The organism is Pseudomonas sp. PME37.24/006, from assembly GCF_055556635.1.
The window spans coordinates 55,803-113,473 of sequence record NZ_JBVHNL010000001.1; the positions used below are offsets into that span (position 1 = coordinate 55,803).

46 protein-coding genes, 2 tRNA genes and 4 pseudogenes (2 of these 52 cut by a window edge) are annotated in these 57,671 nt (G+C 58.5%); 21 read left to right on the forward strand and 31 right to left on the reverse strand.

The genetic code is table 11. From position 1 onward, the window contains the following. A protein-coding gene (gene ada / locus ACZ3GY_RS00275) for a bifunctional DNA-binding transcriptional regulator/O6-methylguanine-DNA methyltransferase Ada (RefSeq protein ID WP_465909204.1) crosses the window boundary here: on the reverse strand, positions 1 to 75 show its beginning. 990 nt of this gene lie to the left of the window's left edge; 75 of the gene's 1,065 nt are visible here — the first part of the coding sequence; the start codon lies at positions 73 to 75; its stop codon lies beyond the left edge, outside the window. Between the two features lie 170 nt (positions 76 to 245). Between ada and ACZ3GY_RS00280 the strand changes: the two genes are divergently transcribed. From ACZ3GY_RS00280 to ACZ3GY_RS00315, 8 genes are all read left to right on the forward strand, one after another. Next, a complete protein-coding gene (locus ACZ3GY_RS00280) occupies positions 246 to 1,133 on the forward strand; it encodes a PA4780 family RIO1-like protein kinase (protein ID WP_225835773.1) in 888 nt (295 codons plus the stop codon). Between the two features lie 443 nt (positions 1,134 to 1,576). Further along, positions 1,577 to 4,135: a nitrite reductase large subunit NirB gene (gene nirB, locus ACZ3GY_RS00285; protein WP_465908527.1), complete on the forward strand. Its 2,559-nt coding sequence runs from the start codon at positions 1,577 to 1,579 to the stop codon at positions 4,133 to 4,135. Further along, entirely contained in the window at positions 4,135 to 4,515 is a 381-nt protein-coding gene (gene nirD, locus ACZ3GY_RS00290; protein ID WP_465908528.1) for a nitrite reductase small subunit NirD, read from the forward strand. Before nirB ends, nirD begins: the two co-directional genes overlap by 1 nt. Before the next feature lie 103 nt (positions 4,516 to 4,618). Then, positions 4,619 to 5,431: a formate/nitrite transporter family protein gene (locus ACZ3GY_RS00295; protein ID WP_465908530.1), complete on the forward strand. Its 813-nt coding sequence runs from the start codon at positions 4,619 to 4,621 to the stop codon at positions 5,429 to 5,431. Positions 5,432 to 5,440: 9 nt separating this feature from the next. After that, entirely contained in the window at positions 5,441 to 7,198 is a 1,758-nt protein-coding gene (locus ACZ3GY_RS00300) for a bifunctional protein-serine/threonine kinase/phosphatase (protein WP_465908531.1), read from the forward strand. A 235-nt stretch (positions 7,199 to 7,433) separates the two neighbouring features. Beyond that, a complete protein-coding gene (locus tag ACZ3GY_RS00305; protein WP_465908532.1) occupies positions 7,434 to 8,192 on the forward strand; it encodes a TerC family protein in 759 nt (252 codons plus the stop codon). A 418-nt stretch (positions 8,193 to 8,610) separates the two neighbouring features. Further along, positions 8,611 to 11,085 (forward strand): sensor domain-containing protein, encoded by a 2,475-nt coding sequence (locus ACZ3GY_RS00310; protein ID WP_465908533.1) that lies wholly within the window; start codon positions 8,611 to 8,613, stop codon positions 11,083 to 11,085. A gap of 274 nt (positions 11,086 to 11,359) precedes the next feature. Beyond that, positions 11,360 to 12,118 carry a type IV pili methyl-accepting chemotaxis transducer N-terminal domain-containing protein gene (locus ACZ3GY_RS00315; protein ID WP_463563428.1) on the forward strand — a complete coding sequence of 253 codons (759 nt, stop codon included), beginning with the start codon at positions 11,360 to 11,362 and terminating at the stop codon, positions 12,116 to 12,118. Between the two features lie 67 nt (positions 12,119 to 12,185). Here the strand turns inward: ACZ3GY_RS00315 and mapR are convergent, their stop codons facing one another. Further along, complete coding sequence (gene mapR / locus ACZ3GY_RS00320) at positions 12,186 to 13,595, reverse strand: GntR family transcriptional regulator MpaR (RefSeq protein ID WP_463563429.1); 1,410 nt, start codon at positions 13,593 to 13,595, stop codon at positions 12,186 to 12,188. 283 nt (positions 13,596 to 13,878) lie between these two features. Between mapR and nirA the strand changes: the two genes are divergently transcribed. The 4 genes from nirA to ACZ3GY_RS00340 all read left to right on the forward strand — a co-directional run bounded on the left by nirA (position 13,879) and on the right by ACZ3GY_RS00340 (position 19,300). Next, positions 13,879 to 15,549 (forward strand): nitrite reductase NirA, encoded by a 1,671-nt coding sequence (gene nirA / locus ACZ3GY_RS00325; RefSeq protein ID WP_465908535.1) that lies wholly within the window; start codon positions 13,879 to 13,881, stop codon positions 15,547 to 15,549. Beyond that, positions 15,546 to 16,061 (forward strand): DUF934 domain-containing protein, encoded by a 516-nt coding sequence (locus ACZ3GY_RS00330; protein WP_465908536.1) that lies wholly within the window; start codon positions 15,546 to 15,548, stop codon positions 16,059 to 16,061. The genes nirA and ACZ3GY_RS00330 overlap by 4 nt, the downstream gene beginning before the upstream one ends. A 52-nt stretch (positions 16,062 to 16,113) precedes the next feature. Beyond that, positions 16,114 to 18,069, forward strand: a complete 1,956-nt coding sequence (gene cyoB, locus ACZ3GY_RS00335; protein WP_465908537.1) for a cytochrome o ubiquinol oxidase subunit I — start codon at positions 16,114 to 16,116, stop codon at positions 18,067 to 18,069. 472 nt (positions 18,070 to 18,541) lie between these two features. After that, positions 18,542 to 19,300 (forward strand): substrate-binding periplasmic protein, encoded by a 759-nt coding sequence (locus tag ACZ3GY_RS00340; protein WP_463563433.1) that lies wholly within the window; start codon positions 18,542 to 18,544, stop codon positions 19,298 to 19,300. A gap of 28 nt (positions 19,301 to 19,328) precedes the next feature. Here the strand turns inward: ACZ3GY_RS00340 and ACZ3GY_RS00345 are convergent, their stop codons facing one another. The 8 genes from ACZ3GY_RS00345 to ACZ3GY_RS00380 all read right to left on the reverse strand — a co-directional run bounded on the left by ACZ3GY_RS00345 (position 19,329) and on the right by ACZ3GY_RS00380 (position 28,080). Further along, positions 19,329 to 19,814, reverse strand: coding sequence for a hypothetical protein (locus tag ACZ3GY_RS00345; RefSeq protein WP_463563434.1), 486 nt, complete (start codon positions 19,812 to 19,814; stop codon positions 19,329 to 19,331). Between the two features lie 123 nt (positions 19,815 to 19,937). After that, positions 19,938 to 20,363 (reverse strand): GNAT family N-acetyltransferase, encoded by a 426-nt coding sequence (locus tag ACZ3GY_RS00350; RefSeq protein ID WP_463563435.1) that lies wholly within the window; start codon positions 20,361 to 20,363, stop codon positions 19,938 to 19,940. Positions 20,364 to 20,603: 240 nt separating this feature from the next. Then, positions 20,604 to 21,830, reverse strand: coding sequence for a c-type cytochrome (locus tag ACZ3GY_RS00355; RefSeq protein ID WP_465908538.1), 1,227 nt, complete (start codon positions 21,828 to 21,830; stop codon positions 20,604 to 20,606). Next, positions 21,827 to 23,590, reverse strand: coding sequence for a GMC family oxidoreductase (locus tag ACZ3GY_RS00360; RefSeq protein WP_463563437.1), 1,764 nt, complete (start codon positions 23,588 to 23,590; stop codon positions 21,827 to 21,829). The genes ACZ3GY_RS00355 and ACZ3GY_RS00360 overlap by 4 nt, the downstream gene beginning before the upstream one ends. Positions 23,591 to 23,595: 5 nt before the next feature. Beyond that, positions 23,596 to 24,336 carry a gluconate 2-dehydrogenase subunit 3 family protein gene (locus tag ACZ3GY_RS00365; RefSeq protein ID WP_463563438.1) on the reverse strand — a complete coding sequence of 247 codons (741 nt, stop codon included), beginning with the start codon at positions 24,334 to 24,336 and terminating at the stop codon, positions 23,596 to 23,598. 403 nt (positions 24,337 to 24,739) lie between these two features. Further along, entirely contained in the window at positions 24,740 to 25,405 is a 666-nt protein-coding gene (locus ACZ3GY_RS00370; protein WP_465909205.1) for an SDR family oxidoreductase, read from the reverse strand. Positions 25,406 to 25,683: 278 nt separating this feature from the next. Further along, on the reverse strand, positions 25,684 to 26,157 hold the full coding sequence (locus ACZ3GY_RS00375; protein ID WP_465908540.1) for a thiol-disulfide oxidoreductase DCC family protein: 474 nt from the start codon (positions 26,155 to 26,157) through the stop codon (positions 25,684 to 25,686). Between the two features lie 303 nt (positions 26,158 to 26,460). Further along, complete coding sequence (locus tag ACZ3GY_RS00380) at positions 26,461 to 28,080, reverse strand: methyl-accepting chemotaxis protein (protein ID WP_465908541.1); 1,620 nt, start codon at positions 28,078 to 28,080, stop codon at positions 26,461 to 26,463. Between the two features lie 411 nt (positions 28,081 to 28,491). On the opposite strand from ACZ3GY_RS00380, the gene ACZ3GY_RS00385 reads away from it, so the two are divergent. From ACZ3GY_RS00385 to ACZ3GY_RS00400, 4 genes and pseudogenes are all read left to right on the forward strand, one after another. After that, entirely contained in the window at positions 28,492 to 29,322 is an 831-nt protein-coding gene (locus ACZ3GY_RS00385) for a hypothetical protein (RefSeq protein ID WP_465908542.1), read from the forward strand. A gap of 157 nt (positions 29,323 to 29,479) precedes the next feature. Beyond that, on the forward strand, positions 29,480 to 31,090 hold the full coding sequence (locus tag ACZ3GY_RS00390; protein ID WP_465908543.1) for a YdgA family protein: 1,611 nt from the start codon (positions 29,480 to 29,482) through the stop codon (positions 31,088 to 31,090). A 390-nt stretch (positions 31,091 to 31,480) separates the two neighbouring features. Next, positions 31,481 to 32,167: pseudogene (locus tag ACZ3GY_RS00395) on the forward strand (PAS domain-containing protein); the annotation flags it as partial. A gap of 117 nt (positions 32,168 to 32,284) precedes the next feature. Beyond that, a pseudogene (locus ACZ3GY_RS00400) lies at positions 32,285 to 32,707 on the forward strand (methyl-accepting chemotaxis protein); the annotation flags it as partial. Between the two features lie 1,382 nt (positions 32,708 to 34,089). Here ACZ3GY_RS00400 and ACZ3GY_RS00405 read toward each other — a convergent pair. The 16 genes and pseudogenes from ACZ3GY_RS00405 to ACZ3GY_RS00480 all read right to left on the reverse strand — a co-directional run bounded on the left by ACZ3GY_RS00405 (position 34,090) and on the right by ACZ3GY_RS00480 (position 48,679). Then, positions 34,090 to 34,464 (reverse strand): hypothetical protein, encoded by a 375-nt coding sequence (locus tag ACZ3GY_RS00405; RefSeq protein WP_465908545.1) that lies wholly within the window; start codon positions 34,462 to 34,464, stop codon positions 34,090 to 34,092. A gap of 543 nt (positions 34,465 to 35,007) precedes the next feature. Next, positions 35,008 to 36,222 (reverse strand): OmpA family protein, encoded by a 1,215-nt coding sequence (locus tag ACZ3GY_RS00410; protein ID WP_465908546.1) that lies wholly within the window; start codon positions 36,220 to 36,222, stop codon positions 35,008 to 35,010. A 160-nt stretch (positions 36,223 to 36,382) separates the two neighbouring features. Then, complete coding sequence (locus ACZ3GY_RS00415; RefSeq protein WP_465908547.1) at positions 36,383 to 38,674, reverse strand: hypothetical protein; 2,292 nt, start codon at positions 38,672 to 38,674, stop codon at positions 36,383 to 36,385. A 275-nt stretch (positions 38,675 to 38,949) separates the two neighbouring features. Beyond that, complete coding sequence (locus ACZ3GY_RS00420) at positions 38,950 to 39,561, reverse strand: SLATT domain-containing protein (protein ID WP_465908549.1); 612 nt, start codon at positions 39,559 to 39,561, stop codon at positions 38,950 to 38,952. After that, positions 39,558 to 40,865: a nucleotide-binding domain-containing protein gene (locus ACZ3GY_RS00425; RefSeq protein WP_465908550.1), complete on the reverse strand. Its 1,308-nt coding sequence runs from the start codon at positions 40,863 to 40,865 to the stop codon at positions 39,558 to 39,560. Before ACZ3GY_RS00425 ends, ACZ3GY_RS00420 begins: the two co-directional genes overlap by 4 nt. A gap of 159 nt (positions 40,866 to 41,024) precedes the next feature. Further along, positions 41,025 to 41,663 carry a 3'-5' exonuclease gene (locus ACZ3GY_RS00430; RefSeq protein ID WP_465908551.1) on the reverse strand — a complete coding sequence of 213 codons (639 nt, stop codon included), beginning with the start codon at positions 41,661 to 41,663 and terminating at the stop codon, positions 41,025 to 41,027. Between the two features lie 122 nt (positions 41,664 to 41,785). Next, a pseudogene (locus ACZ3GY_RS00435) lies at positions 41,786 to 42,061 on the reverse strand (hypothetical protein). Next, a pseudogene (locus ACZ3GY_RS00440) lies at positions 42,054 to 42,473 on the reverse strand (integrase domain-containing protein); the annotation flags it as partial. The pseudogenes ACZ3GY_RS00435 and ACZ3GY_RS00440, both read right to left, overlap by 8 nt. A 33-nt stretch (positions 42,474 to 42,506) precedes the next feature. Beyond that, the gene (locus tag ACZ3GY_RS00445) at positions 42,507 to 42,947 is read right to left on the reverse strand and encodes a GNAT family N-acetyltransferase (RefSeq protein WP_465908553.1); all 441 of its coding nucleotides are present in this window, start codon (positions 42,945 to 42,947) and stop codon (positions 42,507 to 42,509) included. 464 nt (positions 42,948 to 43,411) lie between these two features. Beyond that, positions 43,412 to 43,487 (reverse strand) — tRNA-Thr (locus ACZ3GY_RS00450). A 290-nt stretch (positions 43,488 to 43,777) separates the two neighbouring features. Beyond that, positions 43,778 to 45,007 (reverse strand): methyltransferase, encoded by a 1,230-nt coding sequence (locus ACZ3GY_RS00455; RefSeq protein ID WP_465908554.1) that lies wholly within the window; start codon positions 45,005 to 45,007, stop codon positions 43,778 to 43,780. Between the two features lie 33 nt (positions 45,008 to 45,040). Beyond that, positions 45,041 to 45,730 carry an ABC transporter permease gene (locus tag ACZ3GY_RS00460; RefSeq protein WP_463563448.1) on the reverse strand — a complete coding sequence of 230 codons (690 nt, stop codon included), beginning with the start codon at positions 45,728 to 45,730 and terminating at the stop codon, positions 45,041 to 45,043. Then, positions 45,727 to 46,422 (reverse strand): ABC transporter permease, encoded by a 696-nt coding sequence (locus ACZ3GY_RS00465; RefSeq protein WP_465908556.1) that lies wholly within the window; start codon positions 46,420 to 46,422, stop codon positions 45,727 to 45,729. Before ACZ3GY_RS00465 ends, ACZ3GY_RS00460 begins: the two co-directional genes overlap by 4 nt. Positions 46,423 to 46,468: 46 nt before the next feature. Beyond that, positions 46,469 to 47,221: an ABC transporter substrate-binding protein gene (locus ACZ3GY_RS00470; protein WP_463563450.1), complete on the reverse strand. Its 753-nt coding sequence runs from the start codon at positions 47,219 to 47,221 to the stop codon at positions 46,469 to 46,471. Positions 47,222 to 47,239: 18 nt separating this feature from the next. After that, the gene (locus ACZ3GY_RS00475; protein WP_463563451.1) at positions 47,240 to 48,013 is read right to left on the reverse strand and encodes an ABC transporter ATP-binding protein; all 774 of its coding nucleotides are present in this window, start codon (positions 48,011 to 48,013) and stop codon (positions 47,240 to 47,242) included. 270 nt (positions 48,014 to 48,283) lie between these two features. Further along, the gene (locus ACZ3GY_RS00480; RefSeq protein ID WP_465908557.1) at positions 48,284 to 48,679 is read right to left on the reverse strand and encodes a response regulator; all 396 of its coding nucleotides are present in this window, start codon (positions 48,677 to 48,679) and stop codon (positions 48,284 to 48,286) included. Positions 48,680 to 49,054: 375 nt separating this feature from the next. On the opposite strand from ACZ3GY_RS00480, the gene ACZ3GY_RS00485 reads away from it, so the two are divergent. From ACZ3GY_RS00485 to ACZ3GY_RS00505, 5 genes are read left to right on the forward strand one after another with little or no spacing between them, the layout of a single operon-like run. After that, complete coding sequence (locus tag ACZ3GY_RS00485) at positions 49,055 to 52,528, forward strand: response regulator (RefSeq protein ID WP_465908558.1); 3,474 nt, start codon at positions 49,055 to 49,057, stop codon at positions 52,526 to 52,528. A 1-nt stretch (position 52,529) separates the two neighbouring features. Continuing rightward, complete coding sequence (locus ACZ3GY_RS00490) at positions 52,530 to 53,348, forward strand: CheR family methyltransferase (protein ID WP_463563454.1); 819 nt, start codon at positions 52,530 to 52,532, stop codon at positions 53,346 to 53,348. Then, complete coding sequence (locus ACZ3GY_RS00495) at positions 53,345 to 53,932, forward strand: chemotaxis protein CheB (protein WP_465908560.1); 588 nt, start codon at positions 53,345 to 53,347, stop codon at positions 53,930 to 53,932. Before ACZ3GY_RS00490 ends, ACZ3GY_RS00495 begins: the two co-directional genes overlap by 4 nt. Continuing rightward, a complete protein-coding gene (locus tag ACZ3GY_RS00500) occupies positions 53,926 to 55,128 on the forward strand; it encodes a hybrid sensor histidine kinase/response regulator (RefSeq protein ID WP_465908561.1) in 1,203 nt (400 codons plus the stop codon). Before ACZ3GY_RS00495 ends, ACZ3GY_RS00500 begins: the two co-directional genes overlap by 7 nt. 56 nt (positions 55,129 to 55,184) lie before the next feature. Beyond that, positions 55,185 to 55,559: a response regulator gene (locus ACZ3GY_RS00505; RefSeq protein ID WP_463563457.1), complete on the forward strand. Its 375-nt coding sequence runs from the start codon at positions 55,185 to 55,187 to the stop codon at positions 55,557 to 55,559. A gap of 212 nt (positions 55,560 to 55,771) precedes the next feature. Here ACZ3GY_RS00505 and ACZ3GY_RS00510 read toward each other — a convergent pair whose 3' ends face one another. From ACZ3GY_RS00510 to mutY, 5 genes are all read right to left on the reverse strand, one after another. Continuing rightward, entirely contained in the window at positions 55,772 to 55,957 is a 186-nt protein-coding gene (locus ACZ3GY_RS00510) for a hypothetical protein (protein WP_463563458.1), read from the reverse strand. Between the two features lie 271 nt (positions 55,958 to 56,228). After that, positions 56,229 to 56,468 (reverse strand): hypothetical protein, encoded by a 240-nt coding sequence (locus ACZ3GY_RS00515; protein WP_463563459.1) that lies wholly within the window; start codon positions 56,466 to 56,468, stop codon positions 56,229 to 56,231. A 246-nt stretch (positions 56,469 to 56,714) separates the two neighbouring features. Then, positions 56,715 to 56,790 (reverse strand) — tRNA-Phe (locus tag ACZ3GY_RS00520). A gap of 89 nt (positions 56,791 to 56,879) precedes the next feature. Then, the gene (locus ACZ3GY_RS00525; RefSeq protein ID WP_463563460.1) at positions 56,880 to 57,152 is read right to left on the reverse strand and encodes an oxidative damage protection protein; all 273 of its coding nucleotides are present in this window, start codon (positions 57,150 to 57,152) and stop codon (positions 56,880 to 56,882) included. After that, positions 57,149 to 57,671, reverse strand: partial view of an A/G-specific adenine glycosylase gene (gene mutY, locus ACZ3GY_RS00530; RefSeq protein WP_465908562.1) — the 3' portion only. Its footprint extends 545 nt past the window's final position; only the last 523 of its 1,068 coding nucleotides appear in the window; its start codon lies beyond the right edge, outside the window — the gene reads right to left on this strand; its stop codon occupies positions 57,149 to 57,151. Before mutY ends, ACZ3GY_RS00525 begins: the two co-directional genes overlap by 4 nt.

The following is a 57,671-nucleotide window of genomic DNA, read 5'->3' on the forward strand; positions in this document are numbered from 1 at the left end:
GGCGAAGACGAATTGACCGTCCTGCGTCGAGTCGCGCTCGCACACAGCCCGCCAGTGGCGTTCTTGCGGCATGATCACCTCCTGTAACAGTGTCGTGATTGTCCGCAGTCGCCGTGTTCCACGCCAGTGCCAATCACGCTTTCAAACTGTGCGGCGCCGGCGCATTTTCTGCAGAGGCTGGGCGCTGCCTCAGGATTGCCGTATAAAAGGGCCGCATAGACCACTGAGGACCCTGATAAAAGCTGATGAAGACGCCAAAACGCATTGAGCCCCTGGTCGAAGACGGCCTGGTGGACGAGGTGATACGCCCTTTGATGAGCGGTAAGGAAGCAGCGGTCTATGTGGTGCGTTGCGGTACCGAACTGCGCTGCGCCAAGGTCTACAAAGAGGCCAACAAGCGTGGTTTCCGCCAGGCCGCCGAGTATCAGGAAGGGCGCAAGGTACGCAACAGCCGTGATGCACGGGCTATGGCCAAAGGCTCCAAGTATGGTCGCAAGGGACAGGAAGACGCCTGGCAGAACGCCGAGGTGGCGGCCCTGTTTCGCCTGGCCAGCGCCGGCGTCCGGGTGCCCAAGCCCTATGACTTTCTCGAAGGTGTGCTGCTCATGGAGCTGGTCGGTGACGGCGAGGGTGGCGTAGCGCCGCGCCTCAACGACGTCGACCTGCACCCCGAAGACGCCCGCGAATTCCACGCGTTCATGATCGACGAAATCGTCAAGATGCTCTGCGCCGGCCTGGTGCATGGTGACTTGTCCGAGTTCAACGTGCTGCTCGGCCCTGAAGGCCCGGTGATCATCGATCTGCCTCAGGCGGTGGATGCGGCGGGTAACAACCACGCCTTCAAGATGCTCGAACGTGACGTCGGCAACATGGCCGCCTATTTCGGCCAGTTCGCACCGGAGCTCAAGTTCACCAAGTACGCCAAGGAAATGTGGGCGCTCTACGAAGACGGCAAGCTGACGCCCGATAGCGTGTTGACCGGTGAATTCGATGACCCCGAGGACGACGCCGACGTCGATGCCGTGCTGCGCGAGATCAAGGCCGCTCTGGCCGATGAAGCGCGTCGCCAGGCCGTGCTCAACGCCGAGGACGAGCCCAAGGACAGCGAGCCGCCTCCGCCCTGGGAGCGCTGAATGTGGCCGGAGTTTAGTGGAGGTGGGCTAAAGCCCACCCTACCGCTGAAGCGGATCGCCGTACGGCCCGTCCTGCTACGTGATCGTGCCCTGAAACGGTGAGTTAAAGGGTGTGATGCTCTATTTTGGTTCGCTGTGCCCGTGTCTGTTTTAACTGTCTGCTGTCTTCATCCCTGTCTGAATTCCCCGCCATTGCTGAGCTGCAGCGTTTCTCGAAACGTTGGCATGCAACCTGCTATTCACTCCCTGTGACCTGCCTGACCGTGCAGGCACCCTGGCCGCTTCGGCTGCCAGCGGTGATGAGCCTGGGCAATGTGGCCCGCCATCCCCCAAAACTACATAACTGAATCCAAGGCAAAGACGCCTGAAGCTGACAACAGCTCCAGGCGTCTTTTTTTTGCGTTGCAGAAAACCGTGATACCGCAGCAGACAGAGGGCAGGCTATGAATTCCATCGTCACATCGATCAAGCGCGAGAACCTGATCGTCATCGGCAACGGTATGGTCGGCCACCACTGTGTGGAGCAGTTGATCGCCAGCGGTGCCCTGCATCGCTATCAGGTGCACGTGTATGGTGAAGAGAGCCAGCGCGCTTACGACCGTGTGCACCTGTCCGAGTACTTTTCCGGCAAGGATGCCGAAGCCCTGGCCCTGGGCGAGCCTGATCTGTACGCCCGCAATGGCGTACACCTGCACCTCGGCGAGCAGGTGCTGGAGATCGACCGCGAGAACCGCGAAGTCGTCACCATCAAGGGCCGTCGCGGCTACGACCGTCTGGTGCTGGCCACCGGTTCCTACCCGTTCGTGCCGCCGATTCCGGGCGCCGAGGGCAATTCGCGCCTGGTCTACCGCACTCTGGACGACCTTGACGGCATCCGCGCTGCCGCGACCAACGCCCGCCGTGGTGTGGTGGTCGGCGGTGGCCTGCTCGGCTTAGAGGCGGCCAACGCGCTGAAGTCACTTGGTCTGGAAGCCCACGTGGTGGAGTTCGCACCGCGCCTGATGCCGGTACAGCTGGATAACGACGGTGGCGACGCACTGCGGGCGCGCATCGAAGCCCTTGGCGTTGGCGTACACCTGTCGCGTGCTACCCAGGAGATCGTCATCGGTGAGGAATACGCCTACCGGATGAAATTTAATGACGGCGAATTCTTGGAAACCGACCTGATCGTGTTTTCCGCCGGTATTCGTCCGCAGGATGCCCTTGGCCGTGCCGCCGGCCTCGACATCGCGACCCGCGGTGGCGTGGTGGTCGACAACGACTGCCGTACCAGCGACCCGGCAATTTTCGCCATCGGCGAATGCGCGTCCTGGAATGGCATGGTCTTCGGTCTGGTCGCGCCGGGCTATTCGATGGCCCGCAACGTCGCCGCGCAATTGGCCGGCGAGCAGCACGAACTGTTCACTGGCGCCGATATGTCGACCAAGCTCAAGCTGCTTGGCGTCGACGTCGGTTCCATCGGCGATGCCCACGCCGCTACGCCGGGCGCCAAGAGCTATCGCTACATCGACGAAGCCAATGCCAGCTACCGCCGCCTGGTGGTCTCGCCGGATGGTCAGCACGTCATCGGCGCCGTGCTGGTCGGCGACAACAGCTATTACGACACCCTGCTGCAGTACGCCCAGAACGGCATCAAGCTGCCGGCCGATCCGTCCAGCCTGATCCTGCCGCTGTCCGACGGCGCGCCGACCCTGGGCGCCGATGCGTTGCCAGATAGCGCGACCATCTGCTCCTGCCACAACGTCAGCAAGGGCGCGGTGTGCTGCCAGGTAGACGCCGGCATCACCGATCTCGGCGAGCTGAAGGCCATCACCAAGGCCGGTAGCGGTTGCGGTGGTTGCAGCGCCTTGCTCAAACAAGTCTTCGAGCATGAGCTGAGCGCCCGCGGCGTGGCGGTCGACAAGAGCCTCTGCGAACACTTCGCCCATACCCGTCAGGAGCTGTACGCCATCGTCCGGGTGGAAGGCGTGCTCAGTTTCGAGGAGCTGCTGGCCAAGCACGGCCGCGGCCACACCGGCTGCGATATCTGCAAGCCGGCAGTCGGTTCGATCCTGGCGTCGTGTTGGAACCAGCCGATCACCGACCCGTCGCTGATCCCGCTGCAGGACACCAACGACACCTTCATGGCCAACATGCAGAAGAACGGTACCTACTCGGTGGTGCCGCGTATTCCTGGCGGCGAGATCACCCCGGACGGGCTGATCGCCATCGGCGCCGTGGCGAAGAAATATGACCTCTACACCAAGATCACCGGCGGTCAGCGTATCGACCTGTTCGGCGCGCAGTTGCACGAACTGCCGGAAATCTGGAGCGAGCTGATCGCCGCCGGCTTCGAGACCGGGCATGCCTACGGCAAGTCGCTGCGTACCGTGAAGTCCTGCGTGGGCAGCACCTGGTGCCGTTACGGCGTGCAGGACAGCGTCGGCATGGCGCTGCGCCTGGAGGATCGCTACAAGGGCCTGCGCTCGCCGCACAAGATCAAGTTCGCGGTCAGCGGCTGTACCCGTGAGTGTGCCGAAGCGCAGAGCAAGGACATCGGCGTGATCGCCACCGACAAGGGCTGGAACCTCTATGTGTGCGGCAACGGCGGCATGCGCCCGCGGCACGCCGAGCTGTTCGCCACAGACCTTGATGACGAAGCGCTGATCCGCACCATCGACCGCGTGCTGATGTTCTACGTGCGCACCGCCGACAAGCTGCAGCGCACCTCGGTATGGCGCGAGTCGCTGGAAGGCGGTCTGGATTACCTCAAGGCGGTGATCCTCGACGACAGCCTGGGCCTGGGCAATGAGCTGGAAGCGCAGATGCAACTGGTGGTCGACCGCTACGAGTGCGAATGGGCCGGTGCCCTCAAGGACCCGGAGAAGCTCAAGCGCTTCCGCACCTTCGTCAACGACAAGCGCGCCGACCCGGACATCCACTTCGTCAAGGAACGCGGCCAGCGCCGCCCCATGACCGCCAGTGAACTCCACCTGATTCCCGTTACCGAGGAGGTGCTTTGATGAGCCAGTCCAACGCCGTGCGTGCCCAATCGCTTCCCGCCACCGAGTGGCAACCGCTGTGCAGCAGCCAGGATCTGGTCGCCAATTCGGGCGTGGTGGCCTGGCTCGAGGGCGCGCAGATCGCCCTGTTCCATCTACCTCACAGCGAAGCCGGTGAGCAGCTGTTCGCGGTGGAAAACCGCGATCCGAAATCCGGCGCCAACGTCATCGGCCGCGGCCTGATCGGCCAGATCAAGGGTGATCTGGTGATCGCCTCGCCACTCTACAAACAGCATTTCCGCCTGGCTGACGGTACTTGCCTCGAGTACCCGGAGCAGCGCCTGCGCGTGTGGCCGGTGCGGCTCAATGGCGACACCGTGGAAATCGGCCTGGCGGGCTGATCGCGCGACGACTTACTGCGGAGGCCGAGAAGAGCGCCAGTCAGGCGTCCCGGCCCACCCGACACCTCATTCCTGTTTGCATACCTGAAAAGAGAGCATCTCCATGTCCTACCTGGTTCCCGCCGAATTCGTCACAAAGATGGTGGATGCCGGCGAGTCGAAGATCTTCATGTCGACCCGCGATACCCTGATCCGCGCCTTTATGGCCGGTGCGATTCTGGCCCTGGCGGCGGTGTTCGCCATCACCATCACCGTCCAGACTGGTTCGCCGCTGCTTGGCGCAGCGTTCTTCCCGGTCGGTTTCATCATGCTGTACCTGATGGGCTTCGACCTGCTCACCGGGGTATTCGTCCTCGCTCCGCTGGCACTGCTCGACAAGCGTCCGGGGGTCACCGTCGGTGGCGTGCTGCGCAACTGGGGGCTGGTGTTCACTGGCAACTTCGCCGGGGCACTGACAGTCGCCGTGATGATGGCTTTCGTCTTCACCTATGGCTTCTCGACCAGCGCGGGTGAGATCGGCGAGAAGATTTCGCACATCGGCGAGTCGCGCACTCTGGGCTACGCCGAGTTCGGCACGGCCGGCTGGCTGACCATTTTCCTGCGCGGCATGCTGTGCAACTGGATGGTGTCCATGGGCGTGGTCGGCGCGATGATCTCCACCACCGTCAGCGGCAAGACCATCGCCATGTGGATGCCGGTCATGCTGTTCTTCTACATGGGCTTCGAACACTCGGTGGTGAACATGTTTCTGTTCCCCTTCGGGATGATCATGGGCGGCGATTTCTCGGTGATGGACTACATGATCTGGAACGAAATTCCCACCGCGCTGGGCAACCTGGTTGGCGGCTTGGCCTTCACCGGCCTGACCCTCTACACCACGCACATCAAGACCGCACCCAAACGCACTTACAACTGAGTACCGTCAATGGCCGCTGCTGCTGAAAACCTCTGGACGGGCAGGAAGAGCCAACTGCAGGTCAGCATCGGCCAGTGCTCGGACAAGGGCCGCAAGGTACGCAATCAGGACTTTCATGGCCTCTGCGTGCCCCATGAGCCGCAACTGAGCAGCAAGGGCATCGCCATCGCCCTGGCTGACGGCATCAGCAGCAGTGACGTCAGCCACATCGCCAGTGAAACGGCGGTGGCGGCGTTCCTCTCCGACTATTTCAGTACCAGCGAAGCCTGGTCCGTGAAGACCTCGGTCACCCGTGTACTCAGCGCCACCAATGCCTGGCTGCACGCCCAGACGCGGCGCGGCCAGCATCGCTACGACATGGATCGCGGCTACGTATGCACCTTCAGCGCCTTGGTGCTGAAGTCGACCACCGCGCACCTGTTCCATGTGGGCGACACACGCATTTACCGCCTGCGCGACGGCTCTCTGGAGCCGCTGACCCGGGATCACCGCGTCTGGGTCGGCCAGGAAAAGAGCTACCTGAGCCGTGCTCTGGGCATCCAGCCGCAGTTGGAGATCGACTACCAAGCGCTGGCGATCGAGAGCGGCGACCTGTTCCTGTTGGCCACAGACGGCGTCTACGAATTCGTCGATTCGCGGTTCATGACCGATTGCATCGCCGAGCACGCCGACGACCTGCAACTGGCTGCCCAGCGTATCGTCGATCAGGCGCTGGCCAATGGCAGCGACGACAACCTGACCCTGCAACTGGTACGCGTCGACAGCCTGCCGCGCGCCGAGGCCGACGAGTTGCAGCACAAGCTCGGCGAGCTGCCGTGCCCGCCGATTCTGGAAGCGCGCATGCAGTTCGACGGTTACCGCATCGTCCGTCCGCTGCACGCTAGCGCCCGCAGCCACGTGTACCTGGCCACCGATGAAGACAGCGGCGCTACCGTGGTGATCAAGACGCCTTCGCTGGATCTGCAGCACGATGCCGGCTACCTAGAGCGCTTTCTCATGGAGGAGTGGATCGCCCGGCGCGTCGACAGCCCCCACGTACTCAAAGCCTGTGCGCCGACCCGCAAGCGCAACTTCCTGTACGGCGTCAGCGAATTCATCGAAGGCCAGACCCTGGCCCAGTGGATGATCGATCACCCGCGCCCGGATCTGGAGACCGTACGCAGCATCGTCGAGCAGGTCGCCCGTGGCCTGCGTGCCTTCCACCGCCTGGAAATGCTGCATCAGGATCTGCGCCCCGCCAACCTGATGATCGATGCCACCGGTACGGTGAAGATCATCGACTTCGGCGCCACCCGCGTGGCGGGCCTGCAGGAGATCGACAGCCGCCAGACGGACGACCCGATACTCGGCACCGCGCAATACAGTGCCCCGGAATACTGGCTCGGCGAGCCGGGTACGGTGCGCTCGGACGTGTTCTCTCTGGCGGTGATTGCCTACCAGATGCTCACTGGCCGGCTGCCTTACGGAGCGGGCATGGCACGGGCACGAACCCGCACGGCCCAGGCGCGGCTGCGCTACACCCTGCTCGGCCAGCCAGAGCGCGAGCTGCCGCTGTGGCTCGATGATGTGCTGCGCAAGGCCTGTCACCCGGATCCGCTGAAGCGCTATGACGACCCTGACGAATTTGCCCATGCCTTGCGCCACCCCGGCCAGGCCCTGCTGCGCCGTGGCCGGGTGCCGCTGCTGGAGCGCAACCCGCTGTTGTTCTGGCAGGTCAGTTGCCTGCTGCTGGCGCTGACGGTGGTGGCATTGCTGGCGCGCCAGTAGTTGAAAAGGTAGCGCTACTAGGCGGTATTTCCGATGGCCGTCACTACCGCTCATGGTCTTGCCTGGCCGCTTCGTATCCACCACCCTGTGAAAGCCGTGGAGGCCCCGCCAGTGCACGCTTTCGGGGCGCTGGTGGCGAGGTAATCTAATGAAATGATTTGTCGCAAATTGTCATATTTGTTCTTCCGGCAACAGGACAGAATGCGCGCTCTGTTCAGCCATAAAGTGCGTGATCGTGGACTATCTCCTGCAACTAGCTAGCGACCCAACTGCCTGGGTCGCCCTTGCCACTCTGGTGGTAATGGAAGTGGTACTCGGCATCGACAACCTGATCTTCATTTCCATCCTCACCAACAAACTGCCCGAGCATCAGCGTGACAAAGCGCGGCGCCTGGGTATTGGTGCGGCGCTGGTACTGCGTCTGGGCCTGCTCGGCACCGTGGCGTGGATCGTCCAGTTGGTCGAGCCGGTGATCGAGCTGTTCGGCCAGGCGTTCTCCTGGAAGGACATCATCCTCATCGCCGGTGGTCTGTTCCTGCTCTGGAAGGCGACCAAGGAAATTCATCACTCCATGGATCCGGAGCCGGAAGGCGACATGTTCGTCGGCCGGGCCGCCAGCCTGGGTTTTGGCGCCGCCATCGTGCAGATCCTGCTGCTCGACCTGGTGTTCTCGGTCGATAGCATCATCACCGCCGTGGGCATGACCCCGCACGTGCCGATCATGGTCATCGCTGTGGTGGCAGCCGTTACCGTGATGCTGGTCGCGGCCAACCCGTTGGCGCGCTTCATCGCCGCCAACCCAACCGTGGTGATGCTGGCCCTAGGCTTCCTCATCATGATCGGCATGACGCTGATCGCCGAAGGTTTCGGTGCCCACGTGCCGAAGGGCTACATCTACGCGGCTATGGCGTTCTCCGCCATCATCGAAGGCCTCAACATGTTCTCCCGCCGGGCCAAGCGTAAAGCGGCTGCCGAGGCCAACAAGGCGCCTTGAACCGGTACGCCTCCCCCTGCCGCAGCAGGGGGAGGTGGCTGCATGCTGCACCTCCCTGCTACTTCATTCTCGGCAAAGACTGACCGTTCAGTCATATTTTGCTGGCAGAGTGCCATCTTGCACGGCAAAATCTCCCCACGCCCAGTGAGTGGACGAGCTTGCGTGCCCTTTCGAGCCAGGTAAACAGTCGGCTCATACCCCATCCGCTCCTGCCGATACACTCATTGTCATTCCCTGAACCGGGAAATGCCGAGGCAAATTTGCCTGTGAGCGAATCATCCATCGGTACCGTGTGGCGGCTTTCGAACGAGCTGGAGTGATGGTTCCTTCGTTGCTCGAACGACTTTTCGCGCACGCTCCATCTGGCTGAGAGAACGCCGTGGGTTGCGCTTTTCAAGGATTTCCCAGGACTGCTGCCATGCTCCTCACAAACCCCAATGCCGACGTGATGTATCGCCTGCTGGTGCAGAGCGTGGTGGATTACGCCATCTACATGCTCAGCCCCGAGGGTGTGGTGACCAACTGGAACGCTGGCGCCCAGCGCGCCAAGGGTTACCTGGCAGCGGAGATCGTCGGTCAGCATTTCTCGGTGTTCTACAGCGAGCAGGAACGTGCCGCCGGCGTACCTGATCGCGGCCTGCAGGAGGCCCGTGATACGGGGCGCTTCGAGGCTCAGGGCTGGCGCCTGCGCAAGGACGGTAGCGAATTCTGGGCTCACGTGGTGATCGATGCTGTTCGCGATGACGATGGCCAACTGATCGGCTTCGCCAAGATCACTCGCGATTGCACCGAGCAGCGTCAGTTGCAGATCGAGCAGCGCGAACAGGAGCGGCGCTTCCGCCTGCTGGTGCAGGGGGTGACCGATTATGCGATCTACATGCTCGACCCCCAGGGGCACGTGGAAAACTGGAATGCCGGCGCCGAGCGGGCCAAGGGCTACAAGGCCGAGGAAATCGTCGGCCAGCACTTCTCGGTGTTCTACACCCCGGAAGATCGCGACGCCGGTTTGCCCGCCAGAGGCCTGGAAACTGCCCGTAGCGAAGGTCGTTTCGAGGCTGAAGGTGTGCGCCTGCGCAAAGACGGTTCGCCATTCTGGACTCATGTGGTGATCGATGCGATCCACGATGAAGACGGCCAACTGATCGGCTTCGCCAAGATTACCCGCGACATCACCGAGCGCCGGCAGAATGAGCTGGAGCTGCTCAAGGCCAAGGAACTGGCGGAAAACTACAGCGAGGAAATGGCCTCGCTGTCGCGCTTCCTCGACTCGGTAATTTCCAATATCCCGGCCAGCGTCATCGTCCAGGACACCACTAGCCGGCAGATCCTGCTGGCCAACCCACAGGCAGAGAAGCTGTTTGGCTGCAGCACCAAGGACATGCTCGGTCGCCGTGCTGACCAGTGCCTGGCGCCCGCCATCGTCGACTACATCGGGCAGCAGACGGAGCACTGCATTCGTACCGATGCCCTTCATCTATCCGAAGATTGCCTGGATACGCAGATGGGCCAGCGCATGTTGCGCACCCGCGTGCTACTGAGCAGCAGCATCGAGTACCAGACCAGCTACGTGCTGCTGATCGCCGAGGATGTCACCGACGAACTCGCCGCCCACGCACAGATCCACCACATGGCCCATCACGATGCCCTGACCGGGCTGCCCAACCGTACGCTGTTCGGTGAACGGCTCCATGAAGCGCTGCGTGAGGGGGAGGAGAAGGGGCAACTGACCGCCGTTCTCTGCCTGGATCTGGACAACTTCAAGAACATCAACGACGCCCTTGGTCACGCCTTTGGTGACCGCCTGTTGCGTTCTCTGGGCCAGCGCCTCAAAAGCGTGTTGCGCGACCGCGACACCCTGGCGCGGCTAGGCGGTGACGAGTTCGCGGTGGTGCTCAACGGCTTGGAAAGCGCCGAGGATGCGCAGCGTACCGCCAACCGGCTGATCGCCGCCGTGGCGCCGGTATTCCTGATCGACGGCCACAGCTTCTCGGTCGGCGTGAGCATCGGCATTGCCATCTCCCCGGATGATCACCAGCAGGCCGATCAACTGATGCGCTACGCCGACATGGCGTTGTACGAAGCCAAGCGCAATGGTCGCAACCGCTACGAGTACTTCCACCTGGAGCTGGACGCTGCGGCGCGTCGGCGCCGAACCATGGAAATGGATCTGCGCACGGCGCTGCACCTTGGGCAACTGCAGTTGTATTACCAGCCGATCATCGACAAGGGCAGCAATCAGATTTCCGGTTACGAAGCGCTGATGCGTTGGCATCACCCGAGCAGTGGTCTGGTCATGCCGCTGGACTTCATTCCCATCGCCGAGGAAACCGGGCTGATCCACGACGTGGGCGCCCGTGCGCTCAACCTCGCCTGTCAGGAAGCAGCAAGCTGGCCGGGCAAGCAGACGGTGGCGGTCAACCTGTCGCCGGTGCAGTTCAAGAACAGCGACCTGGTGAAAATAGTTGGCCTGGCCCTGGCCGACTCGGGTCTGGAGCCCGAGCGCCTGGAGCTGGAAATCACCGAATCGGTGTTGCTGGAAAACAGCGAGAGCAACATCGATACCCTTAAAGCGCTCAAGGCCCTTGGCGTGAGCATCGCCCTGGACGACTTCGGTACCGGTTATTCTTCTCTGGGCTACCTGCGCTCCTTCTCGTTTGATCGGATCAAGATCGACAAATCCTTCGTTCAGGATATGGGTGAAAGCCGTGAGGCACTGTCGATCGTGCGGGCCATCACCGGGATGAGTAGTAGCCTGCTGATCAAAACCACTGCCGAAGGTGTGGAAACTGACGCACAGTTCGAACAGCTAAAGGCTGAAGGTTGCTCGCACTTTCAAGGTTATCTGTTCGGCCGCCCCCAACCGGCTAGTGAGCGTATCGAGGTACTGGAGTAGGCTGGTGGGAGCCGACCAGTGTGACGGGCGTCACCAATCTCCATGTTCGCCCGCCGGATGGTGATGTATCGCGTACCAGCGACACGTCAACGACGGGCGTATGGATTAGAATTTAACAATCGCTGGCGTCGGAATACTGGCAACCTTGGTTGTCTCCGCGCTCCAGTATTCACTCAGGTCGACTATCGCCGCTTGCCCCGCTCTCCAGTGGGGTGTTTGCATCGCTGGATCGTCCCTTAGCGCGCATGAGGATACCGAGTTGATTAAACGTTGCATGGGAACGCTCCTGCTGAGCCTTAGCCTGATCAGCTTCGCCAGCTGGGCTGAAATGAAGCCTCTGGAGGCAATGAACATGGCTGGCCTGCAGCGCAGCCTGGGCCAGATCATGGCCAAGGATTACCTGATGATCGGCTCCGACGTTAAGGTCGATGACGCCACCAAACAACTCAACACCAGCATCGCGCGGTTCGAGGATCATCACGCCAAGCTCAAGGCCCACCCCACTAACGACGAAATCCGCGCTGCACTGGGCCAGGTCGAGGTCATCTGGGGTACTTATCGAGCGATGGTCAGCGCGACGCCAGACAAGGCACAAGCGCCTGCGATACTGGCCAAAGCCGAGGAACTGGTGAAGCAGACTCAGCACGTCACGGATCTGTTCGAGAAGCACAACGGCGACGCCGCTTCGCACTCGATCAACCGCAGTGGCTGGAACCGCGTGCTCACCCAGCGCACCGCGATGTTCTACATGGCCCGTGCCTGGGGCGTGCAGGCGCCCAACCTGGATGCCAACTTCGACGCCTCGGTGAAGGAGTTCGACAGCATCATGAAGGAGCTGCAGGCCGCTGGTGCGCCGAACGAAGAGATCGCGGTAGCGCTGCGCAAGACCGACGCGCGCTGGCAGTTCGCGACCAAGGCTTTCGCCTCCAAGGATTTCGTGCCGACCATCGTCGCCGTGAACGCCGAGTCGATGTTCCGCCAATTGAACGAAATGACCCGCCTCTACGCCGGCCTGCAGGGCGACCAGCTCTGATGCTGTGGTGCTCATCCCGCCCGGGATGAGCACCGTTGCGCCTCACCCCGCCGCGCTCGCCACACCCTCAGAACGAATCGATGATTCGCCCCAGCGTCGCCATGGCCTGCTCACTCTGCGTGCTCCAGGGGTGGCCGTGGTTGAGCCTTGCGCAATGGCCGAAGCCGCGGGTTGCCGAGAAGATCGGCCCCGGTGCCAGGCTGATGCCCTGGGCCAGCGCCAGGCGGAACAGCTGCAACGCATCCACCCGTTTGGCGAATTCGAACCAGAGAAAATAGCCACCGCTCGGGCGGGTGACTCGCGTGTCCGCTGGAAAGTGCCGCGCTGCCGAGGCCAGCATCGATGCCTGCTGGGTTTCCAGTTGATGGCGCAGCTTGCGCAGGTGGCGGTCGTAGCCGCCGTGCTGCAGGTAGTCGGCGAGGGCCGCCTGGGCAGGTACCGATGGTGAGATGGTGGTCATCAGCTTGAGCCGGGCGATGCGCTGGGCGTAGCGGCCACCGGCGACCCAGCCGACCCGATAACCCGGCGCCAGACACTTGGAAAACGAGCCGCAGTGCATCACCAGGCCTTCGCGGTCAAAGCTCTTTACCGGCTTGGGCGGTTGGGTGCCGTAGTACAGCTCGGCGTATACATCGTCTTCGATCAGCGGCACCTGATGGCGTTGCAGCAGGTGGTAGAGGCCGCGTTTCTTGTCGTCGCTCATGCTCGCGCCGAGGGGGTTCTGCAGGCTGCTCATGAACCAGCAGGCTTTGATCGGCAATTGCTCCAGGCTGCTCGTCAGGCTGTCCAGATCGATGCCTTCACGCGGGTGCACGGGGATTTCCACCGCCTTGAGCTTGAGTCGCTCCAGCACCTGCAGGGTGGCATAGAACGCCGGGCTCTCGATGGCCACCAGGTCGCCCGGCTCGGTCACCGATTGCAGGCACAGGTTGAGCGCCTCCATGGCGCCGGTGGTGATCACCAGCTCCTCCAGCGGCAGGCGCACGCCGCTGACCATGTAGCGCAGGGCGATCTGTCGGCGCAGGTCCGGGTTACCTTCGGTCATGTCGGCGATCACCGCGTGGCTGGGCATGTCGCGCACGCTCTGCGCCATGGAGCGGGCCAGGCGCGGCAGCGGGAACAGATCCGGGCTGGGGAAGGCCGAGCCGAAGGGCACGGTATGGGGGTCTTTCAGTGAGCCGAGCACCGAGAACACCAGTTCGCTGACATCAACATCGGTGGTCTGCGCCGTGCCCGCGCGTACTTCCGGCTCGTGCAGCGGGCGCTGGGCGTGTTCGCGGACGAAGTAACCGGAGCGCGCGCGGGCGTAGATCAGCCCGCGGTCTTCGAGCAGGTAATAGGCCTGGAACACGGTCGAGGGGCTTACCCCGTAGGTACGGCTGGCGTGGCGCACCGAGGGCACCTTTTCGCCAGGCGCGAGCACGCCGGTGCGGATCAGCCCGGCTATTTCATCGGCGAATTTTTCGTAGCGTTTCATGCTGTCCTGACTTGGCGGTTGGGAGGAGGGCAGAGCGCCGCTGCTCGCTAAGGTGTGGTCGCGATAATGGCCTGTGGACTAATTTGGTAACAGATTCAGGAATATAGATAAAATACGGATCAGAGCTAGAGGGCCTCTGCCATATGGGATTTTCAAGCAGGAAAAGGTAGCAGGTTCTGCTTCTGATATGGTTTTTTCAGTTTTATCTGCGTCTGTTTCGAAATTTCCCTCTTGTCCATAGTGCTGGCCTGTATGCCGTGTGTGGCGGCAATGAGGGCCTTGCATGTATCACTACGACGAGTACGACCGCGCGCTGGTGCGCGAGCGCGTTGCGCAGTTCCGCGATCAGGTGCAGCGGCGCATCAGCGGCGAGCTCAGCGAAGAGGAGTTCCTGCCGCTGCGCCTGCAGAACGGTCTGTACATGCAGAAGCACGCTTACATGCTGCGCGTGGCAATTCCTTACGGCACCCTGTCGGCGCGGCAACTGCGCACCCTGGCGACCATCGCGCGGGATTACGACCGCGACTATGGGCACTTCACCACGCGGCAGAACATTCAGTTCAATTGGATCGAGCTGGAGCAGGTGCCGGACATTCTCGAGCGCCTCGCCGAGGTCGAGATGCACGCCATCCAGACTTCGGGCAACTGCGTGCGCAACATCACCACCGAAGCCTTCGCCGGGGTGGCGGCCGACGAGTTGCTCGACCCGCGCCCGCTGGCCGAGATCCTCCGTCAGTGGTCGACGGTCAACCCGGAATTTCTGTTCCTGCCGCGCAAGTTCAAGATCGCCCTGTGTGCGGCCGAACAGGATCGCGCCGCAGTACCCATGCACGACGTCGGCCTGTACCTGTATCGCGATGCCGCTGGTGAGCTGCTGGCGCGGGTGATGGTCGGCGGCGGCCTGGGGCGCACGCCGATCCTCAGCCAGGTGATTCGCGACGGCCTGCCGTGGCGGCATCTCTTGTCCTACGTCGAGGCGATCCTGCGCGTGTACAACCGCCATGGTCGGCGCGACAACAAGTACAAGGCGCGCATCAAGATTCTGGTCAAGGCGCTGGGCATCGAAGCCTTCGCCAGGGAAGTCGAAGCCGAATGGCAGTGCATCAAGGACGGCCCTGCCGAGCTGACGGACGACGAGTACCAGCGCGTCGCCGCGGCCTTCGCGCCGCCGGCCTATGCCGTGCTGCCCCATGCCGACCTGGACTTCGGCACCGCCCTGGCCGCTGATGCCGCCTTCGCCCGCTGGGTGTCGCGTAACGTGCAGCCCCACAAGGTGCCTGGCTATGCGAGTGTGGTGCTGTCCACCAAGCCGGGTGCCAGCCTGCCGCCAGGCGACGTGACCTCCGGGCAGATGGACGCCGTTGCCGAGCTGGCCGAGCGCTACGGCTTCGGTGAAATCCGCGTGGCCCACGAACAGAACCTGGTGCTGCCCGACGTGCGCAAGGCCGACCTGCACGCGCTCTGGCAGCGTGCCGTGAGCATTGGCCTGGGCAGCGCCAATATCGGCTTGCTCACCGATGTGATCGCGTGCCCCGGTGGTGACTACTGCGCCCTGGCCAACGCCAAGTCGATTCCCATCGCCCAGGCCATCCAGCAGCGTTTCGAGGATGCAGAAGCACTGCACGCCCTTGGCGACATCAGCCTGAACATCTCCGGTTGCATGAATGCCTGCGGCCATCACCACATTGGCAATATCGGCATCCTCGGCGTCGATAAGAACGGCAGCGAGTGGTACCAGGTGACCATCGGCGGCGCCCAGGGCAAGGCCAGTGCGCTGGGCAAGGTGATCGGCCCGTCGTTCAGCGCCGCTGAAGTGCCGGATGTGATCGAGCGCCTGGTCGAGACCTTCGATGAGCAGCGCGAAGGCGACGAGCGCTTCATCGATACCGTGCAGCGTGTCGGCATCGAGCCCTTCAAGGCACGGGTCTACCGCAAGGCGGGGGAGCCGGCATGAACAACCTGATCACCCTGCGCGATGGTGCGGCACAGGTCGTCACCGACGATCCCTGGATGCTTCTGCGCGAAGACGATGGGCCCGCAGAAAACCCGCTGATCCTGCCCCTTGCGCGCTGGCGCGAACGGCAGAGCGAGGCCGTGCTGCAGGGAGTCGAGGCCAGCCGCGATGGCCTGTGCCTGAGCCCCGATGACGACCCCGTTGAGCTGCAGCCCTGGCTCGCCGTGCTGCCGCTGATCGCCATCGACTTCCCCAGTTTCCGCGACGGCCGTGGCTACAGCCAGGCCTACCTGCTGCGAACCCGCCTGGGCTGGTGCGGCGAGTTGCGTGCGGTCGGTGACGTACTGCGTGACCAGCTCAGCCATATGCGCCAGTGCGGCTTCGACAGCTTCGCCGTGCGTGAAGACAAATCCGTGCACGACGCCCTAAAGGGCCTAGCCGGCATGAGCGTGCAGTACGGCCGCTCGGCCATCGAGCCAAGGCCGCTGTTTCGTCGTCGTTCATCCACCTGATTCCCACTGACCCAAGGAGCCCGTGCGCCGCTAGCCGGCGCCGATTCGACACATGCTCGGAAAACTGACTCTCGACGCGATACCCCTGCACGAGCCCATCCTCGTCGTCACCATGATCGCCGTGGCGCTCGGCGGCCTGGGCCTGTTCGCTGCGCTGACCTACTTCAGGAAGTGGGGCTGGCTGTGGCGTGAATGGCTGACCTCGGTCGACCACAAGAAGATCGGCGTGATGTACATCCTCGTCGCCCTGATCATGCTGCTACGCGGCTTCGCCGACGCTATCATGATGCGCACCCAGCTGGCCGTGGCCACCGGTGGTGACGGCGGCTACCTGCCGCCCCATCACTACGATCAGATCTTCACCGCCCATGGCGTGATCATGATCTTCTTCGTCGCGACACCGCTGGTGGTCGGCCTGATGAACATCGTCACGCCGCTGCAGATCGGCGCCCGTGACGTCGCCTATCCGTTGCTCAACTCCCTGAGTTTCTGGCTGTTCGTCGGCGGCGTGCTGCTGACCAACATCTCGTTGTTCGTCGGTGAATTCGCCATGACCGGCTGGGTGGCCTATCCGCCACTCTCGGGCATCGAGTACAGCCCTGGCGTCGGGGTCGATTACTACATCTGGAGCCTGCAGCTCTCCGGCCTGGGCACGCTGCTCACCGGGGTCAACTTCCTGGTCACCATCCTCAAGATGCGTGCGCCGGGCATGACCCTGTTCAAGATGCCGATCTTCACCTGGACGATCTTCTGCACCAGCGTGATCATCGTCGCCGCCTTCCCGATCCTCACCGCCGCCCTGGCGATGCTGACCCTGGACCGCTATCTGGACTTCCACCTGTTCACCAGCACCGGCGGCGGCAGCCCGATGATGTACGTGAACCTGGTCTGGGCCTGGGGCCACCCGGAGGTGTACATCCTCATCCTGCCGGCCTTCGGGGTGTTTTCCGAAGTGACCGCGGTGTTCGCCCGCAAGCGCCTGTTCGGGTATGCCTCGATGGTCTGGGCGACCATCGCCATCACCTTCCTGTCGTTCGTGGTCTGGCTGCACCACTTCTTCACCATGGGCTCGGGGGCCAGCGTCAACGCCTTCTTCGGCATCGCCACGATGATCATCGCGATCCCGACCGGGGTGAAGATCTTCACCTGGCTGTTCACCATGTACCGGGGCCGCCTGGAATTCACCACGCCGATTTTGTGGACGCTGGGCTTCATCGTTACCTTCTCCATCGGCGGTATGACCGGCGTGCTGCTGGCGGTGCCGGGCGCCGACTTCCTGCTGCACAACAGCCTGTTCCTGGTTGCCCACTTCCATAACGTGATCATCGGCGGTGCGGTGTTCGGCTACATGGCCGGCATCACCTTCTGGTTCCCGAAAGTGTTCGGCTTCAGGCTCCATGAGGGCTGGGGCAAGGCATCCTTCTGGTTCTGGCTAACCGGCTTCTACCTGGCCTTCATGCCGCTCTACATCCTGGGCTTCATGGGCATGACCCGGCGCCTCAACAGCACCACCAACCCGGAGTGGGAGCCCTACCTGAACGTGGCCGTGATTGGTGCTGTGCTGATCGGCCTGGGCATCGTTTGCACGCTGATCCAGTTCGCTGTGTCGATCATCAAGCGCAAGGAACTGGCCGACCACACCGGCGACCCCTGGAATGCCCGTACCCTGGAGTGGTCGACCGCGTCGCCACCGCCGTTCTACAACTTCGCGGTCACCCCGCGTGGCGACCGCATCGACGAGTTCCACGAGATGAAACGCGAGGGCCTCAAGCCCGCGCCGACCATCTTCCGGCCCATCCACATGCCGCGCAACACCGGCATCGGCCTGGTCGCCGCTGCGTTCATGACCCTGATGTGCTTCGCCCTGATCTGGCATATCTGGTGGCTGGTGGGCGTGACCTTCGTCGCCAGCATCGCCTGCTTCATCGTGCGCAGCTACGACGAAGACACCGACTACTACGTGCAACCCGATGAGATCGCGCGGATCGAGGCGGCCGGGCGGGGCTGACGCTCCATTAGCATGGAGAACTGACAAGCAATGCAAAAAGGGGACAGATGCTGAATCTGTCCCCTTTTCAATTATTGGCGCCACCCTACGTTGTTGGTGATAGACGCGTGGTGCTTGCGCTCGAAGGGTTGCTGGCAATGAGCTGGGGATCCAGCTTCTGCTTACCGGGTCGACGGCGATCAGGTCGACGGTGGCGTAGGCGCCTTGTGCGAGGCGGTAGTCGTTGCCAACGTGTCATTCAGTATCGTTGTACCGACGACCCTGGCGGTAAGCGTTGCCGCGGCGCACAATTTTCCAGCAAGTATTGGAAGTGGTCGGTAATGGGTAGTTTGAAGATATGGCTATGCTAAAACGGTAATAGCCTTGAAAGCCGTTTCTCAACAGACGCTGAATCACACTGCAGGCATAAAATGCGTTTTAACGGCTAGGCTTGCATTGCCCTGGGTCGGTATCCATTGAGCAGACGTGAAACGTGAAGCCTCTGACATTTTCTGCCGCGCTACTCTGTCTGCTGTTTGGCTCTTTTGCCAAGGCCGAGCCCTATCAGGTCGTTACTGAGGAGTGGGCGCCCTATAACTATCAGGAAGACAATCAGCTCGCCGGCATGGCCACGGATATCGTTCGGGCCATCATGGCGCTGACCGGGGATGAGTTCGAGGTAGTCGTGCTGCCCAGTATGCGAGCCAGCCACGTATTAAAGAACCAGCCCAAAACCATCATGTACTCCATGTTCCGCACACCAGAGCGAGAGCCACTGTACAAATGGGTTGGGCCGATAGCAGAAGAGTCCATCCACCCTTACCAATTGACGCATACAGCACAGCCAGTCAGCTCCCTGGAGCAGTTGTTGCGCGCACCGCAGATTACTACGCGGCATGCCGGCCTGGTTCCTGACACCCTGCAGTCGCTAGGTTTTCGCAACCTCGAAAGAAGCGCAACCGGCAGCCTGCAGCTCTACCGCATGCTGCTCGCCGGGCGCACGAATATCATTATCGGTGACACCGATGCGGGAGTGGCTTACTACAGTCGCCAATTGGGTATCGCGCCAGGCACGCTTCGGCAGATACCGCTCGAGATCTATCGCGCCTCGCTCTACATCGCCTTTAGCCGCGACAGCGACGATGAGCTGGTCTCTGCCTGGGCCAATGCCTTGGAGCAACTGCGTGATTCCGGCGAGCTCAAGCGCATTCAGCAGCGATACGAGCAAAATGACCGGGCAGGTAGTGATTGATCACCCGAGCGTCGCGCTGATTTCTCGCTCACTTGTGCGTCAACACCAGCGTCGTACCCGGACCAGGCACATGGATTTCGCTTGAGCTGATCACCTTGATCGGTTCACCTGGCTCTGCAAACAGCACGGCGTCGCCCTTGACGTTGCGAAAGGTCATCACCGAACCCGAGAAGTCATAGCTGGCGGAGCCTGTGAACGTATAGTTCTTGATGTGGGCCTGCTTGGTGATGACCTGGTTGTCGGCGAAATCGAAGCTAACCGTCATCGGGTAGCCGTCTTGCTCCGTTGTGCCTGTGTATAGCCCGCGAGGCAATTGCACGGGGGTTGGCTTCGCCTTATAGGCGTCGACAATTTCAATCTTCGCCTGGCTCACCGCAGGTGGCTTGCCACGAAATTCGTCCATCGATTTCTGGTGTTCGTATGGCACGTAGAAGGTGACGTAACTGCCCCACGCAATGAGCGCGAGAACAATCAGGCTGAACACATGGCCAGATCCGCGCTGTGATTTGTTCATCGTGGTTTCCTGAGTGGCGAGAGCTGAGGCGAAGCGCTGGCGTCGTATCGCTCGCTTGCGGGGGAGTCGAGAAAACATGTTCTTTATTCTTTCCGGCAGTCCAGGCGGATGCATGAGTCAGTGTCAGAGTAAGCGTTTCTGATAAAAGAAGCGCTGATGCTCTGGGGGGAAATCATCAAGCTGGCCGAACTGGGTGAAGCCATGTTTTTCGTAGAAGGCCGGTGCTTGGAAATCAAACGTGTCGAGCCAGATTCCTACGCAGCCTCTTTCGTGCGCAAGGTCTTCGGCCATATTCATCAGGCGTGAGCCGATGCCTTGTCCCTTGGTTTGCTCGGGTATTGCCAGTAGCTCGATGAACAACCAACGATAAAATATATCCCCATATAGCCCGCCAATTATCTCATTGCTGTGCTCGTCTCGAACCAGCAAGGCGATTGTCTCTGGTTTTGGATCGCCCGCTCGAGAAAGGTTATGAGCCCGCAAGGGGCTGAGGATAGCCGAGCGCTCATCTTCTCCCGGGTTAACCTTTATTTCGATATGCGCGCGCATTCGTTATTCCTTTGCACATTCAGGTGGATGGGCACCATAAAGTATCAATTCATACCTGCGCCAGCATCAGCCACGACAGCATGCTCAAGGAGATCGAGTACCTCGAATGTGCACTCAATGAAGGATTGCGCCTCTCGTGTTCCACCCAGCCGGCGGCTGGATGCAGACCAGGGGCGGAGGCCGATCCCTCTGAGCGAGGGCGGCCCCCTGATTACCGCGATGCTGTGAGCACGACGATAATCATTGCGCCTGCAATTGCTCGCGTTGCTTACGCACCTCACTGGCGCTGACCGCTTCGGCGGCGTTGCCCCAGCTGTTGCGCACGTAGGTGAGCACGTCGGCGATGTTCTCGTCCGTCAGGTTCCAGGCGAAGGCGGGCATGGCCGGCCCGGTGGGTGCGGCGTCGGTCGTGCCGGCGCGGTTGCCGGCGAGCACCACGCGAATCATCGACACGGCGTCGTGGCTGTTGACCAGCGGTGCGTTGGCCAATTTCGGGAACAGCTTGGGAATGCCTTCGCCGTTTGGCGTATGGCAGCCCGAGCAGCGGTCTGCATAGATGTTGCGCCCGGCTTTCATGACGGGATCGGTGGCTGCCAGCGGTTCAGGCTTGTCATGCTTGTGGTCGAGATCCTTGAGGTAAACGGCCACGGCCATCAGGTCTTCATCACGCCAGTGCTGGGTGGATTTCTCCACCGCTTCGGCCATGGGGCCGGAGGCGATGTCGTAGCGGTTGGCGCCGGTTTTGAGGTACTGCACGATGTCGTCCTCGCTCCAGTCACCCAGGCCGACATGGGCAACGCCGGTGATGTTCGGCGCCATCCAGCCCTGCAACTCGCCACCCTTGAGGGCTTCGGCGTTCTTGTCGCCACCGATGAGGTTCTTGGGTGTGTGGCAACTGCCGCAGTGTCCCAGCCCTTGTACCAGGTAGGCACCCCGGTTCCACTCTGCGCTTTTTTCCGCGTCGGCCTGGAATTCGCCTTCGGTGAAGTTGAGCCAGTTCCAGACCTTCATGCTCATGCGGACGTTGAAGGGAAACGGCAGCTGGTTGGTTTCCACCTCGTTTTGTACCGGCTCGATGGTGCGCAGGTAGGCCCAGAGCGCCATGTTGTCTTCACGCGTGACCTTGGTGTAGGCGGCGTAGGGCATGGCTGGGTAGAGCTGCTTGCCATCGCGCCCGTGCCCGCGGGCCATGGTGTTCTGGAAATCTTCGAAGCTCCAGCGGCCAATACCGGTCGCGGGGTCGGGGGTGATGTTGGCGCCAAGCAGTTTGCCGAATGGCGTGTCGATGGCTACACCGCCAGAAAACAACGGCTTACCGGGCAGTGTATGGCAGGCGGTGCAATCGCCGAGGGTGGCGATGTACTTACCCTTCTGCACCGTTTCGTAGGAGTCCGAGCCGGTGGCTGCATAGGCACTGATGCTCGTCGCGGCCAGTAGCCCGACAACGAGGTTGAGGAGATTTTTCATACGCTGATCATCTCCCCTGGGCGCTTGAGGTAGTGGGTGCGAATCGCATGCGCCGCCTTGAACGCCAGCGCGCCGACCGTGCCGGTGGGGTTGTAGCCGGGGTTCTGTGGGAAGGCCGAGGCGCCGACCACGAACAGGTTGGGCACGTCCCAGACTTGCAGGTGCTTGTTCACCGAGCTGGTAGACGGATCCGCGCCCATGACAAAGCCGCCGACCACGTGGCTGGACTGGTATGAAGTGTTCGACCATGGCCCCTTGCGCGGGTTGGCGAACATCATCTTCGGGTTCATGGCGCGGGCGATCTCGGCGGTCTTGTCGGTCACGTACTGCGCCATGCGCAGGTCGTTAGCGGTGAAGTCGAAGGTGATGCGCAGCAGCGGTCGGCCATGCGGGTCGGTGTAGGTCGGATCTAACGAGAGATAATTGCTGCGCGTGCTGTAATTGCTCGCCTCGCAGCCGATGGACATGCTCGCTGCATAGTACTGTGCGGTGGCCTTCTTCCACTCCGCGCCCCATTTTGGCGTGCCCGGTGGTACCGGCCGCGAGCCGATGGGCGCTGCACCAATCGGGGTTACTCGCGTACTGCCGCCGCCGACGAAGCCCAGGCCGGAGTGGTCGAAGTTGTCATTGTTGAACTCGTCGATACCCATGCCGATGGCGCCGCCACCGATGAAGGGATTGAAGTTCTTGTCATCGAAAAACAGCTGCACGCCGTTGGCCGTCTGGTAGGCGTAGTTGCGCCCAGTGGTGCCGGTGTTGCTCAGCGGATCGTAAGGTTGGCCGATGCCCGAGAGCAGCATCAGGCGCACGTTCTCGAAGGTAAAGGCAGCCACCACGACAATGTCTGCCGGCTGCTCCCACTTCTCGCCGTTGGCGTCGACATAGATGATCCCGGTGGCGCGCTTGCCGGTGCTGTCCTTGGTCACTTCCAGCACTTCGCAGTTGGTCTGGGCGGTGAAGTTGGGCATGCGAATCAGCGCGGGGAGCACGTTGACGATGGCGCTGGCCTTGGAATAATTGGCGCAGCCGTAGTTGGTGCAGAAGCCGCAGAAGGTGCACGGCCCCATCGTCACGCCGTACTGGTTGGTGTACGCCTGGGAGGCCAGAGCAGAAGGCACCGGGAAGGGCTTGTAGCCCATGTTGCGCGCCGCTTCGGCGAACAGCGTCGGCGCGTAGGTCTGCTTGGTCGGTGGGTTGGGATACTCGTTCGAGCGTGCACCCTCGAACGGGTTGCCGCCTTCGATGATCGTGCCGCCGATATTGCCGGCCTTGCCGGAGATGCCCGCTACGCGATCGAAGGCGTCGTAATGCGGCTCCATTTCTTCCCAGGTGGTGCCCCAGTCTTGCAGGGTCAGGCCTTCGATGGCTTGCTTGCCGTAACGCTCGGTCAGGTGGCTCTTGAGGTGAAACTCTTCGGGCTGGAAGCGGAAGGTGATGCCTGCCCAGTGGTTGCCCGCGCCGCCCGTACCGTTGCCCGGGTGAAAGGAGCCCCAGGTGCGCATGGGCAGTGCGGTTTCACTGGGCTTGTTGCGCATCGTGCAGGTGTTCTGCCGGGTGCGCAGCATCAGCTCCTGGCGTGACAGGTAGCGCAGCTCATCGGCTGCCGAGGCGATGTTGAAATCGGTGGCGGTATCACGCCACGCGCCACGCTCGAAGCCGACCACTTGCAGGCCCTCATCGGCGAGTTCCTTGGCGATGATCGAGCCGGCCCAGCCGAGCCCAACCACCACGACGTCGGTTGTGGGGAGTTTCTTGACCATGCCGCTCATCCTTTGCGATTCCACGAGGAGCTGCCGATGATCGACAGCGGTACCAGATCCAGCTTCTCGTTATGCCGGTCGATGTAGGGGCGGTAGTCGTAGCGCGCACCGGGGAAGCCGAGCATCTTCCAACTGACCATGTCGCGGTTGCCACCGTAGATCGGGTCGGCGAAGAACCCCTCCATGGTGTTTTGCAGAATTTGCGCGAAGAACGCCTTGGACTCGATTCCGGAAAACTCGATGTCACCGCTTTCCAGGCCCTTGAGCACCTCGTCACGCTGGGCTTCATCCAGTTCGCTGAAACGTTTGCCGAACGCCGTCTGGCAGTGTTTGCCCAGTTGCTCCAGGCCAATCCGGTAACGTTCGCGTGGAACCAGTGGTGATTCTGGCTCGACCCCAGGGGCAAACGGGCCTTGCTGGTAGAGGCGCTCGTAAGTGCCGTAGTGGCTGACCAGTTGGCGGTCGATGAACACGGCGCAGCCGGCATCTTTGCCACTCACCGAGAGATCGTCTGCGGGGATCAGCCGCTCGACGATCGCCTCGACCTCGCGGGCCTGCTCGGCGGTGAAGAACTGCCAACCTTTGGCGTCGTAGTGCAGCGGGCCATTGTGGTCGAAGGGTAACCACTGCGGCACGCCATTAACGGTAGCGGCCCGCGCACTGACGGCGACGCCAGCGGCGAGCGTAGCTGCCGATGCCGCCAGCAACTTACGCCGGCTCAATCCTTGAGGGGGTTCTTTGGACATGTCGACTCCTCGAGAACCCGCGCAATCGGGTGCACGGGATCAGGCTTTTAGAACGGATCCACCCGAAGGCGGAATGCGGATGCACGGACATCCAGGATGGGCGTCGATATGTATGGCCGATGGAATAGGTTTAATTAATTCGGCACATCGACGGCCCCATCAGGGGCACCACGCATTTGGTGCGGCGCCCTGCAGCAATATCTTGTAATAGGCTAGTTGCTTTTTGACGGAACTCCTTTCAAAAACTCTGACAATCAGGCTTCTAAAGGCGTTCAAGAGATTTTCGACGGCGTTTTCTCAAGGAGGGCAGGGGAAATGAACGGATGCGCAGCCACTCTTTTGTATCTCTGTTATGCAGGGAGGTGATCAGCTCAAGGCCAGAGTCGAGATCGCACGGGAGCACTTACCAAGGGAGGCGCTCTGCGTTGTAGGCAAAGAAATTGCCGCTGTCAGCAGGCGTCAGGCGGTCAATCAATGAAAGCAGCTCATGCGCCGCCACGCTTGCCGGCCTTGCCTTGGAGGCGCCCCGGAAAGGTTGTGACAAACCGGAAATAACGGTGCCTGGATGCAGGCTGAGCAAACGAGTCTGAGGACGGGTTCTGGCCAGTTCGAGCGCCGCCGTTTTGATCAGCATATTCAGCGCTGCCTTGGAGGCGCGATAGGCATACCAGCCACCCAGGCGGTTGTCGCCAATACTGCCCACCTTGGCCGATAGCATCGCCATCGCTCCGTTGGGGGTAAGCAATGGTAGAAAGTGGCGCAATACAACAGCCGGCCCCAGCGTATTGACTTGAAATACAGCCTGGAGGGCATCCTCTTCAATCGCCGCGTAACTTTTTTCAGGCTTGATCTTGTCTCGATGGAGCAGGCCAGCAGCATGCAGGATCAACCCATAAGGTGCCTCGGCGGCTAATTCGCTTGCAGCCTGGGCGATGGTTGCTGGCTTTTCCAGATCCAGTTGCGGATCACTTTGGCGGCCCAGCTCACGAACACCCGAACAGCGCGGATCCTCCCTGAGCAACTCGCAAAAGGCCGAGCCCAGTGAGCCGCTGGCACCTATCACTAGCAGGCTGTTGAAAAACTACCTGCGTGGCCATCGCGGCGTTAAAAACAGGCTCGTGTGCGAGTCCAATCAAAATGCTCATTTACAACACGTAAACTCCGCTTTTTCGCCTGTTTTTGCCTTGCGCTGGCTGCCTCGCCAACGTTTTTCAACGGCCTGCTAGGGCACGGTAGCCATCATCAAGCGAGCTCATCTTGAAGGGATTGCTCATATCGCCTCTCCTGCAGACGGCCCAGGTAAATGCAGTGGCACTTGGTTGATCAGACAGATCCAGTGGTCAGGGCTCACTTTTTACCCGGTCTGCCTTGTCTCAACGCGGGCGGCTCGGCTGGTGCGGTTTCAGGCGTCGGCATTGTGCAGTGATTGTCGTGACAGCGACGGCTGCCATCAGGGTGAGGCAGCCATGCCAAATGGGGGCGCAAGCGGCAGAACAGGCGATAGCCCATCGTGAAGATCGGCCGCAGTGGGCGCCATGTCAGAGGCGTTGCCCAAATGCCCAAACCGGCGGCTCGCCAGCTCCACAAGGTAGCATCCAGCCCGGTGACCCAACGGCCATCGGCGAAGCGGGCATGCAGTAAGTTCTGCATAGCCTCTAACGAGAAGCCCAGTGTTTCGGCCGTCACCCCCTCCCTGCGGATGTCGACAAACAACAGTCGATCTTCTACGGCGTGCCGACGCAGCAGGTTGATCTCCCGAGCGCAGAGCGGACATTCACCGTCAAAGTACAGCGTCAGTGGCCACGGCTCTTTCTTGTGCATGACGCCCTGCCTTGTATGAATGTTGGTAAGGCTGCAGGGAACACACCTTGCGCAGGTCAGTAAGCCATATAGTGATGCAGCCCTAACCCTCGTCCTCATCGGACCTATGGGGAAGCGCTGCATCAGCACATCCACCAGAAAGGCATGCGTACATCAGCATGCGTTTGCTCAAGTCATCTATCGAGGCGTGGTATGCCTCAGGCATAAATTGCGCTCGGGGCCATTACATTTTTCTGGATACCCTCGTGATGCGACAGCTAGAGCATTTTTGAGTACCCAGATTTTCAGTAGTCGGCCCCTTTTTCACACCACGAAACGGTTAACCAACTGGTTCAGGTTAACCGCCAGTTTTGACATTTCGCCACACGCACTGGCCGTTTGGCTGGCGCCCGCAGCACTCTGTGTTGCCAGCTCGCGAATGCTGACCAGGTTGCGGTCAACCTCACGTGCTACATGCGACTGCTCTTCAGAGGCCGTGGCGATCAGGAGGTTACGTTCATTGATCTGAATAATAGCCGTTGATATTTGATCCAGCGAGGTACTGGCCTCCTGGGCGACGCCAAGCGATTCGGTCGCCAGGTCTCTGCTCGTGTTCATCGCCTTCACGGCCAGGTCAGAGTCGTTCTGAATGGCCGCGATCATCTGCTCGATTTCCTGGGTCGACACCTGAGTGCGATGCGCCAAAGCCCTTACTTCGTCAGCAACCACCGCAAACCCGCGACCTTGCTCGCCAGCTCGTGCGGCTTCGATAGCGGCGTTCAGTGCCAACAGATTGGTCTGTTCTGCAATCGCCCGAATCACCTCGACAACTTTGGTGATGCTCTGGGCACGATCTGACAACCCTTGAATCTGTTCGCTCGTGTTTTCAACGTTACCGTTCAGCTTTTGAATGGACTTCAATGTCTGAGCCACTCGCGCCAAACCTACTTCGGTATAGCCCTGGGTACGTTTTGACTCTTCGGAAGCAGATTCCGCGTTACGAGCGACTTCATCAACGGCCGCGCTCATTTCTGTGACCGCTGTGGCCGCTTGATTGACCTCGTCATTCTGGGCGACAAGACCCCGACTCGACTCCTCAGTGACCGCTGTCATCTCTTCTGACGCAGAGGCCAGTTGGGTGGACGAATCGGAGATCTGCATAATCGTGGTGCGCAGATTTTTCTGCATCTGCGCGAGCGCTTTCAACAGTCGCCCGGCTTCATCGGTGCCGCTGACCAAGACCTCCTTGGAGAGGTCGCTGGCCGCGATACGCTCCGCGACGGACAACGCATCGTTAATCGGAGAGGTAATACTTTTCGTCAGCAATAATGCCAACCCAGACGTCAAGATGACCACGCCCGTTATAAGGCCGACAACAAGCCAAAGGCCATTGCTATAGAGATCGGTCGCGGTTTGCCCAGCCTGCGCTGCACCTTCATCGTTGAAACGGGTCAAGTCCTTGACCTGCTGCTCCATATTATTGGTCAGGGGGCGGATGCTGGTACTCACCAGATTGACCGCTGCCGCTATGTCACCCTGCCTCATCAACGGTTCGAGAAGATCCAGTTGTTTGGAATAGGCATCGGCACTGTTTTTCACCGGCGTATAAAACGAGCGTTCTTTGTCGCTTGCGATGAGGGGCTCATAATTCGTCACCGCATCGGTGAACGCCTTGCGGTAGCCGGCGAAGCTTTCAATATTCTTTTGAATGGACTGGGGGTCTGCAAGGCCCCGCTGTGTTTCGAGCCTCAGGCGAAGGGCCGCATTGTTCATCAACGCCGTTTGTCGGATGCTAGCCATCCAGTTGAGCTCGACGTCTTTTTCGGCGTCCCTCAGCTTGCCCATTTGCACGATTGCAAATATGCCGAGCACAAAAACCAACGCGATTATTAAAGCGAAAAACAGGGATGCTCGTGGAGCTACATTGAGGTTTCTAAGGCGCATACGAGATTCCTGTTTTCCAGCGATGGTTGATATGTTCAACAGGCTATCGACCCAAAGGTGGAAACTTTAAGCATGTCGTCGAAAGGCTGTGCGTTTAGGTGTGTGCCGCGACACGGTCAGGGCTGGCGCGGATTGCAACGCCTCACGCTCAGCGTCGATGGCCGCGATTAGTTGGCCGCTACATGTGCCGCTTGACCCCGGTGCCGGAAGCCGAGCACAACAGCGATCCTCGTTCCGTTAAAGAATTGGCTAGCGACGCCGTTAAACGGGGATCGGAAACCTCAAAAGCGCCTTTGCATTCAAAAAATCATGTCGGCGGTAACGCTTACGCTGTGAAGCCCTTGCCTGCGCTAACAGCGGCTACTGTGCCGCTTGAGTGGCAGGGGTGGGTATGAATAGGAGACACATGATATGAGCGCCATACCTGTGGTCGGCTCGTACACCGTAACGGATCTACACGCAAACCACGCTGGGCGGGTCGCTACGAGCCAACCTGCGAATATCAACGAAGGGGTTGATAACGCTTCGCTCAGAGGCTCGCTGGTAACAAACAATACGGTCCAGATCAGCACAGAGGCTTTGGACAAGTATCAGGCGTATGCCGAGTCGGTAAGAACTGGCAGCACTCGCCCCAATGATCCAGTCATCGCTGCAAGGGCGGCTATTCACGATCCAAATGCGCTGAGTGAAGAAGAGCACAACGCGTTGATGGCAGGCCTGACCGGCGACACCATGGCTTCACGCTGGAGTGCCTTTGAAAGGCATGCGAAAGCCTTGGAAGCGGCGAACCTGAACCTGCGCTCTGCGTCTGAGCAGATTGAACAGACCTATACGAGCGTCCTGGAGAATATCGCCCAAGACCACCCGGATTTAAAGGCTGCGTCTTTTGGTTTCACTGTTAATGCCGGTGGAAAAATCGTTCTGACGACAGCCGAGGGGCTTAGCAGTGAGCAAGCGGATCGCCTGGTGCAGGCCCTGAATGAATCAGATGAATTGGTAAAGCAGGCCAATAACCTCGCGGATGCTCAGATCGCTGTCTTTGAGACCGAGCGGTTTAGCCTGGGCATTAACTTCAATCGTGACAACTACGCCCAGAGCATCGATATCGGCGCGCAGCTTCTGGCAAAAATTACTGCCCGAAACGCTCCCCGTGATGGATCAGCGAACGCCGTACTTCAGAAAAACTTCGACAGCAATTGGCGCCAGCAATTGTGGACCAACGGGGAGAGGAGCACCGTTTAAACGCCCGGCCATTCGCGCCGAACAAGAGCGCTCGCACAGTATGGCGAGCCCCATGGTGCTACCATCGTCGCCGCCTTTCGCAGTGCCGCGCTCGTCAAAAAGGGGTTGTTGCCAGGAAGGCTGAACATTCAAATCATGGACATGCATTGAGCAGACGATGAAAAAAATTGCAGGAATAGCGGTAGGCGTAGTGGTAGCAGTTGGTGTGCTCAGCACAGCCGGTGCCTGGTACACCGGTACTCAATTGCCGGGTGTTTTGCAGAACGCCATTGCAGAAGCCAACCAGCAGAGCCAGGACGCGCTGCTCGGTTCGGGCGCCACGGCCAAGCTGGAGCTGCTGTCGCTGGAAACCCGCCTGTTCACCAGTACCGCCCGCTACCGCCTCACCTTCGATGCGCCGGACAAGGAAAACCTCCCCAAGCACATGGAGATTTTGCTGGTCGACAACATCGAGCACGGCCCGCTGCCTGCGTCGCGCCTCAAGCGCCTTAATCTGTGGCCGGTCATGGCCGCCAGCAACTATGCGCTGGAGGCCAACGAATACACCCAGAAGTGGTTCGATGCCGCCAAGGGCGCTGCGCCGCTTACCGGCCAGGGCAGCCTGGGCTATGACGGATCTACCAGCGGCACTCTGGTACTGACGCCTCTGGACTTCGCGCCGACGCCGACCTCCACGGTCAAGTTCTCCGGCCTGACCCTGGATGGGGAAGCCAGCAAGCATGCGGTCGCATTCAAGGCAGTCGGCGCCATGGACAGCCTGCTCGTCACTGCGACCGACAGTGAGGGCGCTCCTATTCAGGTCGAGCTGCGGGGCCTGACCCTTAACAGCGACCAGAAGCGCGGCAGCGGCGATTTCTACCTCGGTGACAGCGCCCTCAAACTGGCCACCGCGCAGATCAAGGTCGGCGACAAACCCCCGGTGCTGGTCAAGGACATCGCCCAGTTCGGCAGCCTGCAGGAAACCGGCAATGTGCTGGGCGGGCGCATGGGCTATGACATCGGCATGGTCAGCTACGACGGCAAAGACCTCGCCGGCATGCACATGCTCTGGTCGCTGAAGAACTTCGATGCTGCTGCCGTGCAATCCTTGCTCGAGCTGTATCGCGACAAACTCAAGCCCATCCAGGAAACTCAGGCTCTTGGTGAGGATGCGCCGGATCTGGCGTTGTCGCCCGAGGACGAAACGCGCCTCAAGGCCGATATCGAAAAACTGCTGGCCGCCAAGCCACAAGTTGCCCTGGAAAAATTCAGCCTCAAAACCACCAACGGCGAAGCATCGCTGAGCATGGCACTGGATCTGAACAAGCCCGAATCGTTCGAGCTGGCGCCAGACGAGATCGCCAAGCAGATGATCGCCAAGCTGGATGCCAAGCTGTCCATCGCCAAGGCCATCATCGGTGATGGCGTTCGTGCTCAGGCCATGATCGAAGGTCAAACCGACGCCAAGGCCATCGAAGACCAAGCTGCCATGTTCACCGAAATGGGCAGCGGCATGGCCCTCGGTACCGGCCTGCTGACCCTGGAAGGCGACACCCTGCAAGCGTCGTTGCACTACGCCAACGACAAGGTGACCTTCAACGGCCAAGACATGACCGTCGAGGAGTTCGCCATGTTCGTCATGTCCAAAGCCAATGGCCTGGGCGGTGGTGCTCTGGGTGGTGACGATCAGTCGCAATACGACGAATCGGATGAAGCCTATCCAGAAGGCGGCTTCGGCGAAGAAGACTACGACGAGAGCGAGCCGCAAGAGCAACCGTCGGCGCAGTAAGACGCGGGAGCAACACGCAAAAGGCCAGTCATGCGACTGGCCTTTTTTATTGCTGCGCCAGGCATCGCTCGTTGCGTACGGAATCAATAGGTTTGCAGCCATTGGCCTGGCCGCTGCATTCCAGGCGCTTCACGGGCTCTCGGTGCCCACACCACAGATTGGATGCAGCGAACGCGATTAACACGTAGATCGTGGCTTCTCTGACGATTAACTCCTCCCGGAAACCGTGGTCTGTCCCGTCTCATTTCAAGATTCTCATCCTCGGGCCGATGCAGTCATACCTACTCTGGAGTCCTTGTCGTGTTCAACTCTCGCCTCAAACAAATCAACAGTGAGCTGGAAGCTCGCTTAGCGATGCAGGAGGAGGTAAGGGAGAACCTCGAAAAGGAAATGATCATCATCCAGCTCAGCGCGGATGGCCGCATCGAGCGTGTCAACGAGCTGTTCCAGAACGAACTCGGCTATCGTGCCGGGGAAGTCGAGGGGCAGTACCTGACCCAGCTGTCGCCGTCGGAACTGGCCCGTGACCCGCACCAGTTGCGCGCGCTCTCCGCGATCAAGGAGCGCCGCCATTTCAACGGCGCCTTGCGCTTGCTGGGCAAGGATGGCCAGCACGTGTGGCTGCGTTCTGTGGTCATCCCCATGAGCGATCACTTGAGTGGCACAAAGCAGGTGGTCATCCACTCCAGCAACCTGACGCGCACCATCGAGGCGTCGCTGGAGAACGAGAGCCTGGTCAAGGCACTGCTGCGCTCGACGGCGGTGATCGAATTCAGCCTGGACGGTACGGTCATCACCGCCAACGATTCCTTCCTGCGCGGCATGGGCTACAACCTGGCGCAGGTTGTCGGCAAGCACCACCGCATGTTCTGCACCGCCGAGGAGAGTGCCTCGGAGGGCTATCGTCAGTTCTGGGAGCGCTTGCGCCGCGGTGAATTCGTCGTCGCCCGTTTCCGCCGTATCGACAGCAGCGGTCGAGACGTCTGGCTGGAGGCCTCCTACAACCCCATCACCGATATTCACGGCAAGCTCTACAAGGTGGTGAAGTTCGCCACCGTGATCACCGAGCAGGTGAACCTGGAAAAAGCCGTTGCCGAGGCCGCCAACCTGGCCTACAGCACATCGCTGCAGACGGACACCAGCGCCAGCAAGGGCCGTGAAGTGATCCGTAACACGGTGGAAGTACTGCACCGCTTGGCCAGCTCGATGGAGAACGCCACCCAGGGTATTCAGGCGCTGGATCAGCAGGGGCAGATGATTGAAGCCATCGTCAAAGCCATCAGCGGCATCGCCGACCAGACCAACCTGCTGGCGCTCAACGCCGCGATCGAAGCTGCGCGTGCAGGCGAGCAGGGCCGTGGTTTCGCCGTGGTGGCAGATGAAGTCCGCCAGCTCGCATCACGCACCTCGAAAGCCACCCAGGAAATCGTCGGCGTGGTGCAACAGAACCAGGAGCTCGCGTCCAATGCTGTCGACGTGATCAACCGCAGCCGCGAGCTGGCCGATGAAGCACTGACCCTGGCCAACGACTCCGACACCGTGATCCAGGATATCCAGAAGGACGCAGAGTGCGTCGTCGCTGCCGTAAGCCAGTTCTCCAGCCAGGTCTCGAACTGACGCAAAAGCGCTCGGTGAGAGCCTGTGGGGTCTCATCGAGCGCTTCTGATCGAACCCGCAAAGCTTGGCAATATCCGAACCCAACCTTGAGTCACTCGCTCTCGATGACATCTCGTGGGCGCTGCATAAGCAACCGCCAGAAACGATAAGGTCCCGCATTTCTGCGAGGCCTTGTGTTGTATGGTGCGGCACCAAGAGTCGAACTATTTTATATGTGTTTGATTAATAAAATTTTTATTGATTTATTTGAAACGGTTTATCCCTTCGTATATCCCTTGTCACGGTGCTGATCGAATGCAATTGTCGCACCTATTCAGCTATGCCTAAGCATATTTGGATTGCTCTCAATAAATGTAACTTTATTTGTATTTGAACGGACGAGCAACAGCGTTCGGTGGTAGCTCTTCGGCGAGCCTATATTCGATTGTATAGCTCCGGGCTACCTCGCTTGGGCAGTGATGGCTGCATCAATAGAAAATGCTGCCAAAAGCAGACGGTGAGCCAGGAAAAATCTGTCACCCTTTCATGGTTCTGTTACAGCCTGAGTTTTCTTCCAGTAACTCGGGAAAAATACCTGGATGAGCAAGCCGGCACTCAGAGATCCATAGATTATCAGGTTGATAAAGTGTAGATGCATCATCACGGCTTGATGTCCTGTGATCGGCTCATGGTCAGACCAGTAAATGACGATCACTACAAGCGACATTATTGTTATCAAGAAAATAATGAGGCTGGCCAATATCCGGCCTAAGGATCCCAGGAGTAGTCGTCTGTGCCGTTTTAGCTTACGCCGCGTGCCTGAAGACATACTCAAGTGGGCGATGTAGACACCATACATGGTGGCTATAGCAGCAATACAACCAGCAACGGCAAGAAACGTTTCCATTGATTCCCTTCAAGGTTATTTGCTGATTCACTGTCGAGCTGCGGAAAGAAGGCTGCGACGTCACGAATTATAAATACGGGGTTTCGTGGCCCGAAGGCAACCACCACCTTAATCGTCTGCAAGGTCGGATTGGATCCTGCGGATAGGGAGCCGCTGGGGTCATCGTGGATACATTATGCTCGAGCGCCTCGCCGCTTCCTTTCCAGAAATTTTGATGGGAACAGCTGTCGGTTCACCGTGGAACGTAACGTCGACAACTGCCCCACTGCGTGCCGCCTCAATCCCGCTTGCTAAGTGAGGTACATATCCGCTTCTCTGGAGCACATCGCTCGCGCTGGTAAGGCCCTTTCGAGCGAATTCAATTACTGACACCGGTACCTCGCTTCGCTGAGTGAGTACCATGAAAGCTGCCACGTACGATAGCGCAGCATGCTCCAAAGCCTCTCTGGGTATCGAATCCATTTATCTTCTCTCACGTTGGCTTGATAAGCGCTTACTAAGTTTTCTCTTTTAGGTACTCGCTCAAGTTGTTCATGACGTAGGAAAGTTCAAACTCAACCTCATGCAGGCCGGCAGTCCATGCAGAACCCTTCGGGTTTGCATTAGTTTTCAGATGAAAGTTCGATGAGGTGCTTCGCATTGCAGGCTCGTAAAAGTATTGCTCGAGATCTGTTTTCTCACCCTCGTTTCCTGGGAGTTTTCCGCGTTTTGCTCCTTCTTTGATAGTCGCCTTGAGCTTCACTAGGCGCTCTTTCAAGGCCTCGGCGTAATGACGTCCCGATGCTGCATCTTCGATAAGTGAGTTCGCTTCATCGTAAAGTCTTTGGAGTTCGGCGGCAATGGCAAGTGCTTCATCTTTGTTAACGCTCATAAGGTAACTCTCACAATTGGTCGAACGAACAATCGGGGCGATCTTTACCATTTTCAAGTCTTTTCCGAGCCGGTGACTAGCAGATTATTTTGAATGCTGTCTTCCAGCCTGAGGGCCCGAAAGGGTAGGAGATTTTAGCCGACCTCTCTTGCCACCTGCCTCTCTGAGAGCGACGCCTGTCGTAGCTCTCGCAGTCCCGAGGCTTTTTACTGTCTAAGTGCGAAATCGTTCTGTGAGCGAGTGATGAGTATGCGGACTTAAACCTCGCTTTATTGGCTGGCGTCAACTCGTAGGTTGTCCGGGGCGATTCAAATCTTTGTATTTCTTGTATTCCAACGGGCCATCGGAAATACCGAGATTGAGTAATTTTTGAGTTGCTGATGGGCTACTTTCTCAGCAACCGAATCTGTCAACAGAGCCGGCTAGATGCGGACACTCATGGGGCGCCCCACTACGTTGGTGCTTGGTAATCTCTCCCGGCTGCGACATTCTATCGTGCGGCTGTGGCTTGCTTACGCAAACCGGTGGAGAGGTAATCTGTTTCTACTTGGCCTTAGTATGAACAATGATTTCCACACGGCGATCCATTGCCAGGCATTCGTTCAGTTCTGTTCTCGAAAGATTTCTTGCGCAACTCGAAACGGGAGTTTTCGATCCTGCTGCCCTAACATTTAAATGCAATTCCGGGGTCAATGTCTTCAACTTTTCGGCAACACTTTCGGCGCGGCGGCGTGACAGCTTCTGGTTGCTGTCGTTAGTAGAGGTCACCGGAATCCGGTCGCTGTGGCCTGTAATACTGATTGCAGTGATAAGACGCTTGGAGTCCTCCTCGTATGCTTTTATCTTTTTTACAAAGGCAGTAAGCGCCGCAATACCTTCTGCGGTCAGAGTAGAAGCATAGGTGTCGAACAGCACATCGTTACCGAGCGAAAAGCACAACGGAATGCTGTCTTGGCTGCCAGGGCGCCGGACGAGATATACTCCTGACCTGTTCAATTCAACCTGATAGGGAGAACCACTGATATCGGTGAGAAACGGCATTTCAATCAATGTCCGTTCGCCTAGGCCATGCCAGAGCACATTGACGTGATGCACCATTTTTTCAGGGGAGGTGCTATTGCCGCAACTGTGAAGTTCTAGATCAAACTCGTCGGCCATATCCTTGATAATTTTCTGGTTGGCAAGATCCAAACTGATTGATACATCCATCTGTCTGAACCCGAGGCGCTGCATAGAGCCAGAAATTAGTTTCGAGGTGATCTCCGGCACAAAAATCATCGGCAAGATGATTGCGGTTAGAGTGATTAAAGCCTTGTCGCGGTTTCTTCTATGTGCTTTAGCCACGGAGGCATCCCACCGCAGTGGCTTCCAGTACCAAGGTATCATTAGCAGAATTAATGCACCCAATATTGGTGCCACCAGCACCATAATATTCTGAGACTCCCACGCGGCAGCGCACAACATGCCAGTTGTGACTATACCTATGAGGAACAAGCCACTCTCGAACTTGATCTGGGGTGAGCGCCAATGGAACAATCCATGCAGAGCAGCCACTGCCAGTAAAAACCATAGGCTGTAGAAGAGTCCAAACATCAATGCGGCAAAAATGAACAGCAAGCTTTCGCTCAGAGTTATACCAGCTGGGAAAAAATTGATGATAAAGGCCCAGTAGGCAAATACTACGATGACGCCAACGGTAATGGTGATTTTCAGTACTGTCGCTGCGTAGTTCTTAAACAGATCAAGCAGGTAGTTCAACGCAATTTCCTTGCTAGACGAAAGTGGATCTGTGTAATTGTATCAGTATTTAGATTTGACGTAGAAGTAAGGCTCGATCATGCTAACTAGTTAGTAATAGAGGCAGGCTAAATGTTAACTCTGTAGATCGTGGTCTGTCCCCTGTATTTTGTTTTAATGGTCAGTAGAATATCGTATGGTTTGTATCTTTCTCTGTAAACATTCCTACGCTCAAGTAGCTTAGGTTTGTGTCAGCAGCATCTATCACCAGGACAAAGCACCGTTTGACGTGCTCAGACTCAAACGCCTGATTTGCAATGTTTTGAGAGTGAGAGCTGTAGGGCAGTGGGACATCTCTATGTCTGACTTGAACCGCGAGGGCTTGGTTGATCCATCTTGGAGGTATGAGTAATATCGAGTCTTTATTCCCTTTTAGTGATTTACTTGCTTTTACTCTTGCAGCGACATTTTTTACGTGACGTTCAAGTTGGAACTGATCTTTTGGTGCTACTGATAATAGTGCGCAAGAAATTTCAGACCACCCTGGGCGAGCTCTTTTTGCAAGCTGTTCACATAAGCGTTTGAACCAGTCAGATATATTGGGCTTCGGCTTCTCGCTTAGAATCGACTCGTCTTTAAGAGAGTAGTAGCGATCTATTTTCGCAGAATAGCCAGATGTAATTAATGTGTTTTTCTCCGTCTGGAGCGTACCGAGGTTCAATGCTGTGTCAAGATATATTCCGAGCATGTCCATCTCGTCTCCAATGGTATGTAGAGACATCAATAGCTCAGCTCTTCTACGCAAGTAATGGAGACGAAGTTGCGGGGTTTCCAAAAGGTCTAGCATAACCTCTAGATCTGCAAGAGACATGCATGGTGCGAGTGGGTATTTATTTCGTAATAACCCTGCGTTCTCTAGCATCGAAGGCACGCTTTGTATCGTGGCAAAGTCGTGCAGCATCACTGATAAACGTACGACACAAGTTACTCCATCGAGCGGCAAAGGAAAGTCGAAGGAAGGTTTTCCTCCATTTTTTATATTGCTAATCTCTGTCTCTATACGTTGAGCAAGGCGACCTGACTGATCAGATGGCTCCACAATCAATTTCTTTATGTGCTCAACTAGACGATTTGGGGCTCCGCGGAGAGCTGGCCATGAAATTCGGCCTGATTTAGCCTCGATGAGAATAATAGTGGTGTCGAATCTGACAATGAGGTCGCTTTCGAATCGCTGCGTACCTTCAGTCCATTTGAAGCCTTGGTGTTTTAAACTACGAGGGAAGGCAGAGTCAAATAAATGTGCTACTTCCTCTTCGAGGAAATTCGCTCGGGAATTATTGAATTTATTCTGAAGTCCGTTGTATGGAGTCAGAAGCTCGTCGGCGATAGGCAAAATAAAGCTAAATAGAGTTTGTGGTAATGAGCAAAAGTAATGATCTTTTCCTAGATAAATTAGTGGTCTAAGCCAAGTAGGGTTTTCCAAAAAAAAGCTTTCTGGAGTTTCATCTTGTAGGTCGGTGAATGCTATGCTGATCCTATTAGTAATAATGCTGACTGTATCTGGGGTTAGGCCATACTCGTCGGCGATTTCTTGGTTTGTGATAATAAATTCACGACCTATAAAACGATCTGCCCATGGCAGGAGGGCAGCTTTTATATTTTCTCGGCTTATTCTTGGATCTAGAAGCTGCGTGCGAATACCCTCAGTGGCGCCTTTTATAGGGAACACAGCAAAGAATTTATCAAGCATCTCGGCTTTTGTTTTGAGCGAGAAAATTCTGTGCACTTTCTCTAGGTGTTCGTTAACTTTTCTTTCGTGCCGCCTTAGCAGTCCCTCGAAAATATCTACTATCTTTGATAACTTCATACCTGCTTGGTGTTCATAGTCATTATCAATTGTTGAGAGTAGTTTTCTAGTTATTCGGGTAACATTTCCGTAGTATCCCCAGTTTCGAATGACTGAGGTGTGGCCGCGCATAAATTCTTGGACCTGAACTACAGCAGGGTCTGTTTTCGAGGCGGATTCTGACTCGTAGACGGCATTCATGCCTATCCGCATTTCGTTGTGTGCCCTGAATAACTCTGGAAGCAAATCAAAGATAGCTTGAATTGATTCGGGGGCAGGGAACTCTGCGCCTCGTTCTAGCGGGCTCATTAGGAAAATAGCTTGCAGGAACTCTATATGCCCTTGTTGGATTTTTAATGGTGAGCTTGAGTTTTTATGGTTCCCCTGCTGGTCGGGGGTTACCATAAGTCCATACATGGACATGAGTGCTAACGTGTGAAGAGGATCTATGTGAGAAATTAACTCAATTAGCTTTGGAAGAGTTGCTTTGAACTTCTCGCGTGCTTGATCCCCGTGGGCAGCCGCGATCTGCTTTCGTTGATCGAAGGGAATGCCGTTAAGGGGATGGCCGGCAAAGAATGGGCCTCGCTCCGGAGATGACTTTCGTTTATTTAATTTCTTCTTCATATTTCTTCCCTGGAAATATTATGAGATGACAGCGGTTTGCATTTGGCCCAGAGAATATAGAGGCAGACCACAATTAGTCTTTGTAATTTATGGTCTGTGCCTATTTACCACTAACCAGAACAGATTTCTGGCTCTGGTGGTGGCCAAGTAATCGATTCGGCCCACCTCAGATAATTAGAACTGTAGTAGCCGGCAGCCGTACGTCTTAACAGTACTTTAGCTTGCCCCGCTACGTCACCGAGCCACCTAAGAGGCTCAGACCAGCAGCGAAGAGCTCAGGCGGCACCGAAGCAGCTCTTCACAGCGTCAAACTTCAAAGCGATGCATATGATCACCGAAATACCCATGGCGGCTAGGGCCAACCAAGCCGTAAGTGGTACTTTATCTCGCCAGAGAACAAAATTCTTTTGGCTTGCTACCCAGTCGATTTGATACTGCCAAAAGAATTTGTAGTGCGCGTACCAATCGCTAAAAAGGATCTGCTTACTGATAGAGACACCGTAGTATTGAGTCTCAAACTCCGCCAAACGCGCCCAATGAGGAGAGAAATCCGTATTCGGCGCAAGTGCTTCAACTTCTCTATAAAGGTCGCGCAACCCATTGAAGATTCTTGTTATTTCAATTGCTGATCTTTCATAATCCGACTTTTTCGAATCGTAAACCGAAATGTAGATGCCAATAACTCCGAGAACGGCAAGTGCGGCGGATACATCTTTGGCCGAAAGAGAGTCGTAAACTAAAGAAAATATGCCTATTGCAGTGCCAATGAATCCAATCAACCCGGGTATCTTATCTACGATGTCGTAAGTGGCCCAGTGCTTGCGTCCACCGAAACCGACGTTGTAACCAGTTTCGGCGATGCTCTTGAGTAATGGCAACTGGCTCATATATTCTCACTAATAGGTACAGTGATTTCCGCGCGGGCCACGACTACATCATCTTTCAAAACGTAGCACTCAACTAGGTGATCGCCTTTAAAGCTCGTGGACTCCTGAATCGATTCATGTCCACGATCGAAAGATATCTGCCCCCGGATGCAATCGCGTTTCTCAGCTTCTTGCCCAATGTTGAGCACCTTCCATTTTACCGTGTACGGCTTTGGAACATCGTTTCGCGTAATCTTGAATTTGAGTGTTTTACGCGCTTGAAGCGGCATTCCTAACGAAATAAGCTCACTCAGCAACGTTTCCCGAAAGCCTTTTTGCTGGACTTCACAATCAATCGCCAAGGGGTAGCGAACGTCTATAGGAGCAGAATCCTCGATGAACTCCTCGGTGTTCCTGAAGGCATAGCTGGAGTTGGCCAATGACTCCAAAGCAGAGCGTTGAGCTTCGCGTGTCGTTGGGAAATCCCGCCCAAATATTTTCCGCCAACGCTCTCCCTCATATTCCTTGCCCGAGGCTGCAATCGCCTTTTCGCAAAGCTCAAAGGCTTGCTTGGCAGGCTTTTGGAATTTTTGTTTGACCTTGACATGCTGACGACTGCCCAGAGCCGCGTAGCGGTCCTGCTGTGGAAGATTTGACGCGTAACTGAAAAAATCCCTGACCATTAGGTCGTAGGAGCTGAAACTTTTGTTGCTATAATCGTCTGTCTGCTGGAGGAAATTATGCGCTAATGTATCAATCAGCAGGCCTCCAATCCCAATGCCACGCTTATTCTTCCACGCACGAAGCATTTTGCAGAGACGACGTAGGTTTCCATTCTGGGCGTCATCTACCTCGGACGTAGCTTTGATTTCATCCTTGGGCTTAGTGACCTTCCACGATCCACCGTTGTACGTGTCTGGGTATTTGAAACTGCCATCATCTTGTTTGAATACGGGCTGAACCTCAACGTTGAAGTTCAAGAATTTGACGCAAACCACGAGTCGATCAACAGTGATCGCGGTAGTTGAATATTTTTCTTGGATAGCAGCTTTTGTATCCGAAAGCAGTTTCGACTGCCCGCCTTCCTTATTGTAGGTATCCCACTCGGTGTTGGGCATGATGTAGAGCATATCAAGGTCGGACACACCTTTGATGGCTGTCCATCGACCGTAAGAGCCTACTTGAAGGTTGTTGGCATTGGAGTCCAGTTCACGAAAATACCGATTGAGGGAGCGCGTGATCCCCGAATACCGATCTTCAATCGTTATGTGGTTAGTGATGCGTAAATTAGAGACAAAATCCCTGAAGATAGTAGCAGTTGACATCGGCATCCATACTCGGCAGTTATCCAATCGAAGCACTGCATAGTAGCCGACGGCCATCATCGAGGTCTACGAGTTAGCCTGCAGGCGTCGCTAAAGCAACAATGGGCAGACCGAGCACCTTTGAACAGAAGCTACTTAAGCACAAAGACTGGGTGAGCGTCAGATGCGGGCCTTATCAGGTATCGCGAGCAACAACAAAGCCATTTCGGCCAAGTTTTTGGCGTCATCGACGGCTCGGTGGTACTGGCCGACCCAACGTAGTCCAAGCCTTTCGACTGCTTCCTTTAGCCCCATCGACGGACATGCAAATATCTCACGATAATGCCGTTCCAGATTCAAGTGCTTCACGCTTTTAAGCATCGGCACGCACCTAGTTCTTGATGCGTCAGTTGCGAGCTGATTGGCGTCGTAATCTCCCCAGGATCCCCATAGAGCATTGGGGTACTTCTGTAGGAATGAGTTGAATTCTGTTGCTACCATCGGGAATGGCTGGGCGGCATCCACATCGGTTTGCTTGATTGAGGTGAGATTTATGCAGAACTCAGTCAGAGTTGGGTGGAGGACTGGTCGAACATAGCGCCGGAATATATCTGCGGTCTCCATTTTGCGTAAATCGATCACGACAACACCTATCTCGATGGTTTCCATCTCCTCAGTGCTGACAATCAGTGCTCTTGGATGTTCCGACTCCATCAGCTCGTCGCATGTAGCCTCAAGGTCAATGCACAACAAAAAATCGTAGGCGTTTATCGAGGCTTTGAACGCTTGAAGATTTTGGGAGTTTGGAGGAATTTTCATGTGGCCGTCCTAGAGAGATCAGTCCTCCTGCGGCAGCGAGCCGGGAAAAGGGGACAGATTTATTTGCCGCGCTGACCGTTCGCTCTGAGTTGCTATGGATTTCGGTCATGATCAGATTCCCTTCAGAGATTGAAAACCCATGACCTCTGTAGACGCTTAGCGAGCAATCGGACCGTCAGCAGGTAGTAATACCGCATCGCTTCACTCCGTTGGTTCAGGCGGTGTTCCAGAAACCAAGCCAGATGCTTTCTTTGCCAGGCCCAAGGTGTCTCTCGCTGCCAGCGTGCTACGATTTCAGCCTGAATGATTTTCGCCTGGCGCAAGTGGCGTTTCCGGGTTGGGTGTTAACCGGTCAGCACGCCAGTCAGGTACAGTTCCATATCGAAGGGCTTACTCATGCCGGCCGCCGATATAGGCCGCGACCACATCAATCCGACCGTGCCCCAGCTCATAGCTGATTTGCGTTCGGACATCACGATCAACGGGCCTATCTATATCGTAGCAGCGACCGCCATTGATAGGTGCTCGGTGCTGGGTGATCTGTTCGTAGCGATCACATGCGTAAGCCGCTCGCAGTTCATGAAAGCCTTTGAGGTCATGTGTGTGCAGGACATCCCGCGCTGGGCGTACTACGTGTTGCAGCACACTCATGTAGCTTTCGCCGGGGATAAGGTTTCGGCTGTCCGATAGCGAAAGCTGCACCGCAAATCCAAGCTAATCGCGAACGTGCTGATCCACTGCAATCCAGCGTGGCGCTGAGGCACCGGCACTGCCGCCTTTTGTGCCGTCCTGAATGTTGATCTTGCCGAGACCGGGTTTTTTGTGGGTGATGATCGTGTGGATCTATTGGCTGAGGTGCTTTTCGAAACGAATGTCACCCTCCGGCAACACTTCCACTGGCTGCCAGCCAAGGTTGCGATAGAACCCGCTTGCGCGGCTTTTCTCGGCGGTTTCGAGCCATATCGTTTGGTGAGTCTGGAAGAGGAAGGACTCTGCTTTTTCCATCAGTGCACGCCCCAGACCGAGCCCTTCGAAGGCAGGCAGTACGAGGGCGGCAAATACGCAGCCGTCGTCAGCATCGGCCATTGAGAAACCCACTGGGGCACCATCGACCTCCGCAATCCAGGCGCACGGCGATTCTGATATCGCCTGCCCAATTGATTCAGGGGTAATGCCTATTTCCGTTAATTGGGCGTGGGACAGGTGGTTTTCCTGGACGCTAGTTCGAATCTTAAAGATCGCGCCGATATCGGACAGCTCAACGGCCCTGATTGTTTTTTTCATGCTGCATCCTCGGTTCCATCCGTTCGGGTACGGGATTCTCACATGCCAGCACGATGCGTGCTCGCTTAGTCGTCCCTGGTTCGGCGTTGCGATCAGCGGTGTGGATCGACGTGTGCCCTGGTGGGGTGATAGGAGTCAGGCCCATGGCGGCAGCAATAGGGGATGTCCCCCCGCCCATTTCAGCCTGGGACATCTGGCTGAGGTGGTGCACCTCAACCCGCTGGCTTGAATCCGGTACATATCGTTGCCGTCACCGCTCGGAGCGGGAAGAGCCACGACTGCGACACAGGGGCTTGGATTTATCTGATCAAGGATCAAGAGGCAACGGACGAGGCGATTGTGCTCAATGGCTGCGCGAACGGCTCTGGCTGGAGGATTTGTGAAAACTGCAGCGCTGCGCAATGCAGCGTGGGCAGTGCCCACAAACGACAAGGCCCCGCATTTCTGCGAGGCCTTGTTTTGTATGGTGCCGGCACCAGGAGTCGAACCCGGGACCTACTGATTACAAGTCAGTTGCTCTACCAGCTGAGCTATACCGGCATTTGAGGGTCGCCATTATATCCATTCGTTTGCACGAGTAAAGACGCTTGCGGCAGGTTTTTGCTGCTCTTTTTTTGGCGCCCTGGCGCGGCTTATGCACAAATGCAGGGCGGGTAGATCGTTTTGGCTATCTCCCACGCAGCGTTAAACCTATTTTACAAGAGATTGTTTTATATAGATTTTTCTTCTGGTCAAAAAATGATCAGCTTTGATTAAGGCTTGTAGAAGGTGGCTTGGCGGCTGTTGCTCAGAATTTGTGAACAGAGTTATCCACAGATTGTGTGCGCAACTCAGGCGCGTTCGGCGAGCAGCAGGAGGTTGCGGGGTGTGAGGTGAGCGGGGCAAAACTGGCCGAGGCGTACGGCATAGCCCTGTTCCTGCAGATACAGCGCACGGTCGAGTACTAGCCAGAGTTCCAGTGGGCGGCGGAACAGGCCGCGCAGCAATTCCAGATTGCGCACTTCGGCCAGGCGCTGCCAGCCGGCTGCTTCGAGAGCCTGCCAATCGCGCTCTTCAGGCGGCGGCAGCCCCTTCAGTTCGGCCAGGTCGCGGCAGTAAGCGGCGAAGCTTTTCTTCAGCCAGGCGGGCGGCAGTGATGGGGTGGGTAGATAGTCGTCCACGCCGCGCAATTCGCGTTGCAGCAGGTCGAAGGCCAGACGCCAGGCCATGGACTGATCGCGTTGTTGGCGCACACGGTTGCCGGCAGTGACCGTTTCGCTCATGGGCAGGGCCAGGTCGTCCAGCGACAGGTCGAGAGTCGAATTCTGGGCCGCTGTGGATAACGCCTGGTAGCTGCTCGCGGCAGTACGGTTGTAGCAGCAAGGGGCGATGGCCATTTGTCGGCATCCCGCTGCGCTGGCCAGGTGCATCAGGCGTACATGCAGGTCGCCGCAGGCGTGCAGGGCGACTGGGCTGTGTGCGGCGAGGACTCGTTCGCTGGCGGTGCTGGTGAGCACATCCTGTTCGATGTGCTGTGCAGTTATCCCCAGGCGTTGGCTGAGGTCGCTGCCGCTGGCGACCAGGGCGGGATCGTACTCCAGGCAGGTCAACGCCTGGCCGTCATGGGCGAGTACGCGGCCCAGGTGGCCTTTGCCCGCGCACCAATCCAACCAATGCTGCGGCGGGCGATTGAATTGCAGGCTGTCGCTGAAGGCGCGTATCTGCTGCCACTTGCGGCCTGGTACATCCACCGAGAAGCGTGACGGCAATTCGTGAGGCGCGCGCAGGGGCAGGTCGCCAATTTCATTCAGCGATGCCGCCTGGGCAGCTAGCTCAGGAAAAGGCGCGGGGGCGGTCTGCAGCGCTGTTGGCTGATTGTGGGCGGCTTCGGCTTGTTCCAGTGTGCGGCTGCGCAGCCATTTCGCCAGCTCAGGGTGTTGGCTTTCCCAGGGCAGTACTTGATAGGTAAAGGGACGCGGTTTCCATAACGCTTGATGGGCGCAAAGAAACGCATCCAGCGCCTGAAAGCGCTGGAGCAGGGCATCGCCACTGAGCGGCTGGAGAGATTGGGGTAGGGTCATGGCGAAGAGCGCCGGGGCGTTAGCCCCGACACTTCAGCGGCCCTGGCAGGCGTCGACGCGCAGCCAGCGTTCCAGCAGTTTGAAGGCGTTGATCAGCACGAAGGTGATGACCAGATAGAACACGGCGGCGGTGAAGAAGAACTCCATGTTCACATAGGTGCGCGCGTTCAGGGTGCGCGCCATGCCGGTCAAATCCAGCAGGGTCACGGTACTGGCCAGTGCGCTGGCCTTGAGCATCAGGATCACTTCGTTGCTGTAAGCCGGCAGGCCGATGCGTGCGGCGCGCGGCAGGATGATGTGCAGCATCGACTGCGCGCGCGACATGCCTAGCGCCCGTGCCGCTTCGATCTCGCCCGGTGGTACGGCCTGGATCGCACCGCGCAGGATCTCGGCGATATAAGCAGTGGTGTGCAAGGTCATTGTGATCACTGCGCACCAATATGGATCGCGCAGGTAAGGCCAGAGCGGGCCCTGGCGCACAGCCTCGAACTGCGCCAGGCCATAGTAGACCAGGAACAGTTGCACCAACATCGGCGTGCCGCGGAAAAAGAAGATGTAGCCGTAGGGCACGGCGCGCACGTACCAGAGGCGCGAAGCACGGGCGATGCCCATGGGCAATGCCAGGATCAGGCCGGCAACTACCGCAACGGCGAGCAGTTCGAGGGTGAGCAGCGCACCTTCGGCCATTTTCGGCAGATGTTTGAGGATCAGTTCCCAGTTCATTGCGTGCTCCTTACGAAGCCGCGCGAAACTCTCTTCTCGAGAAAGTGCAGGCCGATCATGGAAATAATGGTCAGGCTCAGGTAGATGATGGCAGCGACCAGGTAGAAGGTCATGGCTTGCTTGGTGGAGGTTACGGCGATCTGCGACTGGCGCATGATTTCCGTCAGGCCGATGACCGACACCAGCGCGGTGTCCTTCATCAGGATCATGAACAGGTTACCCAGCCCTGGCATGGCGACACGCCACATTTGCGGCATTGTCACGCGCCAGAGGATGCGGGTTTTGGACAGCCCCAGAGCTAGGCCCGCTTCGCGATGCCCTTTGGGGATTGCCAGCAAAGCGCCGCGGAACACTTCGGTGGAATAGGCGCCGAAGCACAGACCAAGCGCGATCACGCCGGCGGCGAACGGGCTCAGTTCCAGACTGCCGACGCCGAGGGCTTCACCCAGTTCGCGGAGCACGTTCACCGTGCTGAAATAGATGAGCATCACCCACAGCAGTTCGGGAACGCCGCGCACGATGGTCGAGTAAGTGCCGCCAAGCCATTGCAGGGGCTTGTACGGAGAAGTCTTGGCTAGGGCGCCGAGCAGGCCGAGCACCAGACCGAGGCACAGTGCGCTGAGCGCGAGCTGGACGGTCATCAGGGTGCCGGCTGCCAGGGCCGGGCCGAATCCGGAAAGGTCGAAATTCATGGAAACTCAAGCGCCCGCGCCGCCACTGGCGACGCGGGCAGGCTGCTTAGTAGATGCTGAAGGGGAAGTACTTGTCGTTGATCTTCTTGTAGGTGCCGTCGGCAACGACTTCCGCCAGTGCTTTGTTCAGGCGCTCGCGCAGGGCATCGCCCTTACGTACTGCGATGCCGATCTTGTCATTGTCGAATACTGGGTCACCCTTGAATTCGAAGCTTTTGCCGGCATCGCTTTTCAGCCATTCCCAGTTGACGAAGGTGTCAGCCAACACGCCGTCAACGCGGCCGGAAGCCAGGTCGAGGTAGGCGTTTTCCTGGGTGTCGTAGAGTTTGATGTCGACCACACCGTCCAGGTTGTCTTCCAGCCAGGTACCGGCGATGGTCGCGCGCTGGGCACCGATCACCTTGCCTTTCAGGCTGGCTTTATCGCTCTTGAAGTCGCTGCTCTTCGGGGCGATGAACTGCAGTTTGTTGGTGTAGTACGGGTCGGTGAAATCGACTGCTTGCTGGCGCTCTTCGGTGATCGACATGGACGCGACCAGGAAGTCGAACTTCTTGGCGTTCAGGGCCGGGATGATGCCGTCCCAGTCGGAGGTGACCACTTCGCACTCGGCCTTCATCTTGGCGCAAAGGGCCTGGGCGATTTCCACGTCGAAGCCGCCGACCTGGCCGCTGGCGTCGATGAGGTTGAAGGGCGGGTAGGCGCCTTCGGTACCGATCTTCAGTTTGTCGGCAGCGACGGCACTGGTGCCGAAAGCCAGAGTGGCGGCAGCTGCCAGCAGAATCTTTTTATAGCTATGCATGCGTGATTGCTCCGTGTTTTAACGATTGCTGGACATGAATTGTTTGCAGCGCGCCGATACGGGGTTGTCGAACACCTGTTGCGGCGACCCCTGTTCCTCCACCAAACCCTGATGCAGGAAAACCACTTCACTGGAAACCTGGCGGGCGAAGTTCATCTCGTGGGTCACCAACAGCATGGTGCGACCTTCGTCGGCGAGCGCGCGGATCACATTAAGCACTTCTTGTACCATTTCTGGGTCGAGTGCCGAAGTCGGTTCGTCGAACAGGATCACCTTCGGCTGCATGGCCAGGGTGCGAGCGATGGCCGCGCGTTGCTGCTGGCCGCCGGAAAGTTGATTGGGGTAGGCGTGGCGTTTGTCGGCGATGCCGACCTTGGCCAGTAGCGCTTCGGCGATTTCGGTGGCTTCGGCCTTGCTCTTGCCGAGCACGCGCCGTGGCGCTTCGATGATGTTGTCCAGCACGGTCATGTGCGGCCACAGGTTGAAGTTCTGGAACACGAAGCCGATTTCGCTGCGCAGGCGATTGATCTGCCGGCTGTCCGCGGCGACCAGTTCGCCATTCTTCTGGCTCTTCAGCTTGAGTTCTTCGCCGGCCACGATGATCTGGCCCTGATGGGGATTTTCCAGCAGGTTGATGCAGCGCAGAAAGGTCGACTTGCCCGAGCCGGACGAGCCGAGGATGGAAATCACGTCACCGTCGCGGGCCGTCAGGGAAATGCCCTTGAGCACGTCGAGGTCGCCATAGCGTTTGTGCAGATTGCGGATTTCCAGCGCAGGCGGTGCCTCAGCCATCGAGCAGTCCTCTTAATTCTTGTGCGGATAAGATCCGTGTATGGCAGGGCTGTGGGCTGCAAACCTAGCATAGGCACCAGGGGGCGCCAAGGGTGCTGCTGGCCCGCTGCCGCTACGGTTACGGGGGTGTCGCATCATCGCAGTTGCTTGTCGCCCCGCCGCAAAACAGGGATAGCGCAGACTGCATTTTAAAAAGACGCGAACCCTACTCACATCCGCCTCGCAATTCCAGTGCCAATAGCTTGTTTGGCCGATCTGGAGCCAGGGCTGTCAGTTGCCGAGCATGCCCTGAACCTTGTCACGCAGGGCATCGAGAGAAAAAGGTTTGCCAATGATGTCGGTGCGGGTGGCCGGCTCGCTCTTGTCGATCTCGACGCTTTCTGCATAGCCGCTGGCGAACAGCACTTTCAGGTTCGGGCGCAGCTGGCGTGCCGCGACGGCCAGTTCCTGGCCGTTCATGCCGGGCAGGCCGATGTCGGTCATCAGCAGGTCGATGGGCTCATCGCTACGCAGTATCTCCAGCGCCCGCTGCGCCTCTGCGGCCTCGCTCACCTGGTAGTCGAGTTCTTCGAGCACCTCCACGGTGAGCATGCGCACCACATCGGAGTCTTCCACCAGCAGGATGCGCTGGCCGGTAGGCGATGCGTTGGGAGCTAGGTCTGACACGGCGTTACCTCGATAAAGGGTGGTGAAACAGCGTATCGAGGTGCGGAGCAACTGGCCCGGTGTTCGATCGCATTTCTACGCCGCGGGGAACGGCAGGCCGCCTAGCATGGCACGAATCAGGTGCCTGATCTGCACCGAGAGAGTGCCGTCGGGCTGAAATTACCGTAGGTACAGCAGGGCCGTGGTGAGTGGTGGGGCTGTATCTCGTGTCAGCTGAAAAATAAGTCGAACCCTGAATCAGGTTGCACTATCGAATCGCGCGGTGCCACCGAGCGCTGACTGTTGGATAAAGTTCAGCTAGCGCATTAACATCGCGCCGTTTACCGAATAACCGTGCAGTTCCATGCATTTTTCAATCATGGCCAGGGATTTCCGATGACCAACACCTCTTCTATCGATGAGAGCAGCTTCAAGCGCATTCTCAGGCGCAATGTCGCCTTGCCGCTTGGCGTGGGAGTGGTCAGCGCGATCTTCTTCGTGGTGCTGATCGGCTACCTGCTCAATGTGCTCGGCTGGGTGCAGCACACCGACCGGGTGCTCAATAACGCCAATGAAGGCCTGAAGCTGTCGATCGATCAGGAAACCGGGTTTCGCGGTTATTTGCTCTCCGGCGATGTGCGCTTCCTGCAGCCGTTCGAGGTTGCCAAGCCGCGGATCAAGGCGGAGATGGAGATTCTCTTCGAGCTGGTCGCGGACAACTCGGTGCAGGTCGATCGTTTGCGCACCATCACCGCGTTGCAGGATGAGTGGAATACCTTCGCGCAAGCTGCGATCACTGCCAAGCGCGAAGGCGGCAATTTCATCGACCCGGTGCGCGATGGTCGTGGCAAGCAACTGACCGACGCCATTCGCGGCGAGTACGCGGATTTCGTCGCTCATGAGCAACGTCTGCGCAAAGAACGCAACGACGCGGCGAGCAGCACGGCGACCGTCACCATCGGTCTGTTTCTGCTTTTTACCTTGTTGTTCAGCGGCTCGCTGGCGCTGTTCGGACGCCGCGAGCTGCTTAGCCTGACCAACACCTATGGCGCCATCCTCAAGAAGCAGGATGAGCACAACGAGCGCCTGCAGGCGCAGGCCTGGTTGCGCAATGGGCAGACCGAAATGGCTGATCGGCTGATCGGTCAACTGGCATTGCCGGTGCTGGGGCGCAACATGCTGGAATTCCTGGCCAGCCACCTCGGGGCGGTGGTGGGCGCGCTTTATGTGCGCGAGGAGCACGGTGGTCTGCGCCGCGTTGCGTCCTACGGGTTTTCCCGCGAGCAGGAAAATACCGAGCAGTCGTTCTACAACGCCGAAGGCCTGGTTGGCCAAGTGGCCCAGAGCCGTCGCCTGTTGACCCTCGATCAGTTGCCCGCCGACTACCTCAAGGTCAGTTCGGGGCTGGGCCATGGCGAGCCACTGACTGTGGCGCTGCTGCCCATCGACAACGATGGTGAAGTCAACGGCGTGATTGAGCTGGGCTTCCTGCGCCCGCTGAGCGAGCGCGACAGCGAGTTCCTCAAGCAGATCGCCTCCAGCATCGGCGCTTCGGTCGAAGCTGCCCGTTATCGTCATCGCCTGCAGGAAATCCTCGCCGAAACCCAGCAGCTCAACGAAGAGCTGCAGGTACAGCAGGAAGAACTGAAGACCGCCAACGAGGAGCTGGAAGAGCAGTCGCGGGCGCTCAAGGAGTCCCAGGCGCACCTGGAAACCCAGCAAGCGGAGCTGGAACAGACCAACGAGCAGTTGTCCTCGCAGCGCGACGCGCTGGATGACCGCAACAGCGCTCTGCGCGTTGCCCAGGCCCAGCTGGAAGAGCGCGCCGAAGAGTTGCAGCGCGCCAGCCGCTACAAGTCTGAATTCCTCGCCAACATGTCCCACGAGCTGCGCACGCCGCTGAACAGTTCGCTGATCCTTGCCAAGCTGCTGTCCGACAACCCCAAGGGCAATCTCGACGCCGAACAGGTCAAGTTCGCCGACTCGATCTACTCCGCGGGTAACGACCTGCTCAACCTGATCAACGACATCCTCGACATCTCCAAGGTCGAGGCCGGCAAGCTCGACCTACGCCCCGAAAACGCCAACGTGGTGCGCCTCGCGCAAAGCCTGGAGAGCACCTTCCAGCCGTTGGCTGGGGAGAAGCAACTGGCCTTCAGCGTGCAGGTCGACGACGACGTGCCGCGCTCGCTGTACACGGATCGCCTGCGCGTCGAGCAAATTCTCAAGAACCTGCTTTCCAATGCCATCAAGTTCACCGAGCAGGGCGCGGTCAGCCTGAGCGTCAGCCGTGTCGATGATGGCGTGTCGTTCGCCGTGCGCGACAGCGGGATCGGCATTCGTGGTGATCAGCAAGAGTACATTTTCGAGGCCTTCCGCCAGGCCGATGGCACCACCAACCGACGCTTTGGCGGTACCGGTCTGGGGCTGTCGATCTCCCGCGATCTGGCCGTGCTGCTGGGCGGTTCGATCAGTGTTACCAGCGTGCCGAATGAGGGCAGTGTCTTCACCCTGGTGCTGCCACAGAGTTATTCACCGCAGGAAGGCGATGCTGAGCTGCTGCCAGCCGAGCCTGCCGCTGTCGCCCGTAGTTTCGTGCAGCGACCGGCCGAGCCGGTAAAGGACGTAGTGGTGGAAAACACTATCCCGACGTTCCCAGACGACCGCGGCATGTCGGTACTTGGCGGCCGTTGCGTGTTGGTGATCGAGGATGAACCGCAGTTCGCCCATATCCTCTACGACTTGGCCCATGAGCTGGATTACCGCTGTCTGGTTGCCCATTGCGCCGAAGACGGTTTGAACCTGGCCACTACCCATCACCCTGACGCCATCCTGCTGGACATGCGCCTGCCGGACAGCTCCGGTTTGTCGGTGTTGCAGCGGCTCAAGGAAAACCCAGGCACCCGGCACATTCCGGTGCACGTTATTTCCGTTGAAGATATGGCCGAGGCGGCGCTGCATATGGGCGCTGTGGGGTATGCGCAGAAGCCTGCAACGCGCGACCAACTCAAGGGCGTATTCAGCAAGCTGGAAGCACGCCTGACGCAGAAGATGAAGCGTGTGCTGGTGGTCGAGGACGATAAACTGCAACGCGACAGCATCGCCCGGTTGATCGGCGATGACGACATCGAGATTGTCGCTGTCGAGTTCGGTGAGCAGGCGCTGGAACAACTGCGCCATCACATCTTCGATTGCATGATCATCGACCTCAAATTGCCGGATATGCAGGGTGACGAACTACTGGCGCGCATGGGCAGCGAGAACATCCGCTCCTACCCGCCGGTGATCGTTTACACCGGGCGCAACCTGACTCGCGCCGAGGAAGCCGAGCTGCTCAAGTACTCGCGCTCGATCATCATCAAGGGCGCGCGCTCCCCAGAACGGTTGCTCGATGAAGTCACCCTGTTCCTGCACATGGTCGAGTCGGAGCTGTCCAGCGAGCGGCAGAGCATGCTCAAGACCGCGCGTAGCCGCGACAAGGTGTTCGAGGGCCGACGCATCCTGTTGGTCGATGATGACGTGCGTAATATCTTCGCCCTCACCAGCGCTCTCGAGCAAAAGGGCGCTCAGGTCGAGGTGGCGCGCAATGGTCTTGAGGCCATTGAAAAGCTGGATGCGGTGGGCGATATCGATCTGGTGCTGATGGATGTGATGATGCCGGTGATGGACGGCTACGAAGCCACTCGGCGTATCCGCGAGAATCCGCGCTGGCGCAAACTGCCGATCATCTCGGTGACCGCCAAAGCGATGAAGGATGATCAGGATCTGTGCATGAAGGCTGGCGCCAATGATTACCTGGCCAAGCCGATCGATCTGGATCGCCTGTTCTCGCTGATCCGCGTGTGGCTGCCGAAGCTGGAGCGCATCTGACATGTCCGACCGTACGCAGGATATCGAGCTGCGTCTGCTGATCGAGGCGATCTACCTGCAGTACAGCTACGACTTTCGCGACTACTCCGGCTCGTCGCTCAAGCGCCGTATGGTGCACGCCATGCGCCAGTTCGACTGCTCAAGCATCTCTGCCTTGCAGGCGCGGATCATTCATGACCCTGCGGCCTTCATGCAACTGCTGCAGTTTCTCACCATCCCGGTCAGCGAGATGTTTCGCGACCCCACCTACTATCTGGCCCTGCGCCAGGAGGTGGTGCCGTTCTTGCGCACCTATCCGTCGCTCAAGCTGTGGGTGGCGGGTTGCAGCACCGGCGAGGAGGTGTATTCCCTGGCCATTCTGTTGCACGAGGAAGGGCTGCTGGAGCGCTCGATCATCTATGCCACGGACATCAATCCGTACTCGCTGGACAAGGCCAAGAAGGGCATCTTCCCCATCGACAACATGCGCCTCTACAGCGAGAACTATCAGCGCTCTGGCGGCAAGGGCTCGCTCTCCGATTACTACACGGCGGCCTACGACGGCGCGCTGTTCGAGCGTTTTCTGTGTGCCAATGTAACGTTCGCCGACCATAGCCTGGCCACTGACAGCGTGTTCTCGGAGACTCAGCTCATCTCCTGTCGCAATGTGCTGATCTACTTTAATAAGGCTCTGCAGGATCGCGCTTTCGGGTTGTTCCACGAGTCTCTCGGCCACCGTGGATTTCTCGGCCTGGGCAGTAAGGAGAGCCTGGACTTCTCGGCGTATGCCGGGCGCTTCGAGGCGTTGAATAAGCAAGAACGGGTGTTTCGCAAGCTATGAGCGCGAATCTGCGTGAACTGGAAGCGGTGGTCGTCGGTGCCTCGGCAGGTGGTGTCGAGGCGCTGTTGACGCTGTTCGAGGAGCTGCCTGCCGACTACGGATTGCCGCTGGTGGTGGTGCTACACCTGCCCGACAACCGTGAAAGCCTGTTGCCTGATCTATTTGCTCGGCGCCTGGCGCTGCGGGTGAAGGAGGCGCAAGACAAAGAGCTGTTGCAGTCTGGAACGCTGTACTTCTCGGCGCCCGGTTACCATCTGTGCATTGAATCGGATCGGCGGTTTTCCTACAGCCGCGATGAGCCACTGCACTATTCGCGGCCGTCGATCGATTATCTCTTCGAGTCGGCCGCCGATACCTATGGCGCTAACGTGATAGGCATACTGCTGACCGGCGCCAATCAGGATGGCGCTATTGGCCTGAACACAATAAAACAACGGGGCGGTGTGACCGTGGTGCAGGATCCACTGGAGGCGCAGGTTCCGACGATGCCCGAAGCGGCGCTGGCACTGCATCGTCCTGATTACATTCTTTCTTTGCGGGGCATTCTCGCATTGCTAGCCGAACTGGACTCACGCCCATGTTGAGTAGCACCGCATGCAAACTACTGATCGTCGATGATCTACCGGAAAATCTGCTGGCACTGGATGCGCTGATTCGCCGCGATGATCGTGAAGTGTTCCAGGCGCAATGCGCCGACGACGCGCTGGTGCTGTTGCTCGAACACGAGTTTGCCCTGGCTATTCTCGATGTACAGATGCCCGGCATGAACGGCTTCGAGCTGGCCGAACTGATGCGTGGCACGGAAAAGACCAAACACATCCCCATCGTCTTCGTCAGTGCTGCCGGGCGTGAAATGAACTACGCGTTCAAGGGCTACGAGAGCGGCGCCGTCGACTTCCTCTACAAACCGTTGGATATCCAGGCGGTGCAGAGCAAGGTAGCGGTGTTCGTTGATCTCTATCGCCAGCGCAAGGTCATGGCGCAGCAACTCGATGCGCTGGAGCGCTCGCGTAAAGAGCAGGACGCGCTGCTCACCGAGCTGCGCTCCACCCAGGGTGAGCTGCAGCACGCGGTGCGCATGCGTGATGACTTCATGTCCATCGTCTCCCACGAGCTGCGCACACCGCTCAATGGCCTGATCCTCGACACCCAGCTGCGCAAGATGCACATGGCCAAGGGCAACATGACGGCGTTTAGCGAAGACAAGCTCAAGGCCATGTTCGACCGTGACGAGCGACAGATTCACAGCCTGATCCGCCTAATCGAGGACATGTTAGACGTGTCGCGTATCCGCACGGGCAAGCTGTCGATTCGTCCGGTGGAGTTCGATCTGGCACAAACCGTGCGCAACGTCGCCGAGAACTTCGCCCAGCAGATGGCCGTGGCAGGCTGCGACCTGCAGCTCGACAGCGATGAATTACTGCGCGGCAGTTGGGATCAGTTCAGGATCGAGCAGGTGATCAGCAACCTGCTCAGCAACGCCCTTCGCTACGGCTCGGGGCGCCCCATTGAGGTTCGCGCGCGCTCCGACGAGGGCGGCGTGCTGGTCGAGGTGCGCGACCACGGCATCGGTATTTCCATGGAAAACCAGCAGCGCATCTTCCAGCAGTTCGAGCGCGCGGTGAGTAGCGAGTCGGTAGCGGGCCTAGGCCTGGGGCTGTTCATCTCGGATCAGATCGTCAAAGCGCATGGCGGGCGTATCGAGGTAAAGAGCAGTCTGGGGCAGGGCTCGCTATTCAGTGTGTGGTTGCCGCAGGCCAAGCGCGCAGATATAGGTTGAACTCACTGCGCCGGCAAGGTCGAAGCGGAGGAGGGAAAATAGCCAGGAGCAGGGCAATGAAGCAACCCACACGAACCGTACTGATCGTTGAAGACGATGCGCTCCTGCTCATGCTGCTGGCTGAATACCTGCAGGGTGAGGGCTATAGCGTGCTGAAAGCCGATTGCGCCACCGACGCCTTCGCTATCCTCGCCACCAAGCCGCACCTCGATTTGCTGATCACCGACTTCCGCCTGCCCGGCGGCGTGTCTGGTGTGCGCATCGCCGAACCGGCCTTGTTGCTGCGCCCGGAACTCAAGGTGATCTTCATCAGCGGCCACCCCGCCGAAGTCCGCGAAACCGGCAGCGCGCTGCTCGACTCCGCGCCGCTGCTAAGCAAACCCTTCACCCTCGAAACACTGAGCGCACAGATCGATCATCTGCTCGATTGAGTCCAATTGATCGCTCGATAGCCCTGACACCCAGCCGCAGCGTCGTATCCCGCAGGGTGAGTTAGGCACGCTTCAATACGGGGCCTGTCCGTCCTCTCTCCGCGCGGTAACCCACCAAGCGACCTCAACGCTCCAGCTTCAGTCGCAGGAGCCCAATCCCGGGTATCGCTTCGCTCAACCCAGGCTACAAAGGGCGCGTCGCTGCAGACCGATCAACGTCTCTCTGGGCTTGGTTTTCCGGGCTCTTCTACCGGGCGTTTAGGCTGAAACGGGCTATCCGGGTCATCGACGATGGAGCCCGGATCTTCATTTCCCGGGTCGTTGATCGGCTCTTCGTGAGGTTCGGCCGGTGGGGATTTCGGGTCGTTGGCGGCGTTCAGGGCAATTTGGATATGCATGGCTGGCTCCACTGCGTTTGGGCTCGGCACATAAGGTGCGAGGTCTATGCGTTTGGAGGAGGCGGGCTGTGGCGTGTTCAGGCTGTCGGCTGGACGGTAGTTCCCTCATCGCGGCGAACCTATGCGCTGTGATCCAAAAGCAATACGACAGCGGGGCTGCGTAACCAGGATCAGATCAAAGCGCTTCGCGCCCAGGCTCGTGACCCGAAGTAAGCCCTTTGCAGCAAAAAGCCCGGAATTATCCGGGCTTTTTTGGGCTGTCGAACAGCTGTCACTCCGTCTTCGCGCTGCCTTCTTCCCGATCCGTCAGTGCGTCCTGATCAGAGCCTGGGTTGCCAGGCGGAGGAGTCCAGTCGACACGCTCCTTCTTGGCTTCTGCATCATCAGCGCCTTGCTTCGGCTCTGACTCGGCATCATCGAGCCCGGAGTCATGGCTCTGCCCTGCATCGGTATTTTTGCGGGATGGCCCTTGATAGGGAGCTTCGGGCCCATTGTTGTCTTCAACTGTCATGGCAGGTCTCCGGTAGCAGCGCAGAAAATCCGCGCCTATAAATCTGGAAACCCACCGAGCAGCGAAGTGCCAAGCCCTCGACGGGCGGCAATGGCAAGCCAGCTGTCTATTACCAGCGGCAGTCCCGGCCGCCTGAACCGAAAATCAGAGATGAAGCCGTCCCAACCACAGACAACAAAAAGCCCGCACGAGGCGGGCTTTTTGTTTGCTTTCAGTTTGGCTTTGACACCACCTGAAAACGAAAGGTGGTGCCCAGGGACGGAATCGAACCGCCGACACGGGGATTTTCAATCCCCTGCTCTACCGACTGAGCTACCTGGGCAACGGGGCGTATTAGACGGTTTTCGCTTTTTGCTGTCAAACATTTTTTGGAAAATATTTAAATATTCCGGGCGCTTACGTCTTCAAGCCTCATTCGCTGGGGGGGACGTAGCCTTCCGCTTGTGCGTAGTCTTCACCGGAGAGGAACTTGTCCATCTCGGTTTGCAGGAATTTGCGATCTTCGCCGTTCATCATGTTCAGGCGGCGTTCGTTGATCAGCAGGGTCTGGTGTTTTTGCCATTCATCCCAGGCTTGCTTGGAGACGTTCTGATAGATGTCTTCACCTTTGGCACCAGGGTAGGGCGCGCGATCCAGGCCGGGCAGTTCTTGTTTGTGCTTGCGGCACAGTACGGTGCGGGTCATGCCATTTCTCCTGTGTTCAGTGTTTCGGCTGCGCGCTTGAGCAGTTTTTTCACCGGGGCGGCGAGCCCAAGGCGCGGCGGGGTGGCGAGGTTATACCAGAGCCAGTCGGCCTCGGCCACGTAGCCGGGAATGCCATCGACTTCGATCAGCCAGGGTTCGATGGCCAACTGGAAGTGGCTGAAGGTGTGGGTCAGGCCGTCGAGCTGGCGGCGTTCACCGAGGCGCAACTGGTGCTGATCAGCGAGTGCTGCCAGGGCCTCGAGGTCTTCGAGCTCCGGGAGGCTCCACAAGCCGCCCCAGAGGCCTGTCGAAGGACGCCGGTAGAGCAGGATGGCGCCGTCGCGGTTGGCGAGTATTGGCATTAGGGTGCGCTTCTGCGGTAACTCCTTGCGCGGCTTGGCGATCGGGTAGCGAATCTCCAGACCGAGCAGGTGCGCCTCGCAGCCGCTCTGCACCGGGCAGAGCAGGCAAGTGGGCTTGCTGCGGGTGCACAGCGTGGCGCCCAGATCCATCATCGCC

What these genes read in the sequence shown, in the direction of transcription:
- ACZ3GY_RS00525 (WP_463563460.1), bottom strand. Translation starts at nt 57,152, where the DNA reads ATGACCCGCACCGTACTGTGCCGCAAGCACAAACAAGAACTGCCCGGC.
- ACZ3GY_RS00310 (WP_465908533.1), top strand. Translation starts at nt 8,611, where the DNA reads ATGCTCCTCACAAACCCCAATGCCGACGTGATGTATCGCCTGCTGGTG.
- ACZ3GY_RS00405 (WP_465908545.1), bottom strand. Translation starts at nt 34,464, where the DNA reads ATGAGCGTTAACAAAGATGAAGCACTTGCCATTGCCGCCGAACTCCAA.
- ACZ3GY_RS00390 (WP_465908543.1), top strand. Translation starts at nt 29,480, where the DNA reads ATGAAAAAAATTGCAGGAATAGCGGTAGGCGTAGTGGTAGCAGTTGGT.
- ACZ3GY_RS00415 (WP_465908547.1), bottom strand. Translation starts at nt 38,674, where the DNA reads ATGAAGAAGAAATTAAATAAACGAAAGTCATCTCCGGAGCGAGGCCCA.
- ACZ3GY_RS00515 (WP_463563459.1), bottom strand. Translation starts at nt 56,468, where the DNA reads ATGACAGTTGAAGACAACAATGGGCCCGAAGCTCCCTATCAAGGGCCA.
- ACZ3GY_RS00315 (WP_463563428.1), top strand. Translation starts at nt 11,360, where the DNA reads ATGGGAACGCTCCTGCTGAGCCTTAGCCTGATCAGCTTCGCCAGCTGG.
- ACZ3GY_RS00490 (WP_463563454.1), top strand. Translation starts at nt 52,530, where the DNA reads ATGTCCGACCGTACGCAGGATATCGAGCTGCGTCTGCTGATCGAGGCG.
- ACZ3GY_RS00345 (WP_463563434.1), bottom strand. Translation starts at nt 19,814, where the DNA reads ATGAACAAATCACAGCGCGGATCTGGCCATGTGTTCAGCCTGATTGTT.
- ACZ3GY_RS00385 (WP_465908542.1), top strand. Translation starts at nt 28,492, where the DNA reads ATGAGCGCCATACCTGTGGTCGGCTCGTACACCGTAACGGATCTACAC.
- ACZ3GY_RS00300 (WP_465908531.1), top strand. Translation starts at nt 5,441, where the DNA reads ATGGCCGCTGCTGCTGAAAACCTCTGGACGGGCAGGAAGAGCCAACTG.
- ACZ3GY_RS00465 (WP_465908556.1), bottom strand. Translation starts at nt 46,422, where the DNA reads ATGAATTTCGACCTTTCCGGATTCGGCCCGGCCCTGGCAGCCGGCACC.
- nirD (WP_465908528.1), top strand. Translation starts at nt 4,135, where the DNA reads ATGAGCCAGTCCAACGCCGTGCGTGCCCAATCGCTTCCCGCCACCGAG.
- ACZ3GY_RS00330 (WP_465908536.1), top strand. Translation starts at nt 15,546, where the DNA reads ATGAACAACCTGATCACCCTGCGCGATGGTGCGGCACAGGTCGTCACC.
- ACZ3GY_RS00365 (WP_463563438.1), bottom strand. Translation starts at nt 24,336, where the DNA reads ATGTCCAAAGAACCCCCTCAAGGATTGAGCCGGCGTAAGTTGCTGGCG.
- ACZ3GY_RS00380 (WP_465908541.1), bottom strand. Translation starts at nt 28,080, where the DNA reads ATGCGCCTTAGAAACCTCAATGTAGCTCCACGAGCATCCCTGTTTTTC.
- ACZ3GY_RS00280 (WP_225835773.1), top strand. Translation starts at nt 246, where the DNA reads ATGAAGACGCCAAAACGCATTGAGCCCCTGGTCGAAGACGGCCTGGTG.
- ACZ3GY_RS00485 (WP_465908558.1), top strand. Translation starts at nt 49,055, where the DNA reads ATGACCAACACCTCTTCTATCGATGAGAGCAGCTTCAAGCGCATTCTC.
- ACZ3GY_RS00470 (WP_463563450.1), bottom strand. Translation starts at nt 47,221, where the DNA reads ATGCATAGCTATAAAAAGATTCTGCTGGCAGCTGCCGCCACTCTGGCT.
- ACZ3GY_RS00360 (WP_463563437.1), bottom strand. Translation starts at nt 23,590, where the DNA reads ATGGTCAAGAAACTCCCCACAACCGACGTCGTGGTGGTTGGGCTCGGC.
- nirB (WP_465908527.1), top strand. Translation starts at nt 1,577, where the DNA reads ATGAATTCCATCGTCACATCGATCAAGCGCGAGAACCTGATCGTCATC.
- ACZ3GY_RS00505 (WP_463563457.1), top strand. Translation starts at nt 55,185, where the DNA reads ATGAAGCAACCCACACGAACCGTACTGATCGTTGAAGACGATGCGCTC.
- ACZ3GY_RS00355 (WP_465908538.1), bottom strand. Translation starts at nt 21,830, where the DNA reads ATGAAAAATCTCCTCAACCTCGTTGTCGGGCTACTGGCCGCGACGAGC.
- ACZ3GY_RS00460 (WP_463563448.1), bottom strand. Translation starts at nt 45,730, where the DNA reads ATGAACTGGGAACTGATCCTCAAACATCTGCCGAAAATGGCCGAAGGT.
- ACZ3GY_RS00295 (WP_465908530.1), top strand. Translation starts at nt 4,619, where the DNA reads ATGTCCTACCTGGTTCCCGCCGAATTCGTCACAAAGATGGTGGATGCC.
- ACZ3GY_RS00445 (WP_465908553.1), bottom strand. Translation starts at nt 42,947, where the DNA reads ATGAAAAAAACAATCAGGGCCGTTGAGCTGTCCGATATCGGCGCGATC.
- nirA (WP_465908535.1), top strand. Translation starts at nt 13,879, where the DNA reads ATGTATCACTACGACGAGTACGACCGCGCGCTGGTGCGCGAGCGCGTT.
- ACZ3GY_RS00425 (WP_465908550.1), bottom strand. Translation starts at nt 40,865, where the DNA reads ATGTCAACTGCTACTATCTTCAGGGATTTTGTCTCTAATTTACGCATC.
- ACZ3GY_RS00475 (WP_463563451.1), bottom strand. Translation starts at nt 48,013, where the DNA reads ATGGCTGAGGCACCGCCTGCGCTGGAAATCCGCAATCTGCACAAACGC.
- ACZ3GY_RS00500 (WP_465908561.1), top strand. Translation starts at nt 53,926, where the DNA reads ATGTTGAGTAGCACCGCATGCAAACTACTGATCGTCGATGATCTACCG.
- cyoB (WP_465908537.1), top strand. Translation starts at nt 16,114, where the DNA reads ATGCTCGGAAAACTGACTCTCGACGCGATACCCCTGCACGAGCCCATC.
- mapR (WP_463563429.1), bottom strand. Translation starts at nt 13,595, where the DNA reads ATGAAACGCTACGAAAAATTCGCCGATGAAATAGCCGGGCTGATCCGC.
- ACZ3GY_RS00375 (WP_465908540.1), bottom strand. Translation starts at nt 26,157, where the DNA reads ATGCACAAGAAAGAGCCGTGGCCACTGACGCTGTACTTTGACGGTGAA.
- ACZ3GY_RS00430 (WP_465908551.1), bottom strand. Translation starts at nt 41,663, where the DNA reads ATGAAAATTCCTCCAAACTCCCAAAATCTTCAAGCGTTCAAAGCCTCG.
- ACZ3GY_RS00495 (WP_465908560.1), top strand. Translation starts at nt 53,345, where the DNA reads ATGAGCGCGAATCTGCGTGAACTGGAAGCGGTGGTCGTCGGTGCCTCG.
- ACZ3GY_RS00420 (WP_465908549.1), bottom strand. Translation starts at nt 39,561, where the DNA reads ATGAGCCAGTTGCCATTACTCAAGAGCATCGCCGAAACTGGTTACAAC.
- ACZ3GY_RS00510 (WP_463563458.1), bottom strand. Translation starts at nt 55,957, where the DNA reads ATGCATATCCAAATTGCCCTGAACGCCGCCAACGACCCGAAATCCCCA.
- ACZ3GY_RS00350 (WP_463563435.1), bottom strand. Translation starts at nt 20,363, where the DNA reads ATGCGCGCGCATATCGAAATAAAGGTTAACCCGGGAGAAGATGAGCGC.
- ACZ3GY_RS00455 (WP_465908554.1), bottom strand. Translation starts at nt 45,007, where the DNA reads ATGACCCTACCCCAATCTCTCCAGCCGCTCAGTGGCGATGCCCTGCTC.